Source organism: Methylobacterium organophilum (assembly GCF_022179465.1).
GTDB lineage: Bacteria > Pseudomonadota > Alphaproteobacteria > Rhizobiales > Beijerinckiaceae > Methylobacterium > Methylobacterium organophilum.
The window spans coordinates 56211-111607 of record NZ_BPQV01000002.1; the positions used below are offsets into that span (position 1 = coordinate 56211).

The 55397-nt window shown below is 69.2% G+C and carries 55 protein-coding genes and 1 tRNA gene (2 of these 56 cut by a window edge); 21 read left to right on the top strand and 35 right to left on the bottom strand.

Translation table 11 applies throughout. From position 1 onward, the window contains the following. The 3 genes from MFF21_RS02905 to MFF21_RS02915 all read right to left on the bottom strand — a co-directional run. A protein-coding gene (locus MFF21_RS02905; protein ID WP_238309710.1) for an NADP-dependent methylenetetrahydromethanopterin/methylenetetrahydrofolate dehydrogenase crosses the window boundary here: on the bottom strand, positions 1-485 show its 5' portion. Its footprint begins 382 nt before the window's first position; the window shows 485 of its 867 coding nt (coding positions 1-485); its start codon is at positions 483-485; its stop codon lies beyond the left edge, outside the window. 140 nt (positions 486-625) lie between these two features. Beyond that, a complete protein-coding gene (locus MFF21_RS02910) occupies positions 626-1570 on the bottom strand; it encodes a D-2-hydroxyacid dehydrogenase (protein WP_238309711.1) in 945 nt (314 codons plus the stop codon). Positions 1571-1684: 114 nt separating this feature from the next. Beyond that, the gene (locus tag MFF21_RS02915) at positions 1685-2893 is read right to left on the bottom strand and encodes an aminotransferase class V-fold PLP-dependent enzyme (protein ID WP_238309712.1); all 1209 of its coding nucleotides are present in this window, start codon (positions 2891-2893) and stop codon (positions 1685-1687) included. Positions 2894-3526: 633 nt separating this feature from the next. Here MFF21_RS02915 and MFF21_RS02920 point away from each other — a divergent pair. From MFF21_RS02920 to rnhB, 3 genes are all read left to right on the top strand, one after another. Beyond that, complete coding sequence (locus MFF21_RS02920; RefSeq protein WP_238309713.1) at positions 3527-4351, top strand: UDP-2,3-diacylglucosamine diphosphatase; 825 nt, start codon at positions 3527-3529, stop codon at positions 4349-4351. Further along, positions 4348-5391: a glycosyltransferase family 4 protein gene (locus MFF21_RS02925; protein WP_238309714.1), complete on the top strand. Its 1044-nt coding sequence runs from the start codon at positions 4348-4350 to the stop codon at positions 5389-5391. Before MFF21_RS02920 ends, MFF21_RS02925 begins: the two co-directional genes overlap by 4 nt. A gap of 91 nt (positions 5392-5482) precedes the next feature. Then, complete coding sequence (gene rnhB, locus MFF21_RS02930; RefSeq protein ID WP_238310171.1) at positions 5483-6115, top strand: ribonuclease HII; 633 nt, start codon at positions 5483-5485, stop codon at positions 6113-6115. 49 nt (positions 6116-6164) lie between these two features. Here rnhB and MFF21_RS02935 read toward each other — a convergent pair whose 3' ends face one another. From MFF21_RS02935 to MFF21_RS02950, 4 genes are all read right to left on the bottom strand, one after another. Beyond that, the gene (locus MFF21_RS02935) at positions 6165-6929 is read right to left on the bottom strand and encodes an ABC transporter permease (RefSeq protein WP_238309715.1); all 765 of its coding nucleotides are present in this window, start codon (positions 6927-6929) and stop codon (positions 6165-6167) included. Further along, positions 6926-7720, bottom strand: a complete 795-nt coding sequence (locus MFF21_RS02940; RefSeq protein ID WP_238309716.1) for an ABC transporter ATP-binding protein — start codon at positions 7718-7720, stop codon at positions 6926-6928. Before MFF21_RS02940 ends, MFF21_RS02935 begins: the two co-directional genes overlap by 4 nt. After that, complete coding sequence (locus tag MFF21_RS02945; RefSeq protein ID WP_238309717.1) at positions 7720-8700, bottom strand: ABC transporter substrate-binding protein; 981 nt, start codon at positions 8698-8700, stop codon at positions 7720-7722. Before MFF21_RS02945 ends, MFF21_RS02940 begins: the two co-directional genes overlap by 1 nt. Before the next feature lie 231 nt (positions 8701-8931). Next, entirely contained in the window at positions 8932-10053 is a 1122-nt protein-coding gene (locus MFF21_RS02950; protein WP_238309718.1) for a PA0069 family radical SAM protein, read from the bottom strand. A 171-nt stretch (positions 10054-10224) separates the two neighbouring features. Here MFF21_RS02950 and MFF21_RS02955 point away from each other — a divergent pair, with 171 nt between their 5' ends. Beyond that, the gene (locus MFF21_RS02955; protein WP_238309719.1) at positions 10225-10746 is read left to right on the top strand and encodes a glycosyltransferase family protein; all 522 of its coding nucleotides are present in this window, start codon (positions 10225-10227) and stop codon (positions 10744-10746) included. 18 nt (positions 10747-10764) lie between these two features. Here MFF21_RS02955 and MFF21_RS02960 read toward each other — a convergent pair whose 3' ends face one another. From MFF21_RS02960 to moaB, 4 genes are all read right to left on the bottom strand, one after another. Then, complete coding sequence (locus MFF21_RS02960) at positions 10765-11055, bottom strand: hypothetical protein (protein WP_238309720.1); 291 nt, start codon at positions 11053-11055, stop codon at positions 10765-10767. A gap of 82 nt (positions 11056-11137) precedes the next feature. Next, positions 11138-11500, bottom strand: coding sequence for an energy transducer TonB (locus MFF21_RS02965; RefSeq protein WP_238309721.1), 363 nt, complete (start codon positions 11498-11500; stop codon positions 11138-11140). A gap of 184 nt (positions 11501-11684) precedes the next feature. Then, on the bottom strand, positions 11685-11894 hold the full coding sequence (locus tag MFF21_RS02970; protein ID WP_238309722.1) for a hypothetical protein: 210 nt from the start codon (positions 11892-11894) through the stop codon (positions 11685-11687). A 121-nt stretch (positions 11895-12015) separates the two neighbouring features. Beyond that, a complete protein-coding gene (gene moaB / locus MFF21_RS02975) occupies positions 12016-12573 on the bottom strand; it encodes a molybdenum cofactor biosynthesis protein B (protein WP_238310172.1) in 558 nt (185 codons plus the stop codon). A 179-nt stretch (positions 12574-12752) separates the two neighbouring features. Between moaB and purB the strand changes: the two genes are divergently transcribed. Both purB and MFF21_RS02985 read left to right on the top strand, forming a co-directional pair. Further along, positions 12753-14060, top strand: a complete 1308-nt coding sequence (gene purB / locus MFF21_RS02980; RefSeq protein ID WP_238309723.1) for an adenylosuccinate lyase — start codon at positions 12753-12755, stop codon at positions 14058-14060. 68 nt (positions 14061-14128) lie between these two features. Further along, entirely contained in the window at positions 14129-14980 is an 852-nt protein-coding gene (locus MFF21_RS02985; protein WP_238309724.1) for a D-amino-acid transaminase, read from the top strand. A gap of 160 nt (positions 14981-15140) precedes the next feature. Here MFF21_RS02985 and MFF21_RS02990 read toward each other — a convergent pair whose 3' ends face one another. Beyond that, a complete protein-coding gene (locus MFF21_RS02990) occupies positions 15141-15356 on the bottom strand; it encodes a hypothetical protein (RefSeq protein WP_238309726.1) in 216 nt (71 codons plus the stop codon). A gap of 302 nt (positions 15357-15658) precedes the next feature. Here MFF21_RS02990 and ppk2 point away from each other — a divergent pair, with 302 nt between their 5' ends. After that, on the top strand, positions 15659-16576 hold the full coding sequence (gene ppk2, locus MFF21_RS02995; protein ID WP_238310173.1) for a polyphosphate kinase 2: 918 nt from the start codon (positions 15659-15661) through the stop codon (positions 16574-16576). A gap of 32 nt (positions 16577-16608) precedes the next feature. Next, complete coding sequence (locus MFF21_RS03000; RefSeq protein ID WP_238309727.1) at positions 16609-18069, top strand: carbohydrate porin; 1461 nt, start codon at positions 16609-16611, stop codon at positions 18067-18069. A gap of 187 nt (positions 18070-18256) precedes the next feature. Here MFF21_RS03000 and gorA read toward each other — a convergent pair whose 3' ends face one another. From gorA to MFF21_RS03025, 5 genes are all read right to left on the bottom strand, one after another. Next, positions 18257-19642, bottom strand: coding sequence for a glutathione-disulfide reductase (gorA, locus tag MFF21_RS03005; protein ID WP_238309728.1), 1386 nt, complete (start codon positions 19640-19642; stop codon positions 18257-18259). Then, entirely contained in the window at positions 19632-20795 is a 1164-nt protein-coding gene (locus MFF21_RS03010) for an O-antigen ligase family protein (RefSeq protein WP_238309730.1), read from the bottom strand. The genes gorA and MFF21_RS03010 overlap by 11 nt, the downstream gene beginning before the upstream one ends. Positions 20796-20851: 56 nt before the next feature. Further along, a complete protein-coding gene (locus tag MFF21_RS03015; RefSeq protein WP_238309732.1) occupies positions 20852-21400 on the bottom strand; it encodes a DUF2059 domain-containing protein in 549 nt (182 codons plus the stop codon). A gap of 31 nt (positions 21401-21431) precedes the next feature. Continuing rightward, complete coding sequence (gene rpiA, locus MFF21_RS03020) at positions 21432-22142, bottom strand: ribose-5-phosphate isomerase RpiA (protein WP_238309733.1); 711 nt, start codon at positions 22140-22142, stop codon at positions 21432-21434. Between the two features lie 105 nt (positions 22143-22247). Then, entirely contained in the window at positions 22248-22727 is a 480-nt protein-coding gene (locus MFF21_RS03025; RefSeq protein WP_238309734.1) for a hypothetical protein, read from the bottom strand. 164 nt (positions 22728-22891) lie between these two features. Between MFF21_RS03025 and MFF21_RS03030 the strand changes: the two genes are divergently transcribed. Then, positions 22892-23596: an HAD family hydrolase gene (locus MFF21_RS03030; RefSeq protein ID WP_238309735.1), complete on the top strand. Its 705-nt coding sequence runs from the start codon at positions 22892-22894 to the stop codon at positions 23594-23596. A gap of 40 nt (positions 23597-23636) precedes the next feature. Here MFF21_RS03030 and MFF21_RS03035 read toward each other — a convergent pair. Both MFF21_RS03035 and MFF21_RS03040 read right to left on the bottom strand, forming a co-directional pair. Further along, positions 23637-23711, bottom strand: a tRNA-Val gene (locus tag MFF21_RS03035). Between the two features lie 114 nt (positions 23712-23825). After that, on the bottom strand, positions 23826-24089 hold the full coding sequence (locus MFF21_RS03040) for a hypothetical protein (protein WP_238309737.1): 264 nt from the start codon (positions 24087-24089) through the stop codon (positions 23826-23828). Positions 24090-24258: 169 nt separating this feature from the next. Between MFF21_RS03040 and gltX the strand changes: the two genes are divergently transcribed. Then, positions 24259-25632, top strand: a complete 1374-nt coding sequence (gltX, locus tag MFF21_RS03045) for a glutamate--tRNA ligase (RefSeq protein ID WP_238309739.1) — start codon at positions 24259-24261, stop codon at positions 25630-25632. 435 nt (positions 25633-26067) lie between these two features. On the opposite strand, the gene MFF21_RS03050 is transcribed toward gltX, so the two are convergent. The 6 genes from MFF21_RS03050 to hmuQ all read right to left on the bottom strand — a co-directional run bounded on the left by MFF21_RS03050 (position 26068) and on the right by hmuQ (position 31916). Next, positions 26068-27705, bottom strand: a complete 1638-nt coding sequence (locus MFF21_RS03050) for an inorganic phosphate transporter (protein WP_238309741.1) — start codon at positions 27703-27705, stop codon at positions 26068-26070. Positions 27706-27847: 142 nt separating this feature from the next. Continuing rightward, positions 27848-29512: a TadE/TadG family type IV pilus assembly protein gene (locus MFF21_RS03055; protein ID WP_238309742.1), complete on the bottom strand. Its 1665-nt coding sequence runs from the start codon at positions 29510-29512 to the stop codon at positions 27848-27850. Positions 29513-29582: 70 nt separating this feature from the next. Beyond that, complete coding sequence (locus tag MFF21_RS03060) at positions 29583-30221, bottom strand: TadE/TadG family type IV pilus assembly protein (RefSeq protein WP_238309744.1); 639 nt, start codon at positions 30219-30221, stop codon at positions 29583-29585. 8 nt (positions 30222-30229) lie between these two features. Next, positions 30230-30805: a TadE/TadG family type IV pilus assembly protein gene (locus MFF21_RS03065; protein WP_238309745.1), complete on the bottom strand. Its 576-nt coding sequence runs from the start codon at positions 30803-30805 to the stop codon at positions 30230-30232. 377 nt (positions 30806-31182) lie between these two features. Continuing rightward, positions 31183-31491 (bottom strand): porin, encoded by a 309-nt coding sequence (locus tag MFF21_RS03070; RefSeq protein ID WP_238309746.1) that lies wholly within the window; start codon positions 31489-31491, stop codon positions 31183-31185. Between the two features lie 98 nt (positions 31492-31589). Beyond that, a complete protein-coding gene (hmuQ, locus tag MFF21_RS03075; RefSeq protein ID WP_238309747.1) occupies positions 31590-31916 on the bottom strand; it encodes a heme-degrading protein HmuQ in 327 nt (108 codons plus the stop codon). Between the two features lie 161 nt (positions 31917-32077). Between hmuQ and MFF21_RS03080 the strand changes: the two genes are divergently transcribed. The 5 genes from MFF21_RS03080 to MFF21_RS03100 all read left to right on the top strand — a co-directional run bounded on the left by MFF21_RS03080 (position 32078) and on the right by MFF21_RS03100 (position 37379). After that, positions 32078-32287: a hemin uptake protein HemP gene (locus tag MFF21_RS03080; protein ID WP_238309748.1), complete on the top strand. Its 210-nt coding sequence runs from the start codon at positions 32078-32080 to the stop codon at positions 32285-32287. Next, complete coding sequence (locus MFF21_RS03085) at positions 32284-33174, top strand: heme/hemin ABC transporter substrate-binding protein (protein WP_238309749.1); 891 nt, start codon at positions 32284-32286, stop codon at positions 33172-33174. The genes MFF21_RS03080 and MFF21_RS03085 overlap by 4 nt, the downstream gene beginning before the upstream one ends. Next, positions 33167-34231, top strand: a complete 1065-nt coding sequence (locus tag MFF21_RS03090; protein ID WP_238309750.1) for a FecCD family ABC transporter permease — start codon at positions 33167-33169, stop codon at positions 34229-34231. The genes MFF21_RS03085 and MFF21_RS03090 overlap by 8 nt, the downstream gene beginning before the upstream one ends. After that, a complete protein-coding gene (locus tag MFF21_RS03095) occupies positions 34224-35048 on the top strand; it encodes a heme ABC transporter ATP-binding protein (RefSeq protein ID WP_238309751.1) in 825 nt (274 codons plus the stop codon). Before MFF21_RS03090 ends, MFF21_RS03095 begins: the two co-directional genes overlap by 8 nt. A 186-nt stretch (positions 35049-35234) precedes the next feature. Next, a complete protein-coding gene (locus MFF21_RS03100) occupies positions 35235-37379 on the top strand; it encodes a TonB-dependent hemoglobin/transferrin/lactoferrin family receptor (protein WP_238309752.1) in 2145 nt (714 codons plus the stop codon). Between the two features lie 472 nt (positions 37380-37851). Here the strand turns inward: MFF21_RS03100 and MFF21_RS03105 are convergent, their stop codons facing one another. Beyond that, entirely contained in the window at positions 37852-38100 is a 249-nt protein-coding gene (locus MFF21_RS03105) for a DUF6894 family protein (protein WP_238309753.1), read from the bottom strand. Positions 38101-39007: 907 nt separating this feature from the next. On the opposite strand from MFF21_RS03105, the gene MFF21_RS03110 reads away from it, so the two are divergent. From MFF21_RS03110 to MFF21_RS03120, 3 genes are all read left to right on the top strand, one after another. Then, positions 39008-39352 (top strand): hypothetical protein, encoded by a 345-nt coding sequence (locus tag MFF21_RS03110; RefSeq protein ID WP_238309754.1) that lies wholly within the window; start codon positions 39008-39010, stop codon positions 39350-39352. Positions 39353-39537: 185 nt separating this feature from the next. After that, a complete protein-coding gene (locus MFF21_RS03115; protein ID WP_238309756.1) occupies positions 39538-39705 on the top strand; it encodes a hypothetical protein in 168 nt (55 codons plus the stop codon). A 218-nt stretch (positions 39706-39923) separates the two neighbouring features. Next, positions 39924-40376: a GAF domain-containing protein gene (locus MFF21_RS03120; protein WP_238309757.1), complete on the top strand. Its 453-nt coding sequence runs from the start codon at positions 39924-39926 to the stop codon at positions 40374-40376. Positions 40377-40386: 10 nt separating this feature from the next. On the opposite strand, the gene MFF21_RS03125 is transcribed toward MFF21_RS03120, so the two are convergent. Together MFF21_RS03125 and MFF21_RS03130 are read right to left on the bottom strand one after the other, a co-directional pair. Further along, positions 40387-40653 (bottom strand): DUF6894 family protein, encoded by a 267-nt coding sequence (locus MFF21_RS03125; protein WP_238309758.1) that lies wholly within the window; start codon positions 40651-40653, stop codon positions 40387-40389. Positions 40654-40753: 100 nt separating this feature from the next. Continuing rightward, complete coding sequence (locus MFF21_RS03130) at positions 40754-41173, bottom strand: hypothetical protein (protein ID WP_238309759.1); 420 nt, start codon at positions 41171-41173, stop codon at positions 40754-40756. Positions 41174-41879: 706 nt separating this feature from the next. On the opposite strand from MFF21_RS03130, the gene MFF21_RS03135 reads away from it, so the two are divergent. After that, positions 41880-48185, top strand: coding sequence for an autotransporter outer membrane beta-barrel domain-containing protein (locus MFF21_RS03135; RefSeq protein ID WP_238309760.1), 6306 nt, complete (start codon positions 41880-41882; stop codon positions 48183-48185). Between the two features lie 57 nt (positions 48186-48242). Here the strand turns inward: MFF21_RS03135 and MFF21_RS03140 are convergent, their stop codons facing one another. Then, positions 48243-48623 carry a DUF4440 domain-containing protein gene (locus MFF21_RS03140; protein ID WP_238309761.1) on the bottom strand — a complete coding sequence of 127 codons (381 nt, stop codon included), beginning with the start codon at positions 48621-48623 and terminating at the stop codon, positions 48243-48245. A gap of 276 nt (positions 48624-48899) precedes the next feature. On the opposite strand from MFF21_RS03140, the gene MFF21_RS03145 reads away from it, so the two are divergent. Next, complete coding sequence (locus MFF21_RS03145; protein WP_238309762.1) at positions 48900-49130, top strand: hypothetical protein; 231 nt, start codon at positions 48900-48902, stop codon at positions 49128-49130. A 121-nt stretch (positions 49131-49251) separates the two neighbouring features. Here MFF21_RS03145 and MFF21_RS03150 read toward each other — a convergent pair whose 3' ends face one another. From MFF21_RS03150 to MFF21_RS03175, 6 genes are all read right to left on the bottom strand, one after another. Beyond that, positions 49252-50157, bottom strand: coding sequence for a phosphotransferase family protein (locus MFF21_RS03150; RefSeq protein ID WP_238309763.1), 906 nt, complete (start codon positions 50155-50157; stop codon positions 49252-49254). A gap of 188 nt (positions 50158-50345) precedes the next feature. Then, complete coding sequence (locus MFF21_RS03155; RefSeq protein WP_238309764.1) at positions 50346-50702, bottom strand: hypothetical protein; 357 nt, start codon at positions 50700-50702, stop codon at positions 50346-50348. 117 nt (positions 50703-50819) lie between these two features. Next, entirely contained in the window at positions 50820-51224 is a 405-nt protein-coding gene (locus MFF21_RS03160; RefSeq protein WP_238309765.1) for a c-type cytochrome, read from the bottom strand. Between the two features lie 528 nt (positions 51225-51752). After that, positions 51753-51992 (bottom strand): hypothetical protein, encoded by a 240-nt coding sequence (locus MFF21_RS03165; protein ID WP_238309766.1) that lies wholly within the window; start codon positions 51990-51992, stop codon positions 51753-51755. Positions 51993-52509: 517 nt separating this feature from the next. After that, positions 52510-52734, bottom strand: a complete 225-nt coding sequence (locus MFF21_RS03170) for a hypothetical protein (protein ID WP_238309767.1) — start codon at positions 52732-52734, stop codon at positions 52510-52512. A 255-nt stretch (positions 52735-52989) separates the two neighbouring features. Then, positions 52990-53913 (bottom strand): LysR family transcriptional regulator, encoded by a 924-nt coding sequence (locus MFF21_RS03175; protein ID WP_238309768.1) that lies wholly within the window; start codon positions 53911-53913, stop codon positions 52990-52992. A 161-nt stretch (positions 53914-54074) separates the two neighbouring features. On the opposite strand from MFF21_RS03175, the gene MFF21_RS03180 reads away from it, so the two are divergent. Next, positions 54075-55397: the 5' portion of an ABC transporter substrate-binding protein gene (locus MFF21_RS03180; RefSeq protein ID WP_238309769.1), read on the top strand. Its footprint extends 189 nt past the window's final position; only the first 1323 of its 1512 coding nucleotides appear in the window; its start codon is at positions 54075-54077; its stop codon lies off the right edge, out of view.

Genomic DNA, 55397 nt, shown 5'->3' on the forward strand with positions numbered 1-55397 from the left:
TCCGCCGCGGCCTGGGCGCGGTCGAGCTGGCGGGCGGCGATGATCACCTCGGCGCCTTCCCGGGCGAGCAGGGCCGCCGAGCGCATGCCGACCGGGCCGGTGCCGGCGAGCACCACGGCCTTCTTGCCCTTCACGGAGCCGCCGGCCGCCTTCACGGCGAGGGCCACGCCCGCCGCCGCGGTGGTGTTGGAGCCGTTGGAATCGAGCATCGCCGAGACGCGGAACGGGCCGAAGAAGCGCTTCTTGACCGCCTCGAACACCGCCTCGCCGGCCGCCATGTTGCCGCCGCCGACGAAGATCGCCGTCGACTTCTTCTCGGAGCCGCCGCGGGTGTAGATCGTGCCGTCGACCAGCGCGCCGACATTCTCCGTGGTCACGTTGCCGTAGCCGGTGATGTGGTCGGCGCCGCCGTCATAACCGACCACCGTGTCGAACACGCTCGGGACCGCATCGGTGTCGAACAGGAAGAGAAGCTTCTTGGTCATGGTGCCTCTGGCTGCTTCTTGGCCGCGCTGAATCGGGCGCGGCGCGTTTCCATGGAGAGACGTCCGGCGCTCTCGCGCGCCGGCCGCCCTCGCCCCGGGATGTCTTTTCGTTCTTCGCGGACCGCCTCGCGGACGGCTGCTTACGGCTCGACGACGTTCTGCGGCTTGCCCGCGACGAAGGCCTCGATGTTGTCGACGAGCTGATCGGCGAGGATCTGCATCGCCTCCTTGCTCGCCCAGGCCACGTGCGGGGTGACGATCAGGTTTGGCAGATCGGCCTCGCAGAGGATGTTGCCGTTCTTGGGCGGCTCCTGGGCCACCACGTCGAAGCCGGCGCCGGCGATGGTGCCGTCCTTGAGCGCCTCGAGCAGGGCCGCCTCGTCCACGAGCCCGCCGCGGGCCGTGTTGATGAGGATCGCCGACTTTTTCATCTTCTTGAGCTCTTCGGCCCCGATCAGGTTCTTGGTGTCGGGGGTGAGCGGCACGTGCAGGGTGATGACGTCCGACTGGGTCAGGATCGTCTCGAAATCGACGAGGCCCTCCTGCGGGAACACGTCGTAGGCCAGCACCTTCATGCCGAGTGCTTCCGCGCGCTTGGCGATCGACTTACCCAGCGCCCCGTAGCCGATGATGCCGAGCGTCGAGCCGGCGATGTCGTAGATCGGGTAGTCGAAGTAGCAGAACTGGGTCGACTTGTTCCAATCGCCCCGGCGCACGGAATTGGCGTAGGGCACGATCGCCCGGCGCAGGGCGAACATCAGGCCGACCACGTGCTCGGGCACGGTGTTGAAGGCGTAGCCGCGGATATTGACGGTCGTGATTCCCTGCGCCTTGGCAGCGGCCTTGTCGACGACGTCCGTGCCGGTGGCGGCGACCGCGATCAGCTTGAGGTCCGGGAGCTGCTTCAGCGTGTCGGCCCGCATGGGCACCTTGTTGATGATCGCGATCTCGGCGCCCTTCAGGCGCTCGACGATCTCCTCCGGCGTCCAGGTCGACTCGTATTCCTTGTATTCGTGCGGGAAATTGAATGCGCGAACCGTCGCATCGAGCGACTCGCGGTCGAGGAACACGACTTTTTTCGTCATCTTGGACCCCTGCCTTCCGGACGGTCGGCGCTGGCGTGATCCGCCGACCTTGCTCCCTGGGTGACGCAACCGGCGCCGGGCTGGCAAGCCCGGCGCCGGTTGCGCGACACGGTCTTACGACTTGGAGAGCGGGTGCTCGCGCAGGTAGCTGGAGGCCGCCGCCACGCCGGAGCCGGGGGTGACCTTGATGCCGTTGTCGAGGAGCGACATCTCGGCGCCGGCGATCGCGCCGAGCAGCGAGAGCTCGTTCAGGTCACCGACATGGCCGATGCGGAACACCTTGCCCGCGACCTGGGACAGGCCGGCGCCGAGGGCGAGGTTGTAGCGCACGAAGGCGTGCTTGATGACCTTGGCGGCGTCGAAGCCCTCCGGCACCAGGATGGCGGTGACGGTGTCCGAGTTCCAGCGCGGGTCCTTGGCGCAGGTCTTCAGACCCCAGGCCGCGACGGCCTGGCGGGTGGCCTCGCCGAGCACCGCGTGGCGGTGATAGACGTTCTCCAGGCCTTCCTCGAACAGGCAGGCGAGCGCCTCGCGCAGGCCGTAGAGCAGCGGCAGCGGCGGGGTGTAGGGGAAGTAGCCGGCGCCGTTCTGCTTCTTGTGGTCTTCCCAGTCGAAGTAGACGCGGGCGAGCCGGTCGTTGCGGCCCGAGGAGCCCTCGGCGGCCTTGAGCGCCTTCTGGCTGACGCAGATCACGCCGAGGCCGGCGGGGAGCATCAGGCCCTTCTGGGAGCCGGCGATGGCGCAGTCGACCTTCCACTCGTCGGCGTAGAACGGCAGCGAGCCGATCGAGGACACGCCGTCGACGAAGAGCAGGGCCGGGTGGCCGGCGGCGTCGATCGCCTTGCGCACGGCGCCGATGTCGGAGGTCACGCCGGTCGCGGTCTCGTTATGGACCACCATGACGGCCTTGATCTCGTGGTTCTTGTCGGCGCGCAGGGCCTCCTCGATCTTCTCGGGATGCGCGCCGGTGCCCCACTCCTCCTCCTGGACGATGACGTCGAGGCCGAGGCGCTGCGCCATGTCGATCCAGAGGTGGCTGAACTGGCCGTAGCGGGCGGTCAGGACCTTGTCGCCGCGGGCGAGGGTGTTGGTCAGCGCGGATTCCCAGATGCCCGTGCCGGAAGCGGGGAACAGGAAGATCGTGCCCTCGGTGGAGCCGAACACCTTCTTGGTGTCCTCGAAGAGCGGCTTCGTCAGCGACGGGAAGTCGACGGAGCGGTGATCCTCGGACTGCACCAGCATCGCGCGCATGACGCGGTCCGGGATGTTGGTCGGGCCGGGCACGAACAGATGGTTGCGCCCCGGCCGTCTCGTTGCCGCCATGGTGTTTCCTCCGAGTTACCTGAATGAAGCAGCGGGAGCGCCGGGAAGCGCCCACGCCTCGTGTGGAACGGCGGGGCGCGGGGCGCCCGCCGCGGATTTTCTTCTGTCCGGCCCGGAGGGGATCGCGCCCGCCCCGGCCCGGTGGCCCGCCATACGGGCGTCTCGACCTTGGCAGAGGCGAGACCGCCGCGCCCATGCGATCGCCTGGGCACAGGGATGCGCGGGGATCGCGCCCGCCGCCTCTGCCATCGGGAGGGTGGGATGTCCCGGCGCCGGCCGCCGTTCCGGGTCGTGCCGCCGCGGCGCGAGGCGGATGGCCGATCGAGTCGAAGACGCGTGAACCCGCGTTCCGACCGCCATGGGACATGTCCTTCCTGTGGTCGATGATCCCGGTAGACCGCCCGAAGGCTCCGGGCACAATCATGCCCGGCGGGTCACCTTGGCCTGGACCATGCCCCGATTGCCGGACAGGGAAAAGCTCAAAAAACTGAACGGGCCGAGAAAAAAATTTCGGTGTGCCAAGTGCTTCGCGGCGCCTGCACAATAGCACGCGGAGGCCCGGCGCGCGGGCCGTCATCAAACTGAGATCGGCTTCGGTTTTGGCTCCCGGCGAGGATAATGCCGGAGGCTGACTTGGCCGAGGATCCCGAAAAGACCACCCGGGTGCGGACTCTCTTCCTGTCCGACATGCATCTGGGCACCAAGGGCTGCCAGGCGGGCCTGCTGCTCGACTTCCTGCGCGACTACGACGCCGACACGATCTATCTCGTCGGCGACATCGTGGACGGCTGGCAGCTCCGCTCGGGCTGGTACTGGCCGCAGGCCCATAACGACGTGGTGCAGAAGCTGCTGCGCAAGGTCCGCAAGGGCACGCACATCGTCTACGTCCCGGGCAACCACGACGAGTTCCTGCGCGACTTCCTGGGCACGACCTTCGGCGGCATCGAGATCGCCGACAGCCGCATCCACGTCGCCGCCGACGGCAAGCGCTATCTCGTGATCCACGGCGACCAGTTCGACATGGTGGTGCGCCACTCGAAGTGGCTCGCCCATCTCGGTGACGGCGCCTACACCGCCGCGCTCACCCTCAACACCATCCTGAACAAGGTCCGCCGGCGCCTCGGGCTCGCCTATTGGTCGCTCTCGGCCTGGGCGAAGCTGAAGGTGAAGAACGCGGTCAACTTCATCTCCAGCTTCGAGACGCTGCTCGCCGAGGAGGCCCGCCGCCAGAACGCGGACGGCGTGATCTGCGGCCACATCCACCATGCCGCCAAACGCGAGATTTCCGGGCTCACCTATCTGAACACCGGCGACTGGGTGGAATCCTGCACCGGTATCGTCGAGCATTACGACGGCACCATGGAGGTGCTGCACTACCCCTCGATCCTGCGCGCCCGGGCGGCCCAGGTCGCGGAGACGGTGGCGGTGGCCCCGCAAGGGCGGCGGGCCGTCGCGTGAGGCTGCTCATCGCCACCGATGCGTGGCATCCGCAGGTCAACGGGGTGGTGCGCTCGCTGGAGCACATGGTGGAGGCCGCGCCCGCGCACGGCTTCGAGCCGGTGCTGCTCTCGCCGCTGGACTTCGCCTCGGTGCCGATGCCGGGCTATGCCGAGATCCGGCTGTCGCTCGCGACCCGTCTCGGCGTGGAGGCGCGCTGGCCGCGGCTGTCGCCGAGCCATGTCCATATCGCCACGGAGGGGCCGATTGGGCTCGCGGTGCGCCGGGCCTGTCTCGCCCGCAACCGGCCCTTCACGACGAGCTACCACACGCGCTTCCCCGAATACCTCGCCGCCCGGGCTCCCGTGCCGGAGGCCTGGAGCTATGCTTGGCTCCGCCGCTTCCACGCCGCGGCCACGGGCACGATGGTGAGCACGCCCTCCCTGGAGCGGGAGCTGCGCGGGCGCGGCTTCGTCAACCTGATGCGCTGGACCCGGGGCGTCGACACCGAGCTGTTCCGCCCGCACGAGAGCCACGCGCTCGACGGCCTGCCGCGGCCGCTCTTCCTGTTCGTCGGCCGGCTCGCGGTGGAGAAGAACATCGAGGCCTTCCTGGCCCTCGACCTGCCCGGCACCAAGGTCGTGGTGGGGGAGGGGCCGGACCGCGCCCGGCTCGAGGCCCTGGGCTCCGGCGCCCGCTTCCTCGGCGCCCTGACGGGGCAGGCCCTGGCGGACGTCTACGCGGCGGCGGACGTGTTCGTCTTCCCGAGCCTCACCGACACCTTCGGCATCGTGCTGCTGGAGGCCCTGGCCTCCGGGCTGCCGGTGGCGGCCTATCCCGTCACCGGCCCCCTCGACGTGATCGGGGAGGGCGGGGCCGGCGTGCTCGACCACGACCTGCGCGCGGCGGCGCTGGGGGCGCTTCAGGTGCCGCGGGCGCGCTGCCGTGAGGAAGCCCTGCATTACAGCTGGGCCGAGAGCGCGCGGCAGTTCTTCTCGAACATCGCCAGCGCCCATCTGCCGGTCTTCGAGGCGCCGGCCGCGCTTCTCGATACGGTTTGATCCCCCGCCTCCGGGCGTTTGACTCGGGCGCCCCGTTTCTGCGACCGCTGCGCCGGTGACGCGGCCCCGCCGGGCCGCCTTCCCCGCCGTGATGCTGTCCCCGATGCGACCCTTCGATCCCGCCATCCCCTATCCCGCCGTGATCGGCTGCGACGAGGTCGGCCGCGGGGCCCTGTGCGGGCCGGTGATGGTGGCGGCGGTCTGGTTCGATCCCGCCGCCTTCCCGGAGGCCCTGCTCGCCCGGCTCGACGACAGCAAGCGCCTCGACAAGGCGACGCGGGAGGCCCTGACCCCGCTGATCCGGGAGCATGCCCGCGTCTCCCTCGCCGCGGGCTCGCGGGCCCTCGTCGACACGATCAACGTCCGTGCCGCCACCCTCGACGCCATGCGCCGGGCGGTGCTGAAGCTCGGCCTCGATGCGCCGGTCTGCGTCGACGGCCGCGACCGCATCCCCGGCCTCGCCCCGCTGGAATGCCGGGCGATCGTCGGCGGCGACCGCCTGGTGCCGCAGATCGCCGCCGCCTCCATCGTCGCCAAGACGCTCCGCGATGCGCTCATGCGCCGGCTCGCGACCCGCCATCCCGCCTATGCCTGGGAGCGCAATGCGGGCTACGGCACCGCCGCCCATCTCGCCGGCCTGACGGCCTCGGGTCGCAGCCCGCACCACCGTGTCAGCTTCACCGCCCGCTTCCGGGATGCCGGATCGAGCCTCGCAAGGGCGTGATCCGGCCCTTCGCCGACCCGCCGAAGGGGAGGGGCCGTCGAGGGCCGGCCTAGCGGCCGCTCCAGTGCACGAAGCGGTGTTCCGTCCAGGCCGACAGGACGTTGAGCACGTAGCCGAGCGCGCCGGCGGCGAAGATCGCGGCATACATGCGCGGCATGTCGAAGATCATCTGGTTGTTCATGATCCGCTGGCCGAGACCGTCCGTCGAGCCGATGAACATCTCGGCGACGATCACGATGACGAGGGCGATCGAGATGCCGTTGCGCAGGCCGACGAAGGTCTGCGGCAGCGATTCCCACACGGTGACATCGGTCATGACCTGCCAGGCGCTCGCGCCCATGACGCGGGCGGCGAGCTGGCGCTGCTTGCGCGCGTTCATCACGCCGTAGGCGACGTTGAACAGGATCACGAGGGCCGCTCCGAAGGCGGCCACCGCGATCTTCGTGGCTTCGCCGACCCCGAATAGGACCAAGAAGAGGGGGAACAGCGCCGAGGCCGGGGTCGAGCGGAAGAAGTCGATCAGGAACTCGAGGGAGCGGTAGACCCGCTCGGAGGCGCCGAGCGCCACGCCGAGGGGGACGGCGGTGACGAGGGCGATCGCGAAAGCCGCCAGGGTGCGCAGGATGGTCCTGAGCAGGTCGTTCCAGAGGGTCCCGTGTGCGAGATCCTCGGCGAAGGCCGCGACCGTCTGCTCCGGGGACGGAAGCAGGACCGCGTCGACCAGTCCGCTGCGCGAGACCAGGTCCCAGATGAGGCCGAGAAGCAGGAGGCCCAGAAGCGGCCTGAAGCGGGCGAGGAGCGCGCCTGCCGTCATTTGCGGACCTCCTGCTGGAAGATGTGCAGACTTTCCGACTTCACCCGGATGAACTCGGGGGCGACGGTGGTCTCGACCGTCCGGGGGCGTGGCGCTTCGAAGGGGATGCGGCCGGCGACGCGGGTCGGCCGCCTGGTCAGGAGAAGGACCTCGTCGGCCATGAACACGGCCTCGTCGAGATCGTGCGAAACGAGCAGCGTGGTGACGGCACGCTCGCCGAGCACCTTCTGCAGCCGATCGCGCAGGAACAGCGTGGTCTCGTAATCGAGGGCGGAGAAGGGCTCGTCCAGGAACAGCACCTCGGGTTCCACCACGAGGGCGCGCATGATCGAGACGAGCTGCTGCTGCCCGCCGGACAGCTCGTAGGGATAGCGCTGGAGATCGATGCGCACGTCGAAGCTTGCCAGCAGACGCTCGACCCGCGCCTCGGCCTCGGCGCGGCCGACACGGAGAAACTGCAGCGGGTAGCGGATGTTGTCGATCGCGCGGAGCCAGGGAAAGACGGCCTCGCGGTAGTTCTGGAAGACGTAGCCGATCACGCTCCGCCGGACGGGCTTGCCGTCGAACAGGACCGAGCCGGAATCCATCGGCAGGATGCCGGCCATCATGTTGATGAGGGTGCTCTTGCCGCAGCCGTTCGGGCCGAACACGGAGACGAATTGGCCCCGATCGATCGTCAGGTCGAAGTCGCGGTAGAGATCGACGCCGTGGAAGGCCTTCGAGAGGCCCCGCACGACGACATGGGGCGAGGCGCCCCGCGGCTCGGGAGACACCGGCTTCAGCGCCTGCATCAGATCGTCTCGATGAGGGTTCGCACGTCGATCTGTCCGGCGACGACCCCGATCGAGGCCCCGAAGTCGACGAAGGTCTGAAAATCGCGGAGCTGCCGTTCGCTCAGGCCCTTGATCTCGACGAAGTGGCTGAGGGGCACGTCCTTCGCCAGCTCGGGCGGGACGTTCATGTCGCTCACCAGATACGCGCGCACGCTCGGGTCGGAGGCCACGTCCTTCAGGGCGCGCGACCAGGCATGCGCGAAGCGCGCCGCTGTCTCGGGACGCGTCTTGAGCAGGCTGGCCGAGACGGCCGCACCGGCGGCGTAGGCGTCGGCGGTGCGGTCGCCGATCAGGTAGGTGGCGATGACCCCCGCCTCGATGCGCCGTGCCACGCCTTGCTGGATCAGGGCCGTGGCCACGGGCTCGAGCGTGTAGCCGCCGTCGAAGGCGCCGGATTTGAGCGCGCCGAGATGGTTGGAGAGCTGCATCTCCTGGATCTGGTAGTCGGCCCCCTCGCGCAGCCCCGCCTTCGCCAGAACCGCCTTGGAGATGCCGATATTGGCCGGGCCGGGCGAGGTGAAGAGCCGGGCTCCCTTCAGGTCCGCCAGCGTCTTGGCGGGGTGCCCGGTGCGCACCACGAATTGTTCGAACACGTGCTCGCTGTTCTGCGCCACCAGCGAGACGTATTTGAGGGTGCCGGGCCTGCGGACGCTGATATTGGCGCCCTCCAGGGTGACGAGGTTCGACGTCGCGTCGATCGTGCCCGTGACGAGGGCTTGGACGATCAAGGCCGGCGTGCCCAGCGTGACCGTCTCGCAGGCGAGGCCGGCTTCGGCGAAATACCCGCGCTTGAGGGCGACGAAGTAGGGCAGGGCGGCGCCGACCGGGAAAACACCGACTCTCAACGGTTCCGCGGCGCGACTGGGCGCGGCGGTCAAGAGGGCCGGGGCCGCGACGGCGCTCGCGCCGAGGCCGGTGACGAAGGTCCGCCGATCCATGTCCAATCCCCCTCGACGACGTCCGAGCGCCGTCCGCACGTTTCGAGAGGTATTTAACAATATAGGATATTTTTTAACACGATCAAATTTTAGCGTGGCAGCTCAGTTTTCGCGCAGCGCGTCGCCGGAATGTCGGGCAATCGTCGCCCGGGCGCGGCGCGATGGCCTCGGGCCGCAGCCCGCACCGCCGGGTGCGCTTCACGGCCCGCTTCCGGGAGGCCGGGCCGGGTCTCAGAACAGCTTGAGCTGGCCCCCCGGCGCGTCCGGCCTGCGGAACAGCTCCGTGCTCTGGCGCAGGCGTTCCTCCGGATAGCCGAGGCGCGCCTTGGCCAGGGCGAAGCGGCGCCGGATCAGGTCGGCGTAGGGGCCGGACCCGATCATGCGCGTTCCGTAGGCGGAATCGTAGTGCTTGCCGCCGCGGGCCTCGGTGAGCAGCGAGAAGACGTGGTTCCTGCGCCCGGGATAATGCTCGGCGAACCAGTCGTCGACGAGGCCGTCGAGCTCGTGCGGCAGGCGCAGCAGCACGTAGCCCGCCTCCCGCGCCCCGGCGGTCCGGGCCGCCTCCAGAATCGATTCCAGCTCGTGGTCGTTCAGCGAGGGGATCACCGGGGCCGCGAGCACCGTCGTGGGCACGCCCGCCTCGGCGAGCGCCCGGATCGCGGCCAGACGCCGGGCCGGGTGGGGGGCCCGAGGCTCCATGCGGCGGGCGAGCACCGGATCGAGGGTCGTGACCGAGACCGCGACCTTCACCAGGTTCTGCGCCGCCATCTCCGCCAGGATGTCGAGGTCGCGCAGGACGAGATTCGACTTGGTGACGATGCCGACCGGATGCCGGAAGCGGGCCAGCACCTCCAGCACCCCGCGGGTGATGCGGTGCTGCCGCTCGATCGGCTGGTAGGGATCGGTCGCGGTGCCCAGCGCGAGGGTGCGCGGCACGTAGCCGGGGGCGGAGAGCTCCTTCTCCAGCAGGGCGGCCGCGCCCGGCTTGGCGAAGAGCTTCGTCTCGAAATCGAGCCCCGGCGAGAGCCCGGCATAGGCGTGGTTGGGCCGCGCGAAGCAATAGATGCAGCCATGCTCGCAGCCGCGATACGGGTTGATCGAGCGGTCGAACGGGATGTCGGGGGAGCGGTTGCGGGTGATGATGCTGCGGGCGCGCTCCATCATCACCTGCGTGCGCAGGCTCGCCGGCTCCGGTGTCCCGTCCCAGCCGTCGTCGAAGCGCTCGGCATGCATCGCCTCGAACCGCCCGTCGGGATTGGCGGTCGCGCCGCGGCCGCGCCGGGACTCTGCCAGGACCCGCGCCCCGGACAGCCGACGAACGAGATCGGCCGGTCGCGCCGTCGGCTTGCCCAAGGAATCCCCCGTGAAAACATCGATTCGAATGAGAACATAACAGGAACAAAGAAGAGGAAGGATGCACAAATTGCGTGCAGAATCGGAAAATTGATCCCTGCCGGCCGGGGTAGATGTGCGTGCGCGGGCAAAGCCACTTTGCGGGGCCCGAAAATCCGCTATGGGCGCGCCATGATCTCGTGCGTCATCCATGTGTCGCGCCCGGCGGAGGCGGAAGCGATCGAGCGCCTCGCCGATACGCTGAGCGCCCTCGTCGAGGGCGTAGCGGCCGGGCTCGTGAGCGATGCGGTCATCGTGGCGAGCCAGGCCAACGAGGCTTTGGACACGATCGCCGACGGGGCCGGCGCCACCTTCCTGCAACGCTCGCCGGGGGCGAGCCCCTGGAGCGCCGGGGCCAAGGCGGCGCGGCGCGACTGGGTGCTCTGCCTGGAGGCGGGGGACATCCCGTCCGAGGGGTGGATCCGCCATCTCGACCGCTTCGTCGGCACGGCCCGGCCGGAGGTGAGCCTCGGCCGGCTGCGCCGTCCCCATGCGGGCCTACCCTCGCGGATCAGGGCGCGCGGCGAGCGCGTGGTCGGCGTGCGCCGGGCCCGGGCGGGCGATCTGGTGCGGCGCGAGCGCCTGGCCGGGGGCAACGCCTTCCATCCGCGCCTGCATCCACGGATGCTGCTGGCGCGGCTCGACCGGGCCTGAACGCAGCCCAGAGGCCGATCAGTGCGCGGTTTCCAGGCGCACGTGCCCACCCGCGGGATCGACCTGGGCGAGGCGTGGCCCGCAGATCTGCCCGTCCGCCTGCTCCCAGGCCTCGAGGGCCGCGTTCAGCGCCGCCACGATCTCCCGGCCGTCGCGGCCGATGCGGGGCTGCGCGGCTTCGGCTAGACGGGCGAGCAGGGTCTGCTCCTGCTGAGGGTGGAACAGGGCGGTCGCCTGCTGGGCATAGGCCGAATAGGTCAATTCGGCGAGCCGCCGGGCGGCCTGTTCGGCCTTGGTCGTCGCTTCCACGTCGCCGCTCCCGAATCCTGCCGCCGGCGGCGGCCTCGTGTGTCAGAAACGGTCGCAGGCGCGTGGGGATCCCCGCGCCGGCTCAGCGCCACGGCCCCCTGCGCGGCGCGGCCGGGCCGAGGGAGAAACTCAGCTCGGTGAAGCCTTCGAGCGTCAGGATGCGGGCGGGCGGGGGCGGATAGGGGCCGGTCTCGGCGATGGCCTTGCGCAGGCGCCCATCCGGATCGCTGCCCTCCAGGAGCTCCACGCCCTCGACCGCGCCTTCCGCGCCGATGCGGACACGCACCGTCACGGTCTTCGCCGGCGCGGGCAGGGCCCCGACGCGGGAGACCACGCCCGAGACCCAGGTTCTGACGGGATCCGCCTTCTGCGCCTGGGCTGGGGCGAGCATCGCCCAGACCGCGAGAACGACCGGCAGGCGACGTCCGGCGCGGGCGAGAAGCATCGGGACACTCTGATACGCAACAACGCTGGGAAAGCCGGCTCAGCTTAGCGGCAAGCCGGGACCGAGGGCACCCGGCAGGCCCCCTTTCGCGCCGCTTATGCGCGCTCTTTTCGCCGTAGCCGGTGCAGGGTTCCCGAAAACGGGACGGGGCGCCCGAAGGCGCCCCTGGATCCGAGCCTGCGGCTCACATGGTCTTCTTCTTCATTTTCATCTTCTTGTTCTTCATCGTCCCGCCGGACTTCTTCGCATTCATGCCGCCCGACTTCATGTCGGTGGCGTTCGAGCCGGTCTCCATGGTGCTGCCGCCGGCCTGGGCCATGGCGGCGGGGGCGGAGACCGTCACGACGGAGCCGCCGATCAGAAGAGCGGCGGCGGCACACATCAGGTGTTTCATGGATAACTCCCTGTCGATCACGGAAAATCCAACGGGGAGAAACGGCCGCGGTTCCGCCTGAACAGAGAACGAACCTGTATGCACTGCAGCGAGGAACAGACGATCCTCGCTGCGGAGGCGATCAAACCTTGGCGGTGGCGCCGCGCTTCAGGTGTTCGTCGAGGCGCGGCAGGATTTCGACGAAGTTGCAGGGCTTGTGCCGGTAATCGAGCTGCGCCTTGAGGATGCCGTCCCAGGCATCCTTGCAGGCGCCGGGGGAGCCGGGCAGCACGAAGATGTAGGTGGCGCCGGCCACCCCCGCGGTCGCACGCGATTGCAGGGTCGAGGTGCCGATCTTGTCGTAGGAGATCCGGTGGAACACCGCCGAGAAGCCGTCCATGCGCTTCTCGAACAGCGGCTCCAGCGCCTCGGGCGTCACGTCGCGTCCGGTGAAGCCGGTGCCCCCCGTGGTCACCACCACGTCGATCCCCGGATCCCGGATCCAGCCCTCGACCTTCGCGCGGATGGCGCTCACCTCGTCGGGCACGATGTCCCGGTCGGCGAGCCGATGCCCGGCCTCCGCGATCCGCGCCGCCAGCGTGTCGCCGGACGTGTCGTCGGCGAGCACGCGGGTGTCCGACACCGTGAGCACGGCGATGGAGAGGGGGATGAAGGGGCGGGACGTCGGCGCGCTCGTCATGACGACGATGTTGTCCGTCGGGCGCGACCGGTCAACCGTCGCGGGGCGCCGAGCCTCCAGCGTCATGCACATCCCGGCCGGAGGGGTCGGCGAGACGGCGCGTTGAGGCATCGGGCCGCGCCGTGCTACGCGCGGGGCGATTTCGCGAAACCGCGACACCTTCGAGGCTCTGGAAGACGATGATCCCCCGCTACTCCCGCCCCGCGATGGCCGCGATCTGGTCGCCGGAGAGCCGGTTCCGGATCTGGTTCGAGATCGAGGCCCACGCCACCACGGCGCTGGCGAAGATCGGCGTCGTGCCGAAAGAAGCCGCCGAGAAGGTGTGGGAGAAGGGCCGCGACGCGGTGTTCGACGTCGCCCGCATCGACGAGATCGAGGCGGTGACGAAGCACGACGTCATCGCCTTCCTCACGCATCTCGCCGAGATCGTCGGGCCGGAGGCGCGCTTCGTCCACCAGGGCATGACCTCCTCGGACGTGCTCGACACCTGCCTCAACGTGCAGCTCACCCAGGCCGCCGACATCCTGATCGCGGATCTCGACGCCCTGCTCGCCGCGCTGAAGAAGCGCGCCTTCGAGCACAAGCTCACCCCGACCATCGGCCGCTCGCACGGCATCCATGCCGAGCCGGTCACCTTCGGCCTCAAGCTCGCCCAGGCCTATGCGGAATTCGCCCGCGCCAAGGAGCGGCTGATCGCGGCCCGCAAGGAGGTGGCGACCTGCGCCATCTCCGGGGCGGTGGGCACCTTCGCCAATATCGATCCGCGGGTGGAGGAATACGTCGCCGAACAGATGGGCCTGGCCCCGGAGCCGGTCTCGACGCAGGTCATCCCCCGCGACCGCCACGCCATGTTCTTCGCCGTGCTCGGCGTGATCGCGAGCTCCATGGAGCGGCTCGCCATCGAGGTGCGCCACCTGCAGCGCACCGAGGTGCTGGAGGCGGAGGAGTTCTTCTCCGAGGGGCAGAAGGGCTCCTCGGCCATGCCGCACAAGCGCAACCCGGTGCTGACCGAGAACATCACCGGCCTCGCCCGCATGGTGCGCGGCTACGTGACCCCGGCGCTGGAGAACGTGGCGCTCTGGCACGAGCGGGACATCTCGCATTCCTCGGTCGAGCGCATGATCGGCCCGGACGCCACCGTGACCCTCGATTTCGCCCTGGCCCGCCTCACCGGCGTGATCGACAAGCTGCTGGTCTACCCGGCCAACATGCAGAAGAACCTCGATAAGCTCGGCGGCCTCGTCCACTCGCAGCGGGTGCTGCTGGCGCTGACCCAGGGCGGCGTCTCGCGGGAAGATTCCTACCGGCTGGTCCAGCGCAACGCGATGCCGGTCTGGCGCGGCGAGGGCGACTTCCTCACCCTGCTCAAGGCCGATCCGGAGGTCACCGCCGTGCTCAAGCCCGAGCAGATCGAGGAATGCTTCGATCTCGGCTACCACCTGAAGCACGTCGACACGATCTTTTCACGGGTGTTCGGGGAAGCCTGAGCGCCCGGCGCCCCGCGCACGAATCCTGCGTCGCGCCCGATCCGCGTTCGCGAGCCCACGAGAAGCCGATGTCCCGTACCGTCTACCTGAACGGCGCCTTCCTGCCCCTGGAGGAGGCCCGTGTGCCGGTGATGGACCGCGGCTTCCTGTTCGCGGACGGGATCTACGAGGTGGCGGCGGTGCTCGACGGGACCCTCGTCGACAACGCCGCCCATCTCGCCCGGCTCGACCGCTCGCTCTCCGAGATCGGCATCCGCAACCCGCATACGGAAGCGGAATGGACGCGGCTCGAAACGGAGCTGGTGGCCCGCAACGGGCTCACCGAGGGCCTCGTCTACATGCAGGTGACCCGCGGCGTGGCCGAGCGCGATTTCGGCTTCCCGAAAGGCGACGTGGCGCCGACCGTGGCGATGTTCACGCAAGAAAAGAGCATCACCGGCAACGCCATGGCCGAGACCGGCGCCAAGGCGATCACCGTGCCGGACCTGCGCTGGAAGCGGCGGGACATCAAGTCGGTGGCGCTGCTCGCCCAGGTGCTCGCCAAGCAGCAGGCGGTGGAGGCCGGCGTCGCCGAGGCCTTCATGGTCGAGGACGGCCTCGTCACCGAGGGCTCGTCCTCGACGGTCTTCATCGTCACCAAGGCCGGCACGCTGGTGACCCGGCCGCTCTCCACGGCTCTGCTGCCGGGCATCACCCGCAAGGCGATCCTGGCCCTCGCCGCCGAGACCGGGATCGCGGTGGAGGAGCGCCTCATCAACGCTAAGGAGCTCGGCGAGGCGGCGGAGGCCTTCTACACCTCCGCCTCGGCCTTCGTGATGCCGGTGGTGGAGATCGACGGCCAGCCCGTGGGCAATGGCCGCCCCGGCCCGGTCGCGACGCGCCTGCGCGCGCTCTATTTCGACTTCGCCCGCGCGGCGTAAGGTCGTTCCCGTCGATCGGGGCGGCGCGAAGGGAGGCTGCTCGGTACCCGGTTCCATCCCCCGGGTAGCGCTCAAGGAGCGCTTTTCGGCGCTCCCCGGGGCCGGCTGCCCATGGCGGCGGCGCGAGGGCTGGTCGCCTGCTCCGTCGGAGCGGACAGCGTCAGTTCTCGCCCTTCTTCGCGTTGTTCTCCTTGCTCTTCTGCATGTGGAGGCGCCGGTTCTCCTCGAAATCGTCGCTGGCCGCCGGGCTCTTCTTGGTGGCGCTCGCCGCCGCGGCCTGGTCCGTCTTGGCGCTCTCGGCCTGCGACGGCGTCGGCAGAGTCGCGAAGCCGGCCATGACCGCGAGTGCGAACAGAAGCTTGAATGAAGGCATCATCGTTCATTCCTCCCAATTTAACAAAACTATAATGCATGATTCGGCGGCCTCCGCAATCGAAAATCAGTATTCATCGTCATTGATCATATTAATAATCTAAATATCATAAGATGTCTTGCGGCCGATCTTTGCGGGATCGGCAAGTGCCCGGATCCGGAACGCGGGACCGGGCTGCCATCCCTGCGAAGCTCCTCGCGTGACCGTGCCGGGGAAAACCTGGAGAGCCCGGCCCGCCTTTCTCAGACCTGTCATGCGGGCATGGTCTAAGCCCCTCGATCCGTTTCATGATCGGGGCTGAGGGCATGACCGAGGACGAGAGCAGGTGGCATGCGGCGTCGGTGGAGGCGATCCGCCGCGAGCTGACCGACAGCTACGACGAGGAGCTCGAACTCGAGCTGGAAGAGGCCCGCCTCGATCACCTGAACCCGGAGGCCCATGCCGGGCACGGGCTCGACCGACGCGTCTATTTCCGCGAGCTGCTGCGCCTGCAGCACGAACTCGTCCGCCTGCAGGATTGGGTGAAAGCCAACGGCCTGCGCGTGGTCGTGCTGTTCGAGGGCCGCGATTCCGCCGGCAAGGGCGGCGTGATCAAGCGGATCACCCAGCGCCTCAACCCGCGCATCTGCCGCGTCGCCGCTTTGCCCGCGCCCAACGAGCGCGAGCGCACGCAATGGTATTTCCAGCGCTACGTCGCCCATCTGCCCGCGGCCGGCGAGATCGTCCTGTTCGACCGGTCCTGGTACAACCGGGCCGGCGTCGAGCGGGTGATGGGCTTCTGCACCGAGGACGACGTCGAGGAATTCTTCCGCTCCGTGCCGGAATTCGAGCGCATGCTCGTCCGTTCCGGAATCATGCTGGTGAAGTACTGGTTCTCGATCACCGATGCCGAGCAGGAATTCCGCTTCCGTATGCGGATCGAGGATCCGCTCAAGCAATGGAAGCTGAGCCCGATGGACGTGGAATCCCGCCGGCGCTGGGAGGATTACACCCACGCCAAGGAGGACATGCTCGCCCGCACCCACATCCCCGAGGCGCCCTGGTGGGTCGTCGAGGCGGTGGACAAGAAGCGTGCGCGCCTGAACTGCATCAGCCACCTGCTGACGCAGATCCCCTATGGCGACGTGGTGCACCCGCCGGTCCACCTGCCGCCGCGGGAGCGCCACGCCGATTACGTGCGGGCGCCGATCCCCGCCGAGATGCACGTGCCGAGCCTCTACTGACGCCGAGGGACATCGCGCGGCGGATCGCACGGATGGCGGGTTTTCGCCGCGGCCTCCTGGCCGCCCTGTTCACCATGGCGGCCGGGGTCGATGCTTCGGCGCAGGACGCCCTCGCCCGGCTCGACCTGACCGGCGCCGGCGGCGACCCGCAGACCGCGGTCGCCCAGGCGCGCACCTCCGACCAGGTCTCGCTGACCATCGGCAGCTCGATCCAGTCCTCCCTCGGCCCCTACGGCGATCCCTTCGGCCTTCGCGCCACCCTCGCCCGCTCCGGCATCACCTACGTCGTCACCTATATCGGCGAGGGCCTCGCCGACGTGCAGGGCGGGCGCCGGCGGGGCGGCACCTATGGCGGCCGCCTCGACACCTCCCTCGATGTCGATCTCGACAGATTCGCCGGCTGGGAGGGCGCCCGCTTCCACACCGACTTCTTCCAGATCCACGGGCACGGCCTCTCCCGGAAATTCGCGGACAATCTCACCACGGTGAGCGGCATCGAGGCGCTGCCGGCGACCCGGCTGTTCGAGCTCTGGGTCGAGCAGCGCTTCCTCGACGGCCAGCTCTCGCTGAAGCTCGGGCAGATCTCGGCCGACACCGAATTCGCCATCGCCCAGTCGGCGGTGGTCTTCCTCAATGCGGGTTTCGGCTGGCCGAATATCGGTGCGGTGGTGCTGCCGAGCGGCGGCCCGATCTATCCCCTGGCGACCCCCGCGGCGCGGCTGAAATACGTGCCGAACGCCAATCTCTCGATCCAGGCCGGCCTGTTCAACGGCGACCCGGCCGGGGTGCCGGCGCGGGGGGACACCACCGACCCGCAGACGCGCAACCCGTACGGCACCAGCTTCCGTGTGAACGACCCGGCCTTCGCCATCGCCGAGATCGCCTATGCCTACAATGTCGAGCCGGACGCGGCCGGCCTGCCGGGCACGGCGACGCTCGGCGCCTGGCACCATCTCGGCCGGTTCGACAGCCCGCGCTTCGACAGCGTCGCCGGGCGTCTCCTGACGGATCCGGAGGCGAGCGGCATCGCCCGGCGCTTCCGCGGCAATCATGGCGTCTACGCCATGCTCGACCAGACCGTCTGGCAGGAGCCCGGCGCCGCGGACGAGGGCGCGAGCGTCTTCCTGCGGCTCTCCGCGGTGCCGGCCGACCGCAATCTCGTCGATCTCTATGTCGATGCGGGCATCGCCTATAAGGGTCTGATCCCGGGCCGCCCCAACGACACGATCGGCCTCGGGCTGATCCATTCCCACATCAGCCCGGTCGCGCGGGCCTTCGACCGGGATTCCCTGATGCAGGGGAAGGGCAAGGGCCCGCTCCGCAGCAGCGAGACCCTGATCGAGGCGACCTACCAGGCCGAGATCGTGCCCGGCTTCACCGTGCAGCCGGATCTGCAATACGTGATGCGCCCCGGCGGCGGCCTCGCCGACGCAAACGGCCGCCGCCTCCGCAACGCCGTGGTGCTCGGGCTGCGCAGCACGATCAACTACTGAGGGCGCCCCTCCCGGGGGAGGGGGTTGTCGCACGCAAGCGGCAATCTGCTCATGCGCGAGTGCTTGGTCCTGCGATTGCCCGGCTCAAAGAGGAAGGAAGGACGCGCCGCAGGGCCGGCTCCACCCGATCGATTGACATGAAACCGTATGAAAGGCGTGCCGGGCGACCGAAGGAAAGGGCCGCCCTCTACCCCACCCCGACCGGGTGCTTCACCACCACCGGCGTGCGCATGGTGACCAGCTCCTCGCTCGCGGTCGGGTGGACGGCGATGGTGCGGTCGAAATCGGCCTTGGTGGCGCCCATGGTCACGGCGATGCCCACCGCCTGGATGATCTCGCCGGCATCGTGCCCGAAGATGTGCACGCCCACGACCCGGTCGCTCGCCCGGTCGACCAGCACCTTCATCAGCACGCGCTCGTCGCGGCCCGACAGGGTCGCCTTCATCGGGCGGAAGCTCGTCTTGTAGACGTCGATCTCCGGGAAGCAGCGCCGGGCCACGTCCTCATTGTGGCCGACCACGCCGATCTCCGGTGTCGAGAAGACCGCGGTCGGGATCAGCCGGTGGTCGACGCTCCAGGGCTTGCCGCCGAACACCGTGTCGGCGAAGGCGTGGCCCTCGCGGATGGCGATGGGGGTGAGCGCGGCCCGGTTGGTCACGTCGCCCACGGCGTAGATCGAGGGCACCGACGTCTGCGAGAAGGCGTCGACGGGGATCGCGCCGGCCGCGTCGAGCGCGATCCCGACCCGCTTGAGGCCGAGCCCGGCGACGTTGGGGCGCCGGCCCGTGGCGGCGAGCACGCAATCGACGGTGAGGGTCTGCCCATCGCTGAAGGTCGCGCGGATGCCGTCGGCGACGCGCTCCTGGCGCTCGACGGTGCGGCCGAGCCGCAGGTCCATGCGCTTGGCATAGGCCTCGCCGAGGGCGTCGCGGATCTCGTCGTCGAAGCCGCGCAGCAGGCGCTCGCCCCGGTGCAGCAGCGTCGTGCGCGAGCCGAGGCTCGCGAAGATGCCGGCGAACTCGACGGCGATGTAGCCGCCGCCGACGATCAGGATGCGCTCGGGCTGATGCTCCAGTTCGAACACCCCGTTCGAATCGATGGCGAGCTCGGCGCCGGGGATCTTCGGCTCGTTGGCCGGCGTCGCGCCGGTGGCGACCAGGATGCGGGCGGCGCGGATCCGGGTCCCGGCCCCGACCAGGCGGACGGTGTGGGGATCCTCGATCACCGCGCGGTCGGCGACCAGTTCCACGCCGGCGGCTTCGAGGTTGCGCGCGTAGATGACTTCGAGGCGCCCGACCTCGGCCTCGCGGCGCTCCTTCAGCCGCCCCCAGTCAAACCGCGGCGCCTCCAGACTCCACCCGAAGCCGGCGGCGTCCTCAAACTCATCCCGATACCGCCCCGCATAAACCATCAACTTCTTAGGCACGCAGCCACGGATCACGCAGGTGCCGCCGACGCGGTACTCCTCCGCAAGCATCACGCGCGCGCCGTAGCCTGCGGCGATGCGGGCCGCACGCACGCCGCCCGAACCGCCGCCGATGACGAACAGATCGACATCGTCGCTACCGCTCATGCGCCCTCACTCTTGTCTCGCGTTCCGGAGCGGCTCGGCCGAACGAAACCGCGCGCATCCACGTGATGGCCGTTCCGAGGCCGGCCGTCCACCAGGCTTGCCAAGCGCCGTGCTCCACGAACATCACCGCTACCGCCGCCGCCGCAAGGCCGAGGGCAGTCACGAAGGCCGGCTTCGGCAGCCGCATGAGGGCGCCGAGCGCGAGGACGATCACCAAGCTTGCGAGGAACGCACCGACAGTGCCGAGTTCTGCCCAGACCTGCAGGAAGCTGTTATGCGGGTGTCCAACACCGAGCATGTGGCGCATCTCCGGCTCAAGGGCCTGCGCCGCCGGCACCTCGGGAAAACGCACGCTGATGCCATAGCCGCTGCCAATCCACGGGGCCTGCGCGACGGCGGCGCCAAAGCTCTGGGCGATCGTGACGCGGGCACGGGACGAACTCTGCACGAGCCGTTCATGCGCCGCCTCCGGCATGAGTCCGTGCAGGATATCTCCCTCCACGGGCGCCAGCGCGACAGCAAGGAGTGCACCAAGCCCAGTCAATATGACCCCAAGACGCCGCGGCAGGACGAAAGCCGCGAACGCCATGATGGCTCCAGCGATCAATCCCATCGCCGCCGCGCCACTGATTGAGCGCAGGATCGCCGCAGCGCAGAGCGCCAGAAGCGCCGCGGCCGCGATCCGGCTGATCCGCGCAAGCAGCAGCGCCATGGGACCGGCAACGAGCAGGATTGTCAGCACCGGACGGTTCAGGACGAAAAGCGCGACGCGCTGGCCTAGCAGCCTCTGCGGCGCGAGATCCGTCAGCAGGCTCGCGAGCACGAACAGGCAAGCGGCGGCGAGGCAGGCCGCTCCGAGAGGCACGGCGAAGGCGGGCAGCCGTCCCGGCGCGAGCCGAGCCAAGAGATAGGCCCCGAGCAGGACCGGTGCGAATTCCGAGACCGCGCGGAGCGAGCTCTGCGGGAACGGACTCCAGGCGAGAGAGACGAGGGACCAACCGAGGAAGGCCAGCGTGGCGAGCCCCAGCGGCGTACGCAGTGGCGACAACAAGGTGACTGCCGCGGTACGGGGATCCTCCCGCAAGGCGGCGGCCAGAAACAGCACAGCCGCGATAGAGGTGAAGAGGGGGCTCGAACGGTTCGCGAGCGCCATGGCCGCGGGAACGAGCGCTAGAACGAGGGTGCCCGCGGCCGCGAGGCGTTGAGTGCTCACTGAAGGGTATGGCCGCGCTTGCCCATCTCCGCCCGGGTCCGGACCATCACGTATTCCGAGACTTCCTGCGTCCAATCCTGCATGGCGCCGACCATGTCGTCGAGGATCTGTGGCTGAGCCTCCACATAGCGCTTGCCGGCGGGCGAGCGGAAGAAGGCCACGATGTCTTTCAGCTCCGCCTCGGTGAGGCGCTGAGCATAGATGCGCGCGGCGGTGTCGATCATCCGCTGCTTCTGCAACTCCATCTCCGGTTCAAGGCTCTTGAGCACCTCGTCGAGATCCTTGGCGAGCTCCGGCCGCGTCACCGAGTTCTTGCGGATCTGCTCGGCCATGGTCGGGATGATGCTATCGAAGGAGCGGGCGATGCCCGAGCCGAGCATGGCCTCGCGGGCGAGCGCCAGATGCGTCGGGCTGATCGCGGGCGCCGGTTGAGCCGGCGCGGGGGCTGCAGGCTTGGTCCCGGGCTTGGCCGTCTGGGCCCCCGCCGATCCCGGCATGAGCATGGCGCCGGCAAGCAGCCCGGCAAGGACGGAGCGGGGGAACATGCGGAACACTCCGGAGTGAATCGAAAAAGAGTCAGAGAGATCCGAGTACGGTGACGACGGCCGCGTCGCCCTTCGCTTCGGCCAGGATCGCCGCGGAGGCGAGGCCGATGAACAAGCCATGCTCGACTACGCCCGGCACCGCCCAAAGCTGGGCGGAGAGCTGCTCGGGATCCGGAATACTCTTCAGATGTGCGTCGAGGATGGCATGACCGCCATCCGTGACGAAGGGCTGGCCACCCGAGGCTTTGCGCAGGGAGAGATCGCCCGTGCAGCCGGAGGCGGCGACCGCCTTCTCGATTGCGTGCCGGGTCGCACCGAGGCCGAACAGGTTCACCTCGACAGGCAGCGGGAAGGCGCCGAGCATAGGCACACGCTTGGCAGCATCCGCGATCACGACCATGCGGGTGCTGGCATGGGCTACGATCTTCTCCCGCAGCAACGCGCCGCCGCCCCCCTTGATGAGGCGAAGCTGATCGTCAAGCTCGTCCGCGCCATCGATGGTGAGGTCGAGCTGCGGGCAGCTCTCCAGGGTGGTGAGCTTGATGCCCTCGGCTTCCGCGGCGCTGCGGGTCGCCTCCGAAGTCGGTACGCCGACGACGTCGAGGCCGGCCCGCACCCGCTCGCCGAGGAGCTTGATGAAGGCGTTGGCCGTGGAGCCGGTGCCGATACCGAGGCGCATGCCGTCGGTCACGAGGTCGAGCGCGCGTGCGGCCGCAGCGCGGCGCAGATCCGGGCCGCTCACGCCATCGCTCCGGTTTTCGGGTGAAGAGAGGTCATCGCGGGGATCCCACCGAGAACGGCTGGGCCCCCTAGCATGCCTCCCGCCCATGGCAAACCGGCCAATCGATCAGGGCTTTCCGCCTTGTGGCGGCGTTGCGCTCGGACCCGCCCGGCCGGGAGCCGGTGCCGTTGCCGCAGCGCCGGCGCCGCTCGCCATGCCGGCCGGGGGCGGATTGGTCTGGGGCGTGCAGACCACGGCTTCCTCGCGCACCTGCACATAGCAGATGCTCATCTCCCCGGTGCGGTAATTGACACGGAACACGCCGGCCTCGCGGGCGTGGCGGGAGGCGACGAGCCCGTATTCCGACGGCGCCTGCGGTCCGGCGCCGTCGCCGGCGGCGAAGCACAGGGTGACGCCGACGCTGTCGTCGCGCAGGCCATACTGGCAAGACGTGACCTCGCCGGTGGCCTTGTCGACTCGGTAGACGCGGTTCAGGTCGATCTGCGGCGCCGGCACGAATTCGTAGGGGCCGCCGGCTGCGGCCGGTAGCGGCTCGAGCAGGCCGGCGAGGAGCACGAGACGCGGGACGACGGGGAACAGACGCATGACGGGCGGGGCATCCTCGGGAGGCCAGCGGTGAATCGCGGCGGAGCCGGAATAGAGCGGGTCCGTGGCAGAGCTTGGGCGAGCCCGGCCAAGGGCTGCGGCTTGATTGCCCTCCGGCCTCCCGTTAGCGAGCCCCAACCCTCGAAGAAAGCGCGAGATCGCGAATGACCGCCCTGCCGCCCATCGCCGTGTTCGACCTCGACGGCACTCTCGCCGAGACCGCGGGCGACCTGATCGGCACGCTCAACGTCATCCTGGAGCAGGAAGGGTTGGGGGGGATGGGGGTGGGGGAGGCGCGGGATCTGCTCGGGGCCGGGGCGCGGGCCTTGATTCAGAGGGGCTTCACCGTTTCCGGCGTCACGCTGGCTCCGGAGCGGCTGGAGCGGCTCTTCGAAGCCTTCCTCGCGCATTACGCGGCGCACCTCACCGACCGTTCCCACCTGTTCCCCGGCGTCACCGAGGCCCTGGACCGGCTGGAGGCGGAGGGCTTCCGCCTGGCGGTCTGCACCAACAAGATGGAGGCCCATGCCGTCGCCCTGCTGGAGGCCCTCGGCATCGCCCCGCGCTTCGCGGCCATCGTGGGCAAGGAGACCTTCCCCTTCTCGAAGCCCGACCCGCGCCACATCACCGCGACGATCGAGCGGGCGCAGGGCGACCCGGCCCGGGCGGTGATGGTGGGCGATTCGAGCGCCGACGTGCACGCGGCCAAGGCCGCCGGCATCCCGGTCGTGGGCGTGGATTTCGGCTACACCGCCGTGCCGATGCGCGACCTGCACCCCGACCGCCTGATCAGTCATTTCGACGCGCTGGTGGAGGCGGTCCTCGACCTGGTCCCCGGCACGGGGCGCACGGCGAAGCCGGCGGCCTGAGGCCAACTCAGCGATCACGGTGGTGAAGAAGGAGGAGGAATGGTGGACGGTGTAGGGATCGAACCTACGACCTCTCCCGTGTGAAGGGAACGCACTACCGCTGTGCTAACCGTCCAGAGCCCGTGCGGGCGGCGCGCCGTGGTGTCCGCGGCGGCGAGGACGGCCTTCTAGGGCCGCGCCCCGAGATCCGTCAAGATCCCGGAACGCGCCTGTCGACGCGAAATCGCGCTCAATTGCCGCCGGCGGTGCCGCTGCCGCCGCCACCGCTGCCCTGGGGCACGGCGCGGGAGGGCTGGTTCGCGTTGCCCGCCGCGGCGGAATTGGTGTCGACCGTGTCCGCGCCGGTGGCCCCGCGGGAGACCGAGACGTCGCGGCCGCCGCCGGTGTTGTTGGTGTTCCGCTCGACCGTGGGCCGCGCGCCCGAGGTGCCCGTCTGGGCGAAGGCGGGGGTCGCGAGGGCGACGGCGAGGCCGGCGATGAGAAGGGGTTTCATGGGTTCGGACGGTCCTGTCTGTTTCTGGTTCTTCGGGCGCACCCGGTGCGATCCGATTGTGCGCAAGGCCCTCGACAACGCTCCGGAAGGCCGCGTGTTCGGTCGCCGCCGCGAAACCGACGCGCGAATGGGCTGACGCGCCCGCCCGAAACCCGTTACGAGGGCGGCCATGTCCACCTCGCCTTCCGTTTCGCCGACCGCGCCCCCCCTTGTCCGGTTCGCCCCCTCGCCGACGGGGTTCCTGCATATCGGCAATGCCCGGCCGGCTCTGCTCAATCAGCTCTTCGCCCGCGCCCGGGGCGGCCGCTTCCTGCTGCGGCTCGACGACACCGACCGGGAGCGCTCGACGGAGGCTTTCGCCGAAGCGATCCGCGAGGACCTGACCTGGCTCGGGATCGTGCCCGACCTGTTCGCGCGCCAGAGCGCCCGCAAGGCGCAGCACGACGAAGCCGCCGAGCGGCTGAAGGCGGCGGGACGGCTCTATCCCTGCTACGAGACGCCGGAGGAGCTGGAGCGGCGGCGCAAGCGCCAGCTCGGCCGCGGCCTGCCGCCGATCTACGACCGGGCCGCCCTGTCGCTCACCGCGGAAGACCGGGCCCGGCTCGAGGCGGAGGGCCGGCACCCGCATTGGCGGTTCAAGCTCGACCACAAAGTGGTGGCCTGGGACGACCTCGTTCGCGGGCCGAGCCATGTCGACTGCGCCTCGCTCTCGGACCCCGTCCTGATCCGGGCCGATGGCAGCTACCTCTACACCCTGCCCTCGGTGGTGGACGACGCGGATCTCGGCGTCACCCACGTCATCCGCGGCGAGGACCACGTCACCAATACCGGCGTGCAGGTGCAGCTCTTCGAGGCGCTCGGCGCTGCCGTGCCGGCCTTCGGCCACCACAACCTGCTGACCATGGCCGATGGCGAGGGCCTGTCGAAGCGGCTCGGCCACCTCTCCCTGCGTTCCCTGCGCGCGGCGGGCTACGAGCCGGCGGCCGTGCGCTCGCTGGCCGTGCTGACGGGCTCGGCCGAGGCCGTGCGTCCGGTCGCCTCCCTCGACGAACTGGCCGGCCTCGTCGACCTCTCCCAGATCTCCCGGGCGCCGGCCCGGTTCGACCCGGCCGAGCTCGACGGGCTCAACGCCCGCCTCGTGCACGACATGCCCTATGCCGAGGCCGCCGAGCGCCTGCGGGCGATGGGCGTGGCCGAGGAATGCGCGGAGGCGTTCTGGGGGGCGGTACGGGCCAATCTCGGCCGCGTCGCCGAGGCGGAGGCGTGGTGGCGAGTGGTGACCGGGCCGGTCACCCCCGTGATCGTCGATCCCGATGTCTCCCGGCGCGCCCTCGCGCTGCTGCCGGACGGCCCCTTCGATGCCGGCACCTGGAAGGCCTGGACGGAGACGGTGAAGCGGGACACCGGCGCCAAGGGCCGCGCCCTGTTCATGCCCCTGCGCCAGGCCCTGACCGGCCTCGACCACGGCCCCGACCTCGCCAACCTGCTCCCCCTGATCGGCCGCGAGCGCGCGGCCAAGCGGCTCTCGGGCGAGAGCGCCTGAGCGGGGGCGGGGGATCGAGCGGGTTACGCGTGCATCCCCTCGCCCCGCGAGCGGCATCTCGGATGCCCCCATCTCCTCCCGCTTCCGCTCGATCGGCTCCGTCGCGGCGCTTCTTTACCTCCCCCAGAGGGCAGGGCTCTCGCAGAGTAACGAGGTTGAGGAGGTCGTCTTTTCCCCAAGAGGCGCGCCTCATCTTCTTGCGGAGGGGATGTCTTCGGGGTCGGCTTCGAGGGTTTTGGGCACCGTGCGGCGCAATCCCGCGGGTCGCGCACCGGGCAGGATGGTCAGCCTCGGAGCGACCATGAGTCCGCCTCCCCAGGAGGGGGCTGACTCAGAGCCGAGCGGCCATCACAACCGGCGATCGACCCATGTCCGATTGCCCCGCCCCCGTGGGGAGGGGGCTCTCGGATCCTCCGGGTTCGTGCCGCCGGCTTCTCAGAACAGCTGGGAGAAGACCAGGTAGAGGCTGCCCGAGAGTAGCATCGCCACCGGCAGGGTCAGCACCCAGGCCATGGCGAGGTTGCGCAGGGTCGCGACCTGCAGCCCGGAGCGGTTGGCGGCCATGGTGCCGGCGACGCCCGAGGAGAGCACGTGGGTGGTCGAGACCGGCAGGCCGAACATGTCCGCGGCCCCGATCGTGCCGGCGGCCACGAGCTCGGCCGAGGCGCCCTGGGCGTAGGTCAGGTGCGTCTTGCCGATCTTCTCGCCCACGGTGATCACGATGCGCTTCCAGCCGACCATGGTGCCGAGGCCGAGGGCGATCGCCACCGCGACCTTCACCCAGGTCGGGATGAAGCGCGTCGCCTCGTCGAGGCTGCCCTTATAGGCCTTGAGCGCCCCGGCCTCGGCGGCGGAGAGCTCGCTCGCCTTGTCCTTCATCAGGAAGCGGATCGCCTCGGAGGCGAGATACATGTCGTTGCGGGTGTTGCCCACGGCCTCCGCCGGCACCTTGGCGAGGCTGCCGTAGCGCTCGACCTCGGTGCCGATCTCCTGGATCAGCGCCGAGAGGGACGGGTAGGTGCCGGCCTCGAGCGTGCGGGCGGCGACATAGGCGGTGACCGCCGGGCGCGGATCGCCGGTCACCGCATGGCCCGCCGCCTTCCTCGCCACCACCTCGGAGGCCGCCTGCGAGGTCGTGCGGAACTGCGCCAGGGCGGAATCCGGCAGGGCCCGGTTGAGGGCGTAGGCGGTGGGCACGGTGCCGATCAGGATCAGCATGATCAGGCCCATGCCCTTCTGGCCGTCGTTCGAGCCGTGGGCGAAGGAGACGCCGGTGCAGGTCGCGATCAGCAGGCCGCGGATCCAAAGCGGGGGCGCCTCCTTGCCCTTGGGCTCCTGGTAGAGGGCCGGGTTGCGCACCACGCGTTTCAGCACCAGCAGCAGCGCGCCGGCGGCCAGGAAGCCGAAGACCGGCGAGAGCAGCAGCGACCAGCCGATCTCGGTCGCCTTGCTCCAATCGACGCCGGAGGTGCCCGAGCGGCCGTGCAGCAGGGCGTTGGCCACGCCCACGCCGATGATCGAGCCGATCAGCGTGTGCGAGGAGGAGGCCGGCAGGCCGAAATACCAGGTGCCGAGGTTCCAGAGGATCGCGGCGATGAGCAGCGCGAACACCATGGCGAAGCCCGCCCCCGAGCCGACCTGCAGGATCAGCTCCACCGGCAGCAGCGAGACGATGCCGAAGGCCACCGCCCCCGAGGAGAGCAGCACGCCGAGGAAGTTGAAGAAGCCCGACCAGACCACCGCCACGCTGGCGGGCAGCGAATGCGTGTAGATCACCGTCGCCACGGCGTTGGCGGTGTCGTGGAAGCCGTTCACGAACTCGAAGCCGAGGGCGATGACGAGCGCCACGAAGAGCAGGATGTAGGGGAGATAGGTGCCGGCATGCGCGCCGGTCTCGCTCACGTCGACGGAGATGCTGTAGGCGACGTAGAACAGCGCCGCGACGATGGCGCCCAGGAAGCCGACCGTCACGACGAGGGAGCGCTGGCCCCCGAGATCGGGCCGCCCATGCCCGGAGGGAGACTCGGATCGCGCCAGATCGGGCGCGTAGCTTCCTAATGTCGATCCTGACATGCCGGAGATCCCGCTTCATGGGCGCGGCCGTGAGGGGCCGCGAGCCTCCATGAGCACGGACCCGGCAACGGTTTCGTGACGGGAATCATCCCGGAAGATCCGACACTTCAGGTTGTCTTTCTCGGGCCGGGCCCGGGCCCGGTCACTGGGTCAGGCGCAGGGCGCCGATGCTCTTGGCGATGCTCTTGAAGGCGGCGATCAGGCTCGAGGAATCGTTGGCGACATAGGCCTGCGAGGGCAGGCTCGCGCAGTTCTGCAGCAGGGTGATGCCCTGGGCGTCGATCGCATCCGAGGAGACGCTGAACCCGATCGTGTAGACCGAGATGCCCGTCGACTTGGCGTTGGTGCAGGCCTCCTGGGTCAGCGCGTCGAGGGCGTTGCGCTGCTGCGCGGTCGAGGAGACGCTCTGGTAGCGCGCGGGCAGCCGGGCGCCGGGGCCGGACCCGTCGGCATTGGTCAGGTAGCCGTGGGAGAAATACAGGGTCTGATTGTAGTTGGTGTAGGGATTGTCGGGCCAGCTATTGGCGCCGTCGGTCATCAGCACCAGGACCTTGTTGGTGGTCGCGGAGGAATAGGAGGCCCCGTCCGCGAAGACGCTTTTGGGCGAGATCGTGCGCCAGCCCCACATGAACCCTTCGTGGATGTTGGTCGAGCCGGCGGCGTTCAGGCTGCTGATCAGGGTCTTGAGGGTGCTGGCATCCGAGGTCAGCCGCTGCAGGGGCCGGCTCAGGCATTGGAAGTTCGGCCCGTTCGGGAGGCCGACGCCGCCGGAGCCGGTCGGCTTGGCGTTGCGCGGGTTCTGGTACTTGCAGGCCTGCTTCTCGGCATTGGCGAAGGAGCTCGGGCTCGCGGTGCAGTTCGAACTCGTCGTGCCGTTCCAGTCGTCGATGTAGCTGTTGAACGTGTAGTTCCCGTTCCAGGTCGTGGAGCCCGTGGTGCCGCCGCCGGGCTCGTCGGGGGCGAACATCGGCACGTAGAGGCTGTCGTTGCCGCCGGTGGCGGCGACATCCTGCACGTTCTGCGGATAGGGCAGGGTCTCGAAGCAGCCGCCCCAGGCCCAGAGCGGGCTGATGGTCTTGAGCGCGTTGAAGATCGAGAGCCGGCTGGTGAAGCCGAGCGCGTTGGCCTGGGTCTTGTCGATGTTGGTCCAGTGCAGGGACGACTTGCCGCCCGTGTCGACCCAGCTCGCCGTCGCGCTGCTCACCGGGTCCACCGCCACGGAGGCCGCGAAGGGGACGATCGAGATCCGCGTGTCGGAGGCGAAGGCGGGATCGCTCTTCACGTAGTCGACGAAGTTCGAGGCCGCCTGCTTGAGCGCGTCCATCTTCGAGCCGCTGCCGCCGGAATTCGCCATGGAGCCGGTGGTGTCGAGCACCAGGGCGATCTCGAAGGTCTTGGGCGTGGGGGGCGCGCATTGCGCCATCGCCGCGAGCGAGAGGCCGGACTTGCCGGTGATCGCGCTGAAGAAGGTCTTCGAGGTCACATGGGTCGTCAGCGTGATCTTGCGCGGGTTCGAGGCCACGGTGAGCGGGTCGACGGTGAGCCCGACCTCGCTGCCCATGTAGCCGGACATGGTGGTGTTGGCCTGGGTCTGCAGCAAGGCGGCGGTGGTGGCGGCGTTGGCCTGGCACAGCGTGAGCGCGGTGGCGTCGGTCGCCGCCTGCAGCTTGGTCTGGAGGCGCGTCGCGAGGCCGTAATCGATCGCCATGCCCGTGAAGCCGAGCAGGGGGATGGCGGCGAGGGCGAAGACGACGGCGATCTGGCCGTCGCTGCGGGTGAGGAAGGGGCGGACCGGTGGGCGAAGCATGGTCGGGGGCTCGCGGGCAGGGCGATCGGTCCCGTTCGCGGGCGCCGGGGCGGCGCCGCGTCGGGCGGGGTCAGGGGGCGGTCAGGGGGCAGGGGGCGCCGCCGGGAAGCGTCACCTCGGTCGCGGTGCCGTTGTAGGTGGCCCCGCCGCGGGCGGGCCAGGGCAGGCTGACGGCGAAGGTGTAGCCGGTGCCCCCGGTGAGGTAGTTGATCAGGCTGGTGCCGATGGAAGCCTTGTAGGGCATCGTCACCTCGGTCAGCAGGTAGCGCATGCCGGCGGTCTGGAAGCCCTGCGGGACCGTGAGGTCGCTCGCCACCGCCTTGGCCGCGCGGGCCGTGGCGTTGCTGGCGATGCTGGAGCAGACATACGGCTTGAGGCTGAGCGTGGTCGGGTAGACCCCGAGGGCGCTGACGACGATCCTCGCCCGGCTGCTGTCGAAGGGGGTGAGGACGAGCTTCGACGAGGCCAGGATGTCGGTCATCGTGCTCGTATCCATCGGATCCGAGGCGCCCCCCTGGGCCGTGAGGTCGGAGACCGTGCGGGCGAGCAGGGTGACCTTGCGGTAATTGTCGATGGCGTGGGCGAATTCGACCGTCGCCATCAGGATGAGGGCCATCACCGGCAGCACCAGCCCGAACTCGACGACGCTGCCGCCCTCGGACGCGCGCAGGAAGCGCGGCAAGGGCAGGCGGGGGGAGCGCTTCGCCATCCCGCGCCTCACGAGCAGACCGCGCTCGGCGCGGAATAGGGCTCGGTGCGGAACACCGCGGTCGATTGCAGGAGGTAGGATCCGTCCGCCATCAGCAGGATGCCGGGATTGAGGAGCTTGAAGAAGGTCGGAAGCGGGACCACCGCGGAGACGATGACGATCTCCCTGGCGCGCGCGCAGGTGTAGCCCTCGAAGCTCGTGCTGATCGAACGCGAGGTGGAATCGTAGGCGTTCAGCTGGCTTCCGTTGGCGAAGCTGCTGCTCACCGACACGTTGAGCTTCAGCGCGCTGCACGGGAACACGGTGACCATCGCCGCGCCGCCGGATTGGCACATCGTCGCCTTCAGGTTGCTCAGCAGGGTCGCCGTGTCGGTCTGGCCCATGTTGGCGTTCTGGAAGCTGCCGGTGAACAGGTTGCGCACCGCCCGCTGGACCATCTGGTCGAGGTTCTGGCCCGCCCAGATGATGAAGGCGAACTGGATGATGCCGCCGAGCAATCCGAAGAAGGGCACCAGCATCAGGGCGAACTCGACCGCAGGGCCGCCGCCTTGCGCCCGAGCGAAGCGGCCGAAGACGCGTCGCAAGCCGTTCCGTCCGTGCCCCACCGCGCCCATCGATCCTCGTCCAGCGCCCGTCATCCGCGGGTCTCCGCGTCGGCCATGGGACGCGGCGCTCGCCTTGAGATTGAGTTATTTCCTATTGATCGCGATCTGGTTGCCGGTCCGCTAATGCGCCGCTCGCCTCACACGGTGATAAGCGAGCGTGGTAAATTTCTTGTTCGATAGATCTCGGAAATAATCAGGAAATACCGAAACGCCCAGGCAATCGACCGTAAAGCATTCTGGGCCTGGACAGCCTACCCTTGTCGCGTTGTTTCGTGATGTTTCCGGCGCTTCGAATCGGAGGGGCGGGCGGTGAGCTTGCCCTGTTCAGGGCTGAGCCCGCCCTCCGAGCCCATCCGTCAACGGATGCCGCCGCCGATCCGGACGAAGGAGCGGACAGGGCCGTAATCGGACGAGCTGAGTGCATCGACGGAGACGCGTCCCTGCAGCGGTCGCGCGGCCGAGTCGGAGGTATGGCCGAGAGCGGCATCGGCGGCCACCCGGCCCGAGAGGCGGAGACAGGTCGAGGTGCCGGGGATGCGGCCGAAGCCCGCCCCATATTCCGGGCAGGCTTCCATCGGCGTCTCGGAGGGGAGCGGCGCGCGGTCGCGGGCAGGGGCCGGGCCCATGGCCAGAAGCAGCGTCGCGAGCGCGAGGATGGATCGCAAGGCCGTTGCCCCTTCCCGCCGTCGAGCGGCCGGGCGAGTTTGGGCGATCTGACGCCGGCCGGCAACCGGATCGCCGGGCGCAGGCCGGACCTCGCGCGCTATGATGCGGACGGCGGCACCACCGTCTGAATCACCTCGAAGCCTTCGAATTGCGGATGCCCCAGGGTCGTGGGCCGGGCGCTGGGGGCGCCGGCATGGGCGCGGCGAAACTGGTCCGAGCGCGTCCAGTTCTCGAAATCCGCCTTCGAGGCCCAGACGGTGTGCGAGGCGTAGAGGACATGGTCCTCCCGCTCGGGCCCGCGCAACAGGTGGAAGGCGATGAAGCCGGGGAGTTCGTGAAGGCTGCTCTCCCGCGTCAGCCAGACCTGCTCGAAGGCTTCGGTGCTGTCCTCGAGAACCTGGAACCGGTTCATCGCGATGAACATGGACGGTCTTCCCTGCGTGTTCGTTCGGGGGCGTACAAACCCCCGCGTGAACGGCCTAGCTTAACTTGCGTCAGGTCGAAAGCCCTTCTAGTAAAGATCTATCGAAGTATCTGTACTTTAGAATTTAAACATTCAAAGGTGCAGATTGTCAGAATTCCAAGATGGCAAACATCGGCAACCGTTCGGACCTCTCCTTCACGCAGGATCCCGCCGGCAGCGACGGCGAGACCGACGAATCCGATCCCGCATCGGGCGACACGATCGACTCGGCGGCCCTGATGCGGGGCCGGAGGGAAGTCACGATTCTCCATGCGGGCGAGCGCTACCGCCTCCGCGTCACCGCCAACGACAAGCTGATCCTCACCAAATGAGCGCGCTGTCCGCCCTCTCGCCCTGGACCCGCCGGGCCGTGTTGGCCGGTCTCTTCGGCCTCGTGGCCTTGCCCGGGCGGCCGGGGGCCGCCCAGCCGGCGGCGCGCATCGCCTCCCTCGGGGGCGCGGTGACCGAGACGCTCTGCCGCCTCGGCGCCGCGGGGCGGATCGTGGCGGTCGACACCACCAGCGTCTATCCGCCCGAGATCCTGCGGGAGAAGCCGAATGTCGGTTATCTGCGGGCGCTCTCGGCGGAGGGCCTGCTCTCGGTCCGGCCGGATCTGGTGATCGCGGCGGAGGGGGCCGGGCCGCCGGACGTCCTCGCCCTGCTGCGCGAGGCGGGCATCCCCGTCTCCCTGGTCCAGGAACCGCCGACGCCGGAGGGCGTCCTCGACAAGATCGCGACGGTCGGGCACCTGGCCGCCCTCGACGGGCCGGCCGAGGCGCTGTCCCGAGAGGTCGGCGCCGGCTTCGCGGAGCTCGCCCGGCAGCGCGCGCGGATCAGCCGTCGGGCCAGGGCTCTCCTCGTCCTGTCGCTCGCCAATGGCCGCGTCATGGTCGGCGGCCGCAACAGCAGCGCGGACGGCATGCTCGCCCTCGCCGGCGTCGAGAACGCTGCCGGCGGCCTCGAGGGCTTCAAGCCGATCGGCGACGAGGCGATCGTCGCCGCCGCGCCGGAGGCCGTGGTGATGATGCGCAACGGCCCGGACGCGCCGGGGCCGGAGGCCGTGTTCGCCTCCGGCACGGCGCTCGGCCAGACCCCCGCCGCCGCGAAGCGGGCCCTCGTCGCCATGGACGGCCTCACGCTCCTCGGTTTCGGCCCGCGCACGCCGGAGGCCGCCACGGCGCTGATGCGGGCGATCTATCCCGATCTGTTCCGTGGCTGAGGCGGCGGCATCGCTGGCCCCGCGGCGCAGTCTGCTCGTCTTCGCCGGGCTCGCGGCGCTGCTTGCCGTCGCCGGAATGCTCTCCCTGGGGCTCGGCGCGATCGCGATCCCGCCGGGGCGGATCTTCGACGTGTTGCTGTCGGGCGGCACCGATCCGGCCTCGGCGCGCGACGCCCTGGTGGTGCTCAACATCCGGCTGCCGCGGACGCTCCTCGGAGCCCTCGTCGGAGCCGGGCTGGCCGTCTCCGGAGCCCTCCTGCAGGGGCTCTTCCGTAACCCCTTGGCGGATCCCGCCCTCGTCGGCGTTTCCGCCGGGGCCGGCCTCGCCGCCGCCACCCTCATCACCCTCGGCGACCGGACGTTGCACGCCTTCGGAATGGCCGGCCCGCTGCCCTATGCCGTGCTGCCCGCGGGCGCCTTTCTCGGCGGAGTGTTGGCCACCTTCGGCCTCTATCTCGTCGCGACCCGCGCCGGCCGCACCTCGGTGGCGACGATGCTGCTCGCCGGCCTCGCGCTTGCGGCGCTGAGCGGTGCGCTGACGGGCCTCCTCGTCTACGCGAGCGACGACCGGCAATTGCGCGACCTGACCTTCTGGACGCTGGGCAGTCTCGGCGGGGCGACCTGGGCCAAGGTCGCGGCCACCGCCCCGGCGATCCTGCCGGTGCTTTTCGCCGTGCCCTTCCTCGGGCGCGGGCTCAACGCGCTGGTGCTCGGCGAGGCGGAGGCCTTTCATCTCGGTGTTCCGGTCGAGCGCCTGAAGCGCGCGGTCATCCTGCTGGTGGCGATCACCGTCGGTGCAGGCGTGGCCGCGGCCGGGATCATCGGCTTCGTCGGTCTGGTGGTGCCGCACACCCTGCGCCTGCTGATCGGGCCCGAGCATCGCCGGCTGCTTCCGGCCTGCGCCCTGCTCGGCGCCGCGCTGCTGGTGCTGGCCGATGTCGCGGCCCGCCTCATGGTGGCGCCGGCGGAACTGCCGATCGGGATCGTCACGGCCCTGGTCGGCGCCCCGGTCTTCCTGTGGCTGCTGCTCGGCCGGGCGAAGGCCCTCGATGTCTGAGCCCGGTGCCCTCGTCGCGGCGCGCGACCTCGTCTTCGAGGTGGGCGGGCGCGCCCTCGTCGCCGAGATCTCGCTCACGATCGCCCCCGGCAGCTTCCAAGTGATCGTCGGCCCGAACGGGGCCGGCAAGTCCACGCTGCTGCGCCTGCTCAGCGGGGAGCTGCGACCGAGCCGGGGCGATGTGCTCTACGAGGGCGTGCCGGTCGGCGAGATCCCGTCCTGGCGGCTTGCGGCCCAGCGGGCGGTGCTGCCGCAGAGCGCGCGTCTCGCCTTCCCCTTCTCCGCGGCCGACGTGGCGCGGATCGGTCTGGACGGGATCGGCCGCGGTCTCACGCGCCGGGACAGGCAGAGGATCCTGGCCGAGTCTCTGCAGAAGACGGATGTGGCGCATCTCGCGAGCCGCTCCTATCCGACGCTGTCGGGAGGCGAGCAGGCGCGCGTTCAGTTCGCCCGGGTGCTCTGCCAGCTCGCCGCAGGACGCACGTTGAGCACCGGACAGGCTCTGTTCCTGGACGAACCCACCGCCAGTCTCGACCTGCATCACCAATCCACCCTGCTCGAAGCGGTGGATGGCCTGAGGCGCGCGGGCGTTGGCGTTGTCGCGATCCTGCACGATCTGAACCTCGCGGCAGCCTATGCCGACACGCTGCTGGTCCTGGAGGGCGGTCGCATGGTCGCGAGGGGCACGCCCGACGCGATTCTCACCGATGCGTTGGTCGCCCGCGTCTTCGGGGTCTCCTGGCCGGTCGGGCAAGTTCCGAAGCCGCCGCAGCCTTTCGTGCTGCCACACCGAGTGTTGCCGGACGGCAACGCGTAAGTCGGGAGAAACGCGCGTCTGGAACGGTTTTAGTCTTTCGCAGAAGCGGCTTGGACTCGCACCAAACTGATGAGATCAAGCTTCCGTTGACCGATCCGTGATCGCGGCCCCATCACGGTATCCAGCCAGCCAGCCCTCCGCCAGCCAGCCAATGTCGAAACGCTGCCCTGTCTTGCGGAACCGGCCATGTCCTCCCGTCACGCCCTCCTCGCCAGCCTCGCGGCGAGCGTCTCCCTGCTCTCGCTCGATCTCGCCCGCGCCCAGAATGCAGCGGCTCCCCCGCCGGTCGTGCCTTCGGAAGTCGTGAGCCTCGACACGATCTCGGTGACCGCCACCAAGACCGAGGAGAGGGCGATCGACGCGCTCTCCGGCACCAGCGTGATCACCCGCGAGCAGATCAACCGAATCCAGCCGAGCCGGTTGTCGGAGGTGCTGCGGGACGTGCCCGGCGTGACCACCCAGGAGAACCAGAACGATCCGGCCCAGGCCATCAACATCCGTGGCCTGCAGGATTTCGGTCGCGTGAACGTGCTGGTCGACGGGGCGCGCCAGAACTTCCAGACCTCGGGCCACAGCGCCAACGGCGTGTTCTATCTCGATCCGGAACTGGTGGGCGGCGTCGACATCACCCGGGGTCCGACCTCGACCATCTACGGCTCCGGCGCCATCGGCGGCGTGGTCGCCTTCCGCACCCGCTCGATCGACGACATCCTCGCCCCCGACGAGACCGCCGGCGCGGTGCAGAAATGGGGCTTCGGCACCAACGGCCAGAAATTCCTGAATTCGACGGCCCTCGGCGCCCGCATCGGCGCCGGCGCGGACGTGTTCGGCCAGTTCGTCTATCGCAACAACGATCCCTATCGCGACGGCCTCGGAAACCTCGTGCGCGACACGGGCAACGAGCTGACCTCCGGTCTCGCCAAGATCAATCTCCGGCCCGCGGACGGCCACGAGATCAGCGGCACGGCGCTCATCCAGAATTTCGACTTCGCCAATAACGGCAGCAGCAATGCCGGCGCGCGCTTCCAGAACGCCGTTCAGGCCGACACCTACACCCTCGGCTACCGCTTCGCCCGGCCGGACGTGCCCTTGGTCGATCTCAGCGCCAAGGGCTACTACACGACCACGCACAACACCCTGACCTTCCTCAACGACACCGCGAGCGGGCTCTACCGCAATCTCGGCGTCAGGGCCGGTGACCGCATCACCTACGACATCGAGACCACCGGCTTCGACGTCCACAACACGGCCCGCTTCGACACCTGGGCGCTCAGCCATGCCCTGACCATCGGCGGCGACGCGGTGTTCGACCGGGTGAAGACGACGGACGAGGCCGGCGGCTTCGGCTCGGCTTTCACCCCCTCGGGCGAGCGCAGCCTCGCCGGCGCCTTCATCCAGGACGAGCTGCGCTACGCCTCCTGGCTGCGGGTGATCGGCGCCCTGCGCTACGACCATTACGACCTCTCGGGCGGAGCCTATCGTGCGAGCGGCGATCGGATCTCCCCCAAGATCACCGTCGGAATCTCGCCCTTCGAGGGGATCGAGTTCTACGGTACCTATGCCGAGGGCTACCGGGCGCCCTCGATCACCGAGACCCTGGTCCAGGGCATTCACCCCTTCCCGGCCTTCAACATCCTGCCCAATCCGACTCTGCGGCCGGAGGTGGCCCACAACATCGAGGGCGGCATCAACCTCAAGTACAATCAGATCTTCGCGCCGGGCGACACGTTCCGGGCCAAGGTCAACGTCTTCCAGAACGCGATCGACAATTACATCGACATCTCGTCCGTCGGCCCGACCTATTTCGTGCCGGCGATCCCCGGCATCCCGGCCTCGATCTGCACGCGCATTCCCGGCCGCTTCCCCTGCGTGATCCCGGTGCAATCGTTCCAGTATCTCAACATCGCCCAGGCGGAGCTGTCGGGCGTCGAGCTGGAGGGCGCCTATGATTGGGGCGGCGGCTTCGTCTCCTTCGCGGCGACGCATGTGGAGGGACGCAACCGGCAGACGCGCGAGACGCTGCTGAGCGTGCCGCCGGATCGGATCAGCACCACCCTCGGCCTGCGCTTCCTCGACGAGAGCCTGACGGTCGGCAGCCGCCTGACCTTCGTGGACAGTCGTCTCGACGTGCCCGCCGGAACGACGATCCCGGCAACCAAGGCCTATGCCCTGGTCGACTTCTTCGCCTCCTACCGCGTCAACGACCGCATCCGGGCGGATTTCATCGTCCAGAACGCGTTCGACAAGCGCTACACGCAGTACCTGAACCTGCTGGGGAGCCCGGGGCTGACCGCGAAGGCGGCGATCAGCATCAAGTTCGCCACGCGGTAGGAGGGGACGACGCCTCGGCGCGCACGGCCCTGTGTGTGCCCTCGCGCGGGAGACGGACGCGATTGCGTCACGACCGGACCCGGTTCCCCATCATTGTCCGCGGCCCACCGCGCGGAACGGATGCTGGAAATGCGGCGGCGAAGCACCCTGAAGATCGCCGCTGACAGCTTGATTGTTATGACGTGGGAGGCCGTTTCCGGCGGAGGTTGAGAGGCGCGGATGTTGGCTCTGGTGGCAGATTTTCGAGAAATTGGCCGATCGTGCTCCAACGGTGTCGGACATGTGCACACGTTCTTGATGCCGAAATGCTTTCTGCGCCTGTCGGTGCACGTTGCGGATCTGCGAGATTTGGCGTCGCGCTAGAAGACGGATGCCAGATTGCGCTAGTGAAATTTGTTCGGAAATTATAAAAATAATATATATTGTTTTTATGAGCCAAATATATTGGCGCAAATTTCATTATATGCGCCAACTATATAAATATACGAAAAAATTCTTTGTCACTGCTATTGTCGCGCGCAACGAGGACCCAACTATCGTCGGCATCGTTGAGTTCGCCGCTGGTGCGCATTTCTTCCACCACGGCGAGGGCATCCTTGAAGGCTCGCTCGGGGTCGTCGATTTCAACACCGACTTCGTCGCGAATGATTTTGCGATGACTTTGTAAGTCAAAATAATAGCGTGCCAAATCAATCACTCCATACGTCGTGTGTTTCAGCACCGCCGCCTCGGCCGCTCATCGTTGCGACGATAATCCAGACGTTCTCCGTAAGCGCATGGAAAATACGTAGATCTACTCGTTGTGGTTGTGTGTGCATAATTGTACGATGAACGACAATTTTTGATATCTTGTTGGGCGCTAGTGAAAAATCAATAAAAATACAAAAACAGCGGGGATAAAAGATCGATAAATCGTAGACTTTGGAGTTATTAGACGATGTCGCTCGTGGTTTGCCTCGACTTTTATTTTGCGAATGAGGTCCCCTCTCCGGAGAGAGATAGGGTCCGCGAACACGTGCGAAGAGTGCTCCGCAAGCTCATAAAACAGCTTTCCGACAAAAAACATGGGCAGGGGTAAAAACTTCTTTTACAGGCCGACACCATATGCGCTGATCGCGTCAGCCTATGGCGTTTGCTGCAAACTCATCGCCTTGCAGATGCGCTGTCCTCGATCTTCACTGCCCCACCGAGTTCTCTCATCTTCCGAATTAGGGCCGCCTTAGTAGCGGCCGAACAGAGCGCCATGTGCTGGGACGGCACGCCGGAGTGGCTACGGCGGATCGATCTGCCATGGCGGCGACGCACAAGTCTTTTCCATTATCCTTTCGAGAGGGGCTCGGGTTCAAAAAAGATCCTCGACGGTGGCCACCCCTCCCGTGTGCCTGCACATCCCGTGTTTTTGTGCGGCAAACGTCATCGTTTACCCTTGGTCGGAGCGGGCAAGGGTTCATGGGGCCGTGCGACAGCTGGGGAATCCGGATCCTGCGTCCTGAGGGGACGGGACGCATGCGATACGACGCGTCTCGATGGGGCGCTGCGTCATGACTGACCGGGAGCCGTGACGGAACCGGATCCCATATGGACCGGGAAGGCTGTCCGGCGGACCAAGGCGGCGAGGTCCTGCAAGCATGTCCATCCTCGAAACCCCGGACGGACGCTACATCGTGGTGCGTGGCCGCTTGTGGCGTCGACAGCGGCCCGATCTCCCGTCCCCGCAGCGGGATCGACTCGTGCATGACCTCATGGAGGCACGCCGCGCCGTCAAAGCTGCCAAGAGGAGCGGTGACGAGAGGGCGCTGGCACAGGCGCGCCACGCCGTGGACGACGCCAAGCGCGGACTGGGCGAGCGGGGGCCGGTCTGGTGGACGGATGGCGCGCCCGATCTCAACCGTCGCCTGATCGGAAACACGTGCTACACCCGGTGGTATGCCGGCCTGTCGGATGCCGAGACGTCTCCGCGGGACAGGCGTTGATTCCGGCGTGTCATGGGTCGCTTGCGCGCTCCTGAAAAGATCGGTGCGGGCGCAAGTTCGATGGCCAAGCCTTGAAGCTTCGCTGCGCTGCGCAAGATGATGCGGGAGACCGATGCGTGATCTTTCGAGAGGAGAATGTCTTGCCGCGACCGAGCCGCAATGCCTTGGACCAGGTCCCATCGCGCGTGGGCAGCATCGATCTGCTGGATCGCCTCGGTATCAAGACGGTCGAGGATCGAAATGCGGATCGTCGGAGGCTCGAGCGCAAGGCGCGGCTGGTGGCGCAGGCCAGGGAGGTGGGCAAGGATGCGCAACCGGCCCTGAGACCCCGCAGTCTTTCGACCTCGGATTAGCCCGGAGCCTTTTCCGCGATCACCGATGCGGCGTCGCCTGCGAGTCCTTCGAGGTGACTGTGTCGAGCGCCCTGCTGGCCTCCCTGAAGACGTGCGGTTCGTGCGCCATAAGGCGCGCCAGGATGAACCTGGACGGTTCCGGACCCAAGCTCTAGCCTCCCTGCATGCTCGATGATCGCTTCCGGTCTGATCCACGGCTAGTGCGCGCTGCCGATCTCATGGATGCGGCCCAATCGCTGGACGACGTGGTGGTGGCCCTGCGGCAAACCGCACGATGGATCGTGGGTGCTGACGGCATTGCCATCATCCTGAGGGAGAACGACTTTTGCCACTACGTGGCCGAGGATGCGTTCGAGCCGCTCTGGAAGGGGTGCCGTTTTGCGCTCCACGACTGCGTGTCGGGCTGGGCGATGCTGCACGGTGAGACGGTGATCGTCCCCGACATCCGGCGCGACCCCCGCGTCCCGGCGGCCCCCTATGCGAACAAGTCGTTGCGGAGTTTGGTGGTGGTGCCTGTTGGGGAGCCGGCGGTCGCGGCTCTGGGGGCGTATTGGTGCGCCATGGTGTTGCTGGATGACGGGACGGTGTCCCGCCTCGAAGCCCTGGCCCGTTTCGCCGGAGACGCCCTCGCCCGCCTCGAAGCGGCCGGGGAACTGAGCAGGACCGCCTGAGCCTCCGCGCTCAGTGGAGCGTCTCGCCCTCCGAGCCCGGTTCCGGCGCGGCCGCCAGCGCCTCGGTCAGGGCGAATTCGAGGACGATGGCGCGGGCCTCGTCCTCGACGAACAGCACCGCCTTGAGCAGATCGGGATCGCTGCCGGCGCCCTGGAGCAGCTGCAGGGCGAGGAGCCGGGCCGCCTCCCAGGCGGCATCCGGGTTCGCCAGCTCCCGCCCCTCGGGATCGACCACCACGTCGTCCCCGATATGCGTGTGGAAGAAGTAGCGTGGCATCGGCGGCGCGCCCTGTCCCTCGGCCCCGCCCCATGGCGCGGACCCGGCCTCTCTCTTAGCCGATCCGGCCCCGGAGGGGAGGGCACTCCGCCCGGGCGCCTCATCGCGGGCCGGAGGCGCCCGGCCGCCGCCGGCCGAGGGCCCGCTCGTATTCCCGGCGCTTCTCGTCGATGGCGTCCCGGCAGGACGGCAGCGGCCCGCGCGCCACGCCGGAACCGAGCCGGTCGGCCGGTGCGGCCCTGAGGGCCAGCCGGTCGCCTCCGTGGTCGATCGTCAGGGTCCAGCCGCTGCCGGTGCCGTAGCGGGCGGCGAGGGCCGCGTTGCAACGCTCGAGGAAGTCGAGCCGGGCGGTGTCCGCGTGGTCCTCATGCGCGGCGGCCTGCGCCAGCGCCGCGCAGATCAGATCCGAATCCGCGCGGTTCAGCCAGAGCGTCGCGGTGGAGAAACCCTCGCGCTCGGCCAGGCTCATCTCCTGCGACACCCGCTCCGCGAGGGCCGTGCGGCGGGATTTCTCGTCCATGAGGCCTTCCTGTTGGTCGAGAGCGTCGCTCCGGCCCCGTCGTGGCGGGCGCCAGGGGCTGGAGACAATTCCCAGAGGCGGGAGCCGTTGCGCCATCACCGCTCTGCCGATGCGGATCCGGCCTGCGGAAGCATTCGGCGCCTGGCCAGCAACAGAAGAGATGCAACGTCCACGCGCGAACGGAGCATCGGTACAGCTTCGTCAACCATCCGTTAAGGTTAACAATCCAGAAACGTCCCGCAGCGCCCTCATGGCCGCCGCCGGGCGCTTCCGACGCCTGTCCTCATGAGTCCGGTCCCGATGGATCTGGTGCCTTCCCGCCCGGGGGAGGCGACAAGGTGAGCGCACGGCGATGACAGGCAATCCTGACAGGCAATGTCGGCCGGATGGGGCCCGCGGACGGGTTCGCTCCCGTCGCGGTTCTTCGTGCTGCCCGAAGATATTTCATCTGTAGTTGTAATTTGCCGGCATCATGAAAAAGAAGCTGTGTCCATGATCCGAAGCATCCAAAAGAAAAATTGGGTGTTCGTTTCAGGTCACAGTCCTTTGTTCGTGCTCCCTATACGATGAAGGTGCGGCGCCAGGAATGCAGGCACGTTGACGGATCGTCGTGTCATAGTCCGACGCTCAGCATTCATGTGCCCGCATTGTCAGGTTCTGCACCTATCCGACGCGATACTCTGCGTATCGAAAGGACTGCATGTCGATGACCGCCTCTCCCATGCCCCGGCCTTCCCGGCAGATCGACGCAACCCGGATCGGCCGGGCCGTCGCATTGCTGGCGGGGGTGAGCGTCGGCGCGCTCATGACGGCGCAGGGGGGCAGGGCCTGGGCCCAGGACGCCGCCCGCTCCTTCGTGCAGCGCGGGAGCGACGGTCGGGAGGGGGTGGACTGCGCCCTGTTCATCGGTTGCCTGGGTAAGCGGCGGCCCGCGAACGACGGCGACAAGGGGCCGGACCTGCAGGTCACCCAGGGCGATACGCTCTCGAACGTGCAGGGCGTGGCCGTCGAAGCGAAATCGATCGGCGGTGCGGGAGGCCGCATGCCGAAGGCCCTTACTTCCGACAACGAGGCCGGGAACGGCGGAAACGGTGGCGCGGTCACCCTCAACGAGACCGGGGCCGTGAGCGGCGGTGTGGATCGTCAGATCGGGCTCGCGCTGATCAACGTCGCTTCCCAGGGCGGCAAGGGGGGCGAGGGCGGCAATGCCAGCATCGCTCGGGGCGGTGCTGGCGGGTCCGCCCGCCTCATCCTGCAGGCGCCGGTCTCCGCCTTCGGGGATCGCACCTCGGGCGTCTCGGTCCAGTCCAAGGGCGGCAAGGCGGGCGACGGCGCGACCTCCGCAAGCAAGCGCTTGGTGCAGACGGGCGGCCAGGGCGGCCTGGCGGAACTCGACGTCACCCCTTCGGGCAGCATCGTGACGCGCGGCGTCTCCGCGCCCGGCGCCGTGGTCGAGTCCCTCGGCGGTGATGGCGGCATGAGGAATACGCGGGGCGGCAGCGACCTCCCCGGCGATGCGGGAGCCGGTGGAGAGGCCGTGCTCGTCAACCGCGGCTCGATCGTCACCGAGGGCGCGACCTCGGTGGGCGTGCTCGTCCAGAGCGTCGGCGGCGCCGGCGGCGGCGATACCACCGGCATCAACGGCTCTGCGGGCGGCAAGGGCGGCGCCGGCGGCGCGGTCACGGTGGACCAGAGCGGGACCCTCGCGACGCTCGGGGCCTACAGCTCGGCCCTCATCGCGCAATCGGTCGGCGGTCCGGGCGGCGATGGCGGCCGCGCACCCTTCGGCAGCGGCGGCGATGGCGGCGCCGCCGGGGCCGGCGGCGCGGTGAAGGTGACCCAGTCGGGCACGATCAGCACCTGGGGGACCGGCTCGATGGGCATCCTGGCCCAGAGCGTCGGCGGCGGCAACGCCCTCGATGCCTTCCAGGCCTCGGCTCCGCAGACCGGGCGCGGCGGCGGCAGCGGTGGCAAGGCCGGCATCCTGCCTTTCACCTCCGGTGGCACGGGCGGCATGGGCGGCCTCGGCGGTGCGGTCACGGTATTGCAGCAGAACGGGATGATCGAGACGGCCGGCACGGACGCCTACGGCATCCTGGCCCAGAGCATCGGCGGCGGCGGCGGCGTGGGCGGCGCCGCGATCAAGCCGGGCGCCTTCTTCAGCTACGCGTTGGGTGGCGGCGGCGGGGCCGGGGGTCATGCCGGTAAGGTCCTGGTGCAGACGACGGGCGGGTCGATCACCACCTCCGGGGACGGGGCGAGCGCAATCCTCGCCGAGAGCATCGGCGGTGGCGGCGGCGCCGGCGGCGTCGCCACGGCCACGACCGCGAGCCCGGCCTTTGCGGTCGCCCTGTCCGTGGGCGGCAGCGGCGGCGGCGGCGGCAAGGGTGGCGAGGCCCGGATCGAGAGCAGCGCCAGCGTGAGCACCAGCGGTCGCGCGGCGGTCGGCCTCGACGCGCTCAGCATCGGCGGCGGCGGCGGCGTCGGCGGCTCGGCGCGGTCCACGGCCATCGCGACGCCGCTGGTCCTGCCCAATGGCAAGACTCTGCCAAGCATCGCCGTCTCGGCCTCGGTCGGCGGCTCCGGCGGACTCGGCGGCGAGGGCGGCCTGGCCAAGGTGATCAATGACGGCAGCGTCGTCACCTATGGCGGCGCCTCGATCGGCGTGCAGGCCCTCAGCATCGGTGGTGGCGGCGGCCTCGCCGGCGATGCCTTTGCCTACGCGCTCGCGGTCGCGCCGCCCGGCGAGGTGGCGTTGAGCTTCAGCACCACGCTCGGCGGAACCGGCGGCGGCGGCGGCAAGGGTGGCCGGGCCGAGATCACCAATAACGGCTTCGTCTCGACCTCCGGCGACGAGGCCGTCGGTCTTCAGGCGGAGAGCATCGGCGGCGGCGGCGGCAATGCCGGCAAGTCGGATGCGACGAGCAACAGTCTCAGTTTGCATCAGAACATCGCCGCCGCGCAGGCCATCGGCGGCAAGGGCGGCAGCGGCGGCGACGGCGGTACGATTGGCGTCGACAATCTCGGCACGGTGGTGACCGGCGGCAGCTTCGCCCACGCCATCCTGGCGCAGAGCATCGGCGGCGGCGGCGGCAATGGCGGCAGCGCCACCGGGCTCGCCATGCCCGGCCTCTCCTTCGACAAGACCCTGAACGATCTGGTCGGCAAGCTCCCGGTGGCGGACACCCTGTCGGTGACCCGCACCATCGGCGGCGAGGGCGGGGGCGGCGGCAAGGGCCAGGCCGTCACCGTGACCAATGCCGGCGCCCTGCGGACCGGCGGCTCCGACGCCATCGGCATCTTCGCCCAGAGCATCGGCGGCGGCGGCGGCACCGGCGGCGATGTCCAGGGCGCCGCCCAGGGCAAGCTCAAGGTGAACCTCACCCTCGGCGGCAAGGGCGGCAGCGGCAATACCGGCGGCGGCGTCACCATCACCAACGCCGCGACGGGCGGAATCGAGACCTGGGGCGACGGCGCCCACGGCATCGTGGCGCAGAGCATCGGCGGCGGTGGCGGCCAGGGCGGCAGCGTGGCGGCGCGCAAGGCGTCGACGCCGGATGCGGTCGGTGCGATCTGGACCCAGATCAAGCAGGCGATCGGGGTCGAGGCCTATCAGGACTGGGCGAAGGACAAGAAGAACAAGGACACCAAGGAAGCCCTCGATCAGTTCCTGAAGGACATCAAGGAGACTGACAAGTACAAGTCCCTTGCGGCCAAGATCAAGAATTCCGACTTCGCCAAGATGCTCCAATCCTACAGCAAGAGCGCGTCGGACTATCTGGCGGCTCAGAAGAAGGGCAGCGTCAAGCTGCCCGACGTGTCCGCGACCCTGAGCCTCGGCGGCGACGGCGGCAGCGGCGGCAAGGGCGGCGCGGTCACCGTCACCAATGACGGGGCCATCACCACCCTCGGCGCCGTGGCCCACGGCGTCTTCGCCCAGAGCGTCGGCGGCGGCGGCGGCCAGGGCGGCATGGCCTTCGCCGCCGCGACCAACGCCAACAACTACCGGGCCGTCCTCGGCGGCACGGGCGGCGACGGCAACGAGGGCGGCACGGTCTCGATCGTCAACCGCGGCGCCGTCGCGACGGCGGACGACATGTCCTACGGCCTTTACGGCCAGAGCGTCGGCGGTGGCGGCGGCAGCGGCGTGGGCGCCACGACCACCGGCAGCAGCAAGGAGGGCAGCCTGGTCGTCACCCTCAATGTCGGCGGCAACGGCGGCAAGGGGGGCAAGGGCGGCGACGTCTCGGTCGAGAACACGGGCGCGGTCGTCACCGCCGGCAGCGAGGCCCACGGCATCGTGGCGCAGAGCGTCGGCGGCGGCGGCGGATCGTTCCTGCTGCCGGTTGCCAAGGAGGCCGGCAAGACGGACGCCTCCGCACAGACCGGCAAGGCGCAGGCGGAGAAGACCCAGTCCGACAGCGATGCCAAGGAACTCGCCAGTGCGCTGCTGGCGGCGATCGGGATCGAGACGATCCCCGAACAGCCTTCGTCCGAGGGGGCGCCGAAGAGGTCCGGCAGCCTGACCCTGGGCGGTTCCGGCGAGGCGGCCGGCGACGGCGGCGCAGTGACGGTGACGCAGGGCGGCGCCATCACCACCAGCGGCTTCGGCGCCCTCGGCATCCTGGCCCAGAGCGTCGGCGGCGGCGGCGGCATGGCAGCGGCGGCGGCCAGCGCCAGCGGCGACGCCTACACCTTCGGGATCGGCGGCTCGGGCGGCGCGACCGGCAACGGCGGCGCGGTGGGCGTGACCCTCTCGGCCGGCGCGCGGGTGACGACCACGGGCGATGCCGCGACGGCGCTGCTGCTGCAATCGATCGGCGGCGGCGGCGGCTATGCCGGTGCGCATCAGGTGATGGGCTACGCGGTGCCGTTCCTGCTCGAGGAGGGTTCGAAGGGCTCGGGGGGCGCCCTCTCCGTCACCCTCAAGGAGGGCGCCGCGATCCGGACCAGCGGCGAGCGCGCCCACGGCATCCTGGCCCAGAGCCTCGGCGGCGGTGGCGGCCTGGTCGTGGACCTTTCCAACCCGATCCTCGCCTCCGGCGCGCTGGTCCAGGCGTCGGATCCGCCCAAGTCGCGCGCCACCTCCACCGGCTCCGGCGGCAGCATCACCATCGAGAGCGCCGGGTCGATCGTCGCCTCGGGCAAGGATGCCAACGCCATCTTCGCGCAGAGCGGCGTCCAGGGCGGCGACGGCCGCCTCGATCCGACCCGCGCGGGCGGCACCATCGCCATCACCGTCAAGGACATCGTCAGCGGCGGCAGCGGCACCGGCGCGGCGATCCGCCTGGAGGGCGGCGATTACAGCAACCGGATCCTGATCGACGAGCGGGCCGTGGTCAGCGCCGCCTCCGGCCGCGCCATCGTCGGGACGATCAACCCGGTCAATATCAAGAACCGAGGCGTTCTGATCGGCGATATCGTTCTGACGACCCTCCCAGGGACGATGAGCACCCTGACCAACGGGGCGGATGGCTACGGCGCAGCGATCCTGCGCACACGCCAGGGCGGCGTGATCGATCTGGGCGGCAGCGGCAACGGCTCGATGACGAACAACGCCACGCTCGATATCGGCGGGGTCGGCACCGTCGCCCGCACCGACGTGAAGGGCGATTTCGAACAGCGCAGCAGCGGCCAGTTGCTGGTCGACGTCGCCCCCCTCGCCCCGGCCGGCGCCCTGCGCGCCGACCTTCTGGCCGTGAGCCGCAGTGTCTGGCTGGACGGCACCGTGCGGCCCAACGTCATCGGAGGGCTCCTGCCTGGGCAGTACACCTTCCTGACGGCGGGCAGCATCGAGAACGCCAACGCGGCGACCTCGTCCACGACGATCCAGTCTGACTCGGTGCCGGTCTCCTGGGAGATCCTGCGCTCGGGCAACAGCCTCGCCCTGAGCCCGACGGCGCGCTTCACCGCGCCCGTCGGGATGACGCTCACCGGCGACCAGAAATCCACGGCCGAAGCCCTGCAGACGCTGTGGAACAACGGCTCGATCGGCGAGGCCGGCCTGTTCGCCCGCTTCCTCTCCGTGGAGAGCAAGAAGAGCTACGCCGCGGCGCTCGACGATCTGAACCAGGAATCGAACCAGTACGTCCTGACCGGCCGCACCCTCGACACCCGGGCCGGCCTGAAGCGGGCGATGAGTTGCCCCGCCTTCGAGGGCTCCGGCACCCTGTTGCGCGAGGGCGAGTGCGTCTGGGGCCGGGTCACGGCGGCCCGCACCAGCCTGTTCTCCTCACCCGGCGAGGGCGGCTACCGCCAGAACGCGCTCAGCTACCAGGGCGGCCTGCAGACCGAGTTCGCCCCGGACTGGTTCTTCGGCCTGTCGGGCGCCTATACCCGCGCCTACCAGAACGACTCCGACCGCATCAGCGGGACGACGAGCGACGCCGCCGACGTCTCGATGGCGCTCAAGCACCAGGTCGGCCCCTGGCTGTTCGCGGCCTCGGCCAATGTCGGCTACGCCTGGCAGAACAATCTCCGCTCGGTCAGCATCGGCGACGGGATGTGGTCGGCGCGCAGCAAGTCGGAGGTGCTGACGGCGGGCGGGCGCCTGCGGGCGAGCTACCAGTTCCTGTTCGACGGCTGGTACATCAAGCCCTACGCCGACCTCGACCTGCTCTACACGCACAGCCCGGCCTATTCGGAGACGGGCGCGCCGGAGGTCAATCTCGACATCCGCGCCATGAGCAAGACCCTGGTGGCCTTCAGCCCGAACGTCGAGATCGGCGGCCGCTTCGATTTCGACAACGGCCGCTGGCTGCGCCCCTACGGCATCCTCGGCGTGACGCTCCTGTCCGACGACCACTTCACCGGCCTGGCGAGCTTCCAGGGCAGCGGCGGCCTCGGGGTGTTCGCCACCGCCTCGCGCATCCCGGACACGATCGGCGAGGCCGGCCTCGGCTTCCAGATCGGGCTCGGCGGCGGCATCGAGCTGACGGGCGAGTACCAGGCCCATGTCGGCGACCGCTTCCTCTCGCATACCGGCACCGCCCGCCTCTCCGCACGGTTCTGAGATCGGCGGGCGCGGCGGGGTCGATCTCAACCAGGCCGGCGCCCGGTGCGGAGGCGGTCAGCCCCCGTCCGCCTCGTTGGGCGCGGCGGTGACCAGGGGTGGCGTCTGCTGGTGCTGGACCACGCGCCAGGTCTCGTGCGCCAGCCGCCGGTAGGTCGAGGTGCAATGCGCCTCGTAGGCTTCGCCGTCGCGGCGGGCCTTGGCGTGATAGGCGATCACGATGAGGCCCTCCTGCGGCCGCGCGATCTGTCCCTCGGAGAGCGCGACCTCGGTCCAGCGCGGCGTATCGGCCACCGCCTCGATCGCCTGCCGGCCGCTCATGACGAAGGGCGGCTGCGGCAGCACCATCAGGCACGCATCGTCGACCAGTTCGCGGTAGTGATCGGCGTCACCGGTCCAGAGGCTCTTCTCGAAGGACCACACGCGATCGTCGTCCATTCCAACCTCCTCGATGCCAGAGTGCCTGGAGAAGAGACGGGGAGGGCGGTCCGTTCCGGGCGCGACAGCGTGTCGTGTTCCCTCCGCGTCCCTTTCCCTCCGCGTCCCTCTGCCGGTCCGTTTCCCGCGGCTGCGTCATGGCGTGGCCGGCGCCCGGCCGGGTGAACCCTTCCCGGGCTGGCCGGTTCTCCTTCGCCGAAGGAGATGCGCATGTCGAAGACCATCACGTCCCGGTTCCGGTCGCGGTGAGACGCCGAGACCGCCGTCGAGCATCTCGTGCAGGAGCATGGCATCGACCGCGCGGCCGTGCGCATCCTGTCGGCCTCCGAGGCCAACAGCGCCGGCGTCGAGGCGGCCGGAGCCGATCTCGAAGACGGCCGCGCGAAAACCGTCACGGAGGGCGAGCCCGCCCTCGCGGGTGAGATCGCCGTCTCCGCCACGGTCGAGGCGGACCGGGCGGAGGCGGTGATCGCGTCGTTCAAGGCCTATGGCGGAGTCGGGACCTGAACGAGGCGACGCCCGGCTCCGAGAGCGCTCTGCGCCGAAGCGGACACCGGTTCGGCGTGAGAAAGCGCGTCACGACAAAGGCCTGGAGCCGCTCCCGGTGGCAACGGGATCGGAAGCGGCTCTAGACCGCGAAGCCCGTCAGGAAGCACATCATCCCCCACACGTCCTGGAAGGTCCCGCGCGGGCGGCGGGTGTCGCGGCGGCCGGCGGCTTTCGCAAGGCGGGCGCTGGCCGCGCGAATCTCGGGCTCGGCATCGGCCGGCTTGCCGAAGAGGCGCCCGACCAGCACCGGCAGGAGCCATGCCCGCACCTCCGCAGGGCGCACGCCGCTCGCCCGGCAGTACCAGTCGACATAGAGGCGCGCGAGGAGGGCGCGGATCGGCCCGATCGGCAGGACGCGCCCGTACCATCCCAGCTTCGCGCTGCCGTAACGCAGCAGCATCGCGCTGCGCGCCACGTCCGCGGCCGGGGCGCCGATTCCGGCCTTCTGCCAGTCGATGATCTGCAACCCGGCCGCGGTGACGACCACGTTGTCCGCGTGCAGGTCGCCGTGACAGAAGCTGTCGCCGCGCGGCAACCGATGCAGGGCCTCGAGGGCGGCCTGCCTGGTCGGCTCGGGCACCGGGGCCTGCTGGATCTGAAGGCGCAGCGTGTCCTCCAGCCGGCCCAGGGGCCGGGGCGCTTCGCGGACGTGGATCTCCCTCTGCAGCCGCGCGAGCCGGCGCAGGCCGAGGACGTAGCGAAGCGGGTGCCGGAGATAGGCGTCGTGCATGACCGGGCCGTGCAGCCGCTCGAACACGATGCCGCTGCGCTCGCCCCGCTCCACGACCTCCACCGGCTTCGGTACCGGCAGGCCGAGGCGATGGGCATGCCGGGACGCGGCGAACTCGCCCTCTACAGCGGCCGGATCGAACGGAATCTTGTAAAGTTTCAGGACGTATTGCGATCCGAGCGCGAAGACTTCCGCGCTGCGCCCAAGACCAAGTCTCGGTCCCGAAGGATGATCCGGCATCGAAGGCTTCGACATGCGCACCGCCGCTGTGAAGCCGCCCTCGACATAACCCTAGCAATACAACCTTTAGTTGGCAACGCTCATCGGACTCATCGGGGCCGCCGCGCCGGAGAGCTTGCCGCCCCGGCGCGACAGGGCGGAATCTCCCCGGACGCATCGTCCGAACCGGGGGCCGGACGATGCGCGCCGGCGGGAGGGGCGGGCTAAGGCAGGGCGCCGGCCTTCTCCTTGGCCTTCATCACCGTCTGCCGACACGCCTCGGCCTTGCCGGCCTTCTCCTCCTCGCTCGCCTGGGCCAGCAACGTCTTGGCCTCGCCGAGGCCGCCCGCGGTCGGCTTGCTGCCCGGGTCGGAAGGCTGGCCCGCCGGCGGCTTCTTGAGGGCCTTGGGGGAGTCGGACGAGGTCGGGCCGGCGGCCGGCGCCGTGCCGGTCACCTGTTCGGCGCCCGCGCTGTCGAGACGCCGCTGCAGCGTGGCGATCTCCTCCGAGCAGGAGGAGGCGAGGGCGGGGCCGGCGGCGAGCACGAGCAGGGCGGCCGGCAGGGCGAAGGGCAGGCGCATGGGATGGATCTCCGTCGGACGGGGGGAGGCCCTGGACAGGGCGCGGTGAGGAAAGTCCTTCGCCCGCGCGCTTTCTCCCTCCCCCGCTCCGGCTGCGGCGATCGACCGCCCGGGTCCCTAGCGGGAGGCCGCCTGGAGATAGGCGATGACATCCGCCCGATCGAGTGGGTCGGGCAGGCCCGGAAAGGTCATGCTCGTGCCGGGCGCGAAGGCGGCCGGGGCGGCGAGCCAGAGATCCATCCTGTCCGGCGACCAGACGCCGCCGGCCCGCAGCAGGGAGCCGGTATAGCCGAACCGGGTGCTGCCGCCGCCGACCGGCTTGCCGATGATCCCGAAGAGGTTGGGGCCGTTCCGGTCGCCCGCGCCCTTGCCGATCGTGTGGCAGGCGCCGCATTGGCCGAACAGGCGGCGGCCGCGCCCGGCGCTGGCGACGCGCATCGCATCCTCGAAGCTCGGATGAGGCCCCAGGGCGCGCCGCCGTTCGGCGGCATCGTCCGAGCAGGCCGCCAGGACGAGGAGCATGAGCGGCCCGAAGCGCCGAACGAATCTTCCGCCAAACACGCCGGGCTCCGAACCGTGCCGTTTCAGTTGCCCGCGCCGAGTGGCCCGAGAGGCCACGGCAAAGCAAGGGCCGCACGAAAAAGCGGCCGCCCCGGCGTGACGGCCGCTCATCGCGAAAAGGGGCGCGCCGAGGGCGGCGTCGCCCGGTCCGTGCCGTTAGCCGAAGCTCGCGGGCAGGGCGAGGCTCTGCGCATACAGGGCAAGAGCGGTGGCGGTGCCCAGGAGACCAAGAACGGTGAGGGTGAAACGCGCTTTCAGGCTGGTCATGACTGGCCTCCTTCGTGCCAGATGTTGATTTGCAAGCTCAACGCGGTGTTAAGGCCAAGGTTTCACGGCTCAAGTGTGCCGACGCACCTGGGCCGTGGCCAGATGTCCGCGTATCTCGGGGGGCGAGGCGCCGACGATGCGATGGCGATCCGGCCAGAAACGAACAAGCCCGCCGCGGCGAACCGGGCGGGCCGAAATGGCGCGGCTTGGGACGGTGTTCGCTTACCGGCGGAAGGTGTTCCGCGTGAGCGTCTTCGTCTTGCCACGGCTCCCTTCGCTCTCGTGGCGATACTCCCCATGCAAGGGGCGCTTGCTCGTGACACGTGCCATGGTGTTGAAAAAGTCTTCGAACGCCGAGCGGGCACCGCCATGGACCTGATCGAGAGCGTCGTCGGAAAGAAGAACGGGCTTGGCGCCGATGGTCTGATCGGTGGTCATCGCGGTCATGTCACGGTGGGTCATGGGAAGATCTCCTGATGTCGGTGCGACGTCTTGTTGGCGTCTGTCGTGATTGACACCGGATCGCCCCGGCTTGGCTGTGTTCGGGAGCACGCGGCCACGCTTTGCCGCCGCGGCGATCCACAGGGCACCGGGGCCGCCGAAAGAAGGGCCGTCAGGACACGACTTCGGAGAGGCCGGCCTCCTGAGAACGGTGTGTCGGAGATCACGCGTGGGCGGCATCGGGCGACGGCTTCGGAGCATCGCATCCGAACCTCACGCCCAGGCGGTCGGCAAGGCCGCGACCGGCGTGGCGGAGTGCGGCGAGCGCAACGCGAACTTGGTCGACCTGTCCTTGCGGGCGCGCTCCAGCGCGCGTTGCAGGACTCCATCGCCGCCATCAAGGGCCGGAGCGCTCGCGGTTGAGCGGCCCGATCGGTGCCTGGGCGCGATTTCTGCGGCGGCGATCCGGCCAGAAACGAACAAGCCCGCCGCGGCGAACCGGGCGGGCCAAAATGGCGCGGCTTGGGACGGCGTTCGCTTACCGGCGGAAGTGGCTCTGCGTGACCGTCTTCGTCTTGCCGCGGACCGTCTGGCTCTCCTGATGGTAGCTCACCTGGGTCGCGCCGTTGCCGATGCCGCGCTTGATGTCGTTGAACATGCTGTTGAGGTCTCCGAACGCCGACCCGGCGCCGCCGTTGACCGACTCGAGCTCGTCGTCGTTCAGGCGAACCGGGGCATTCTGCTCAGCGGACTTGGTCGTCATGATCATACCTCTGATGGATGGTCTGAAAAGTCGTTCGCCTTTCAGATGAAAAGACCCTAGCCGTCGGATGTTTCTCTCTTCTTGCTTCGAATGCGCGCAATTTTCATCAATGCGCGGCGGCCGATGACAGCGTTAACGCGCTCTTCGACCGCGCATCATGCTGGGAGAATGAGAGCCAGGGTTGTCGTCCGAACGATCGAAGCACGTGCGGAAGGACGGCTGATCAGGCCGGTGCCGATCGCGGCCCCGCGGCGCTCAGACGCCGTCCTCTGTCGCCAGGCGGCGACTTGACGCCGGCAGCGCGGCGACCAGCGCGTTCAGGAAGGCTTTCACCGCCCGCGGAAGGGGGCGGTCGCGCATGGTCTGGACCTGGATCCCGCGCAGCAGGCTGCTTTTCGTCCGGACCGGGATCTGGATCAGCTCGCCGAGCTGCACCGGGGTCTGCACGGTGAAGGCCGACATCAGGGCGAGGCCCTGCGTGTGACGCACGAAGGGCAGGAGGGAGGACAGCACGTTCGAGGTCAGCACCGGCTCGATCGCGATCCCCTCGGCGGAGCAGGCCGCCTCGAAGACGAGGCGAACCGTGGTGTCGCGGGTGGGCAGCGCCAGCGGAAAGGCGGCGAGATCCGGGAGCTGGATCATCGGCGATCCCGCTAGGGGATGATCCGGCGCGCATACGGCGATCATCTCGACCTGCGCCTCGTAGACTACGGCCACCGGCTGGGTCGAGGCCAGCTTGAAGGTCACGCCGATATCGGCCTCGCCGGCGGCGACCACCTGGGTGACCTGCGCCGGGGGCAGCATCGTCAATTCGAAGCGGAGACCGGGATAGCGGCGATGGAAGTCCGCGATGACCCTCGGCACGAGATCAATGGCGAAGCCCTCCGAGCAGGAAATCCGGATCAGGCCGCGGACGAGGCCCCGCAATTCCTGGATCTCGGTGACGACCTGCTCGGCCCGCTGCAGCACGTGATGGGCGTGCTGGGCCAGGAGCTCCCCGGCCGGGCTCGGCACCATGCCGCGCGGGCGCCGCTCGAACAGCACGCAATCGAGCTCGGCCTCGAGATTGGCGATCTGCCGGCTGATCGCCGAGGCGGCGACGTTGAGTTGGCCCGAGGCGGCGGCGATCGAGCCGGTTCGGGCCACCGCCAGGAAGTAGCGCAGGCTGGTCGTCTGCACGGCCCGGTCATTCCCCCTGCCTTGCCGAAACGGCAACGATGCAATCGCCAAATTCTACTTGCTGCGATTGCTTCTGCACAACACTATAGCACGGTGAAAAAAGCGGCACGGCCGGAATGGAGATTCGGGCGGGGACCGCCGTGCTTCCGAGGCGGATCGACATGCTGAGACAGACGCTCGCAGCCCTGCTGCTCACCGCGACCGCGCTTCCGGCGCTCGCCGGCAAGGCGAACGACACGCTGGTCTACGCCTCGGACAGCGAGCCCGAGAACATCAGCCCCTATCACAACAGCCTGCGCGAGGGCGTCATCCTCGCCCGCAACGTCTGGGACACGCTGATCTACCGCGATCCGGCGACGGGCAGCTACAAGCCGATGCTGGCGACCGGCTGGACCTGGGTCGATCCGGTTACCCTGGACCTGACGATTCGCGAAGGGGTGCTCTTCCACAACGGCGACGCGCTGTCGCCCGAGGACGTGGCCTTCACCGTCAACTACGTCCTCAGCCCCGAGGCCCGGGTCGTGACCAAGGGCAACGTGGACTGGATGAAGGGCGCCGAGGTGACGGGGCCGCACGGCGTCCGCATCCACCTCAAGGCGCCGTTCCCCGCCGCGCTCGAATACCTCGCCGGGCCGATCCCGATCTTCCCGGCCGCCTATTTCAAGAAGGTGGGGCTCGACGGCTTCAGCAAGGCGCCGGTCGGCACCGGCCCTTACCGGATCGTCCGTGTCGAGAACGGCAAGGGCGTGACGATGGAGCGGTTCGAGTCGTACTGGTCCGGCGGCCCGATCGCGAAGCCGAAGATCGGCAAGCTCGAATTCCGCATCATCCCGGACGGCGACAGCCGCATGGCCGAGCTCGTCACCGGCGGCATCGACTGGATCTGGCGCGTGCCGAGCGACCAGGCCGAGCAGCTGAAGACCTCCCCCGGCGTCACGGTGCTCTCGGCCGAGACCATGCGGGTCGGCTTCCTGCAGTTCGACAGCCTCGGCCGCGCCCAGGCGAACTCGCCGCTGAAGGATGCCCGCGTCCGGCAGGCGATCGCCTACGCGATCGACCGCAAGGCCATGGTCGACAACCTCGTCCGCGGCGGCGCGCGGGTGATGAACTCGGTCTGCTTCATCGATCAGTTCGGCTGCACCGATCAGGGCATGCCGCGCTACGGCTACGATCCGGCCAAGGCGAAGGCGCTCCTGAAGGAGGCGGGCTATCCGGACGGGTTCGAGATCGATCTGTCCGCCTATCGCGAGCGGGAATACGCCGAGGCCGTGATCGGGTATCTGCGCGCGGTCGGCATCAAGGTGCGGCTGAACTACCTGCGCTTCGCCGCCTTCCGCGACGCGCTGCGGGCCGGCAAGACCTCGATCGGCTTCCAGACCTGGGGCTCCTTCTCGGTCAACGACGTCTCCGCCTTCACGGGCGTCTATTTCCGCGGCGGCGAGGAGGACCTGACCAAGGATCCGGCCGTGATCGCGGCGCTCCAG

Coding starts and splice junctions, on each gene's coding strand:
- rnhB (WP_238310171.1), top strand. CDS start 5,483: ATGCTGTCCCCGATGCGACCCTTCGATCCCGCCATCCCCTATCCCGCC.
- MFF21_RS03015 (WP_238309732.1), bottom strand. CDS start 21,400: ATGTTCCCCCGCTCCGTCCTTGCCGGGCTGCTTGCCGGCGCCATGCTC.
- gorA (WP_238309728.1), bottom strand. CDS start 19,642: ATGAGCGGTAGCGACGATGTCGATCTGTTCGTCATCGGCGGCGGTTCG.
- MFF21_RS03100 (WP_238309752.1), top strand. CDS start 35,235: ATGTCCTCCCGTCACGCCCTCCTCGCCAGCCTCGCGGCGAGCGTCTCC.
- MFF21_RS03000 (WP_238309727.1), top strand. CDS start 16,609: ATGGCGGGTTTTCGCCGCGGCCTCCTGGCCGCCCTGTTCACCATGGCG.
- MFF21_RS02955 (WP_238309719.1), top strand. CDS start 10,225: ATGATCTCGTGCGTCATCCATGTGTCGCGCCCGGCGGAGGCGGAAGCG.
- MFF21_RS03140 (WP_238309761.1), bottom strand. CDS start 48,623: ATGGACGACGATCGCGTGTGGTCCTTCGAGAAGAGCCTCTGGACCGGT.
- ppk2 (WP_238310173.1), top strand. CDS start 15,659: ATGACCGAGGACGAGAGCAGGTGGCATGCGGCGTCGGTGGAGGCGATC.
- MFF21_RS02940 (WP_238309716.1), bottom strand. CDS start 7,720: ATGCAGGCGCTGAAGCCGGTGTCTCCCGAGCCGCGGGGCGCCTCGCCC.
- MFF21_RS03110 (WP_238309754.1), top strand. CDS start 39,008: ATGTCCATCCTCGAAACCCCGGACGGACGCTACATCGTGGTGCGTGGC.
- gltX (WP_238309739.1), top strand. CDS start 24,259: ATGTCCACCTCGCCTTCCGTTTCGCCGACCGCGCCCCCCCTTGTCCGG.
- MFF21_RS03060 (WP_238309744.1), bottom strand. CDS start 30,221: ATGGCGAAGCGCTCCCCCCGCCTGCCCTTGCCGCGCTTCCTGCGCGCG.
- MFF21_RS03170 (WP_238309767.1), bottom strand. CDS start 52,734: ATGACGACCAAGTCCGCTGAGCAGAATGCCCCGGTTCGCCTGAACGAC.
- MFF21_RS03010 (WP_238309730.1), bottom strand. CDS start 20,795: ATGGCGCTCGCGAACCGTTCGAGCCCCCTCTTCACCTCTATCGCGGCT.
- MFF21_RS03080 (WP_238309748.1), top strand. CDS start 32,078: ATGGCAAACATCGGCAACCGTTCGGACCTCTCCTTCACGCAGGATCCC.
- MFF21_RS03050 (WP_238309741.1), bottom strand. CDS start 27,705: ATGTCAGGATCGACATTAGGAAGCTACGCGCCCGATCTGGCGCGATCC.
- MFF21_RS03160 (WP_238309765.1), bottom strand. CDS start 51,224: ATGCTCCTCGTCCTGGCGGCCTGCTCGGACGATGCCGCCGAACGGCGG.
- MFF21_RS03055 (WP_238309742.1), bottom strand. CDS start 29,512: ATGCTTCGCCCACCGGTCCGCCCCTTCCTCACCCGCAGCGACGGCCAG.
- MFF21_RS02970 (WP_238309722.1), bottom strand. CDS start 11,894: ATGAAACACCTGATGTGTGCCGCCGCCGCTCTTCTGATCGGCGGCTCC.
- MFF21_RS03085 (WP_238309749.1), top strand. CDS start 32,284: ATGAGCGCGCTGTCCGCCCTCTCGCCCTGGACCCGCCGGGCCGTGTTG.
- MFF21_RS03155 (WP_238309764.1), bottom strand. CDS start 50,702: ATGCGCCTGCCCTTCGCCCTGCCGGCCGCCCTGCTCGTGCTCGCCGCC.
- MFF21_RS02965 (WP_238309721.1), bottom strand. CDS start 11,500: ATGCTTCTCGCCCGCGCCGGACGTCGCCTGCCGGTCGTTCTCGCGGTC.
- MFF21_RS02990 (WP_238309726.1), bottom strand. CDS start 15,356: ATGATGCCTTCATTCAAGCTTCTGTTCGCACTCGCGGTCATGGCCGGC.
- MFF21_RS03040 (WP_238309737.1), bottom strand. CDS start 24,089: ATGAAACCCCTTCTCATCGCCGGCCTCGCCGTCGCCCTCGCGACCCCC.
- MFF21_RS03130 (WP_238309759.1), bottom strand. CDS start 41,173: ATGGACGAGAAATCCCGCCGCACGGCCCTCGCGGAGCGGGTGTCGCAG.
- MFF21_RS02985 (WP_238309724.1), top strand. CDS start 14,129: ATGTCCCGTACCGTCTACCTGAACGGCGCCTTCCTGCCCCTGGAGGAG.
- MFF21_RS03030 (WP_238309735.1), top strand. CDS start 22,892: ATGACCGCCCTGCCGCCCATCGCCGTGTTCGACCTCGACGGCACTCTC.
- MFF21_RS03150 (WP_238309763.1), bottom strand. CDS start 50,157: ATGTCGAAGCCTTCGATGCCGGATCATCCTTCGGGACCGAGACTTGGT.
- MFF21_RS02945 (WP_238309717.1), bottom strand. CDS start 8,700: ATGGATCGGCGGACCTTCGTCACCGGCCTCGGCGCGAGCGCCGTCGCG.
- MFF21_RS02915 (WP_238309712.1), bottom strand. CDS start 2,893: ATGGCGGCAACGAGACGGCCGGGGCGCAACCATCTGTTCGTGCCCGGC.
- MFF21_RS02910 (WP_238309711.1), bottom strand. CDS start 1,570: ATGACGAAAAAAGTCGTGTTCCTCGACCGCGAGTCGCTCGATGCGACG.
- MFF21_RS02935 (WP_238309715.1), bottom strand. CDS start 6,929: ATGACGGCAGGCGCGCTCCTCGCCCGCTTCAGGCCGCTTCTGGGCCTC.
- MFF21_RS03125 (WP_238309758.1), bottom strand. CDS start 40,653: ATGCCACGCTACTTCTTCCACACGCATATCGGGGACGACGTGGTGGTC.
- MFF21_RS03165 (WP_238309766.1), bottom strand. CDS start 51,992: ATGACCCACCGTGACATGACCGCGATGACCACCGATCAGACCATCGGC.
- MFF21_RS03120 (WP_238309757.1), top strand. CDS start 39,924: ATGGATGCGGCCCAATCGCTGGACGACGTGGTGGTGGCCCTGCGGCAA.
- MFF21_RS03025 (WP_238309734.1), bottom strand. CDS start 22,727: ATGCGTCTGTTCCCCGTCGTCCCGCGTCTCGTGCTCCTCGCCGGCCTG.
- hmuQ (WP_238309747.1), bottom strand. CDS start 31,916: ATGTTCATCGCGATGAACCGGTTCCAGGTTCTCGAGGACAGCACCGAA.
- MFF21_RS03135 (WP_238309760.1), top strand. CDS start 41,880: ATGACCGCCTCTCCCATGCCCCGGCCTTCCCGGCAGATCGACGCAACC.
- MFF21_RS03095 (WP_238309751.1), top strand. CDS start 34,224: ATGTCTGAGCCCGGTGCCCTCGTCGCGGCGCGCGACCTCGTCTTCGAG.
- moaB (WP_238310172.1), bottom strand. CDS start 12,573: ATGACGAGCGCGCCGACGTCCCGCCCCTTCATCCCCCTCTCCATCGCC.
- purB (WP_238309723.1), top strand. CDS start 12,753: ATGATCCCCCGCTACTCCCGCCCCGCGATGGCCGCGATCTGGTCGCCG.